Below are 52,260 nucleotides of genomic sequence, written 5' to 3'. Positions count from 1 at the left end.
CTCCCCACAAGCTCGACGGATCTCGGGCCTGCCCGAGATCCGTCGAGCTTGTGGGGAGGAGTTGGAGGTGGGGGTGGTTGGGCGACCCTCCGCTTGCGGAGGCTGGCGGAGCCACCCCCACTCCTGACCTCTCCCCACAAGGGGGAGAGGGACGCGGATCGCCTGAAAGAGCAGATGGGTGAATCCAGCCGGGGCAGCGGAAGGGAGGTTCCCATGGACAGGATCGCGCTCGAAGCCGCCCGCCTGTTGTTCTCGGAGGAGGGCGCGGGCTGGATCGTCGCCGCCCTTCTCGGCTTCGCCTGCCTGCACCTCTACCGGGAAGTGGGCCGCTCCCAGGAGGCCCGCATCGGCGATACCGGCGCCACCGCGACGGCTTTGGAACGGGCCTCCCAGGCGAATTCCGCCGTGGCTTTGGCCATCGAGAGCCGGACGCGGGTGCTCGAAGACCTGTCCCGTCTCGCGAGCGAGATCTCGCGCGGCGTCGACCGCAGCGACGAGCGGGCGCGGGAGAAGTTCGACGAGATCCTGCGCCGCCTGTCGGACACCCGCCACGAGGGGCGATGACGCCCCGTGCCCATACGACGGAGAACACCCGATGACCCGCCTCTTCCCGCCTTCCTCGCGGCTGCGCGCCGCCTCCTTCCGCCTCCGGGCCGCCGAGACCCGTTTCGAGCGCTCGATGACCGACCTGTGCCGGGCGGCCCTCGACCATATCGACCGCCAGCACCTCCTCGGCCTCGCCCTGCAGCGCCTCGTCGCCCAGCGCGCCGGCCCCTCGTGACGCCGCCGTCCGGGAACCGGAGGGCCCGCCATCGGCTTGCCCGCTCACCGCCTGTCGCGCCACGATCCGATCGTTCGGACACGGGGCGCGACGGACCCCGCATTCAGGGCGCATTCAGTGCCCGAAGACCATTGACTCAATCCATGCGTATCCTCCTCGCCCTGCTGTTTATCGGCCTGACCGTCGCGGCTTTCGCGACGGGGCCGATTCGCACGCTGGCGGAGGAGACGATGGCGCCCGGAACGGCCGAGGTCTCGGCGCCCATGCAAGCGGTCCCGCCGAGCGAGAGCTGTCTCAGCCCGGCAGATCTGCGCGAGGCGGTGGCGGACAAGCGGGTGATCGAGCCGGTGGCCGCGATCCGCGCCGCCCGGACGGTGATCTCCCGGGCCGAGATCCAGCGCGCCCGGCTCTGCCGGCACGGGGAGGGCCTCGCCTATCTCCTGACGGCCTTGCGCCGGGACGGACAGTTCGTCCACGTGTTGGTGGATGCCACCACCGGGCGGGTTATCGGCAAATAAAGGCGGGGGCGCCTATCGTTCTCCGCGACGGGGGCCTCAGCGCCGCCTCATCTTGGGAGTGAATCGCAGTGCGTCTGCTCGTCGTCGAGGATGACCGGGACATCAACCGGCAAGTGGTCAGCGCGCTCGAGGAGGCCGGCTACGTCGCCGACAAGGCCTTCGACGGCGAAGAGGGTGCCTATCTCGGCGAGAGCGAACCCTACGACGCGATCATCCTCGACATGGGCCTGCCGAAGGCGGACGGCGTCACCGTGCTGCAGAAATGGCGCCGCGCCGGCATCAAGACGCCGGTCATCATCCTCACCGCCCGCGACCGCTGGTCGGACAAGGTCGACGGGTTCGATGCCGGGGCCGACGATTACGTGACCAAGCCCTTCCACATGGAGGAGCTGATGGCCCGCGTGCGCGCGCTCCTGCGCCGCGCCACCGGCCACGCCACGAGCCAGATCTCCTGCGGACCCGTCGTGCTCGATACCCGCTCGGGCCGCGTCTATGTGGACGGCAACCCGATCAAGCTCACGAGCCACGAATACCGCCTGCTCGCTTATCTGATGCACCACACCGGCCGCGTGGTCTCCCGCGCCGAGTTGACCGAGCATCTCTACGACCAGGATTTCGACAGGGATTCCAACACGATCGAAGTCTTCGTCGGCCGCCTGCGCAAGAAGCTCGCGGTGGACCTGATCCAGACCGTGCGCGGTCTGGGCTACCTCGTCGACCCGAACCAGCCCGCGCCGCGGGTGTAGCTTCGATGGGGTTCAGGCTAGAGCCTGCGCGATATCGGTGTGGATGAAGTCCTGGCCCTTGAAGAGGAGCGGGACGCCGTTGTTCTTAGCCGCCGCATAGGCGAAGCAATCGCCCATATTGAGCTGTGCGGGGAGCCCTCTGCCCTTTCCGTATGTCTCGAACGCGTCGAGAGCGGTGGACGCATCGAGAGGCGTCACTGCAACGACGCGGATCGGGACAGCGGCAAGGAACATCTCGACATCGATTCGGGCTTCCCCAATACCGCCCTGCTTGGTCCGTGCGATGGCAAGAACGGATTCGTAGACCGCGATGGGCGACGTGATCAGCGTCGTCGCGCCTTCGAGGCGAGCAGCGAGGTCCGACGCATCGGATTCTCCCGTCAGGATGGCGACCAGTGCCGACGCGTCGACGAACATCAAGCGTCGCCGCTCATCTCGTCATAGAAGGCCTTGTCCGCCTTGAGGCCGGTATCCGGCCGGGATGCGACGCGCTCCCGGATCGGACGAATACGCTCCCACACGGAAACCTTCTCCTCCTCGCGCTTGAGCTCGTTGCCCACACCGAGCTTGATGGCGTCCGTCAGCGAAATGTGCTTGCGCTCGGCAAGAGCACGCACAAGACGATCCGCTTCCTTGTCGCGAATATGAAGAGCCATGGTCCGTTCCTCTTCCAAGAGATGTGTACATAATATGGACGGGCCGTCTACACCATCTCTGTGCCTCGCAAGACGCGCCTTTCCGGCACCTGTCGTGTACCAGGGCATAGCCCCCACGACAGCCGCGCCCAGATGATCGCCTTTCCCTCCTGGCTGCCGTTCCGGCGGCGCTCCATCGCCGTGCGCCTGGCAGGCTCGGCCCTGATCGCGAGTTCGGCGATCCTGCTGATCGCGGCCTGGATCCTCACCACGCTCTACCGCGAGAACACCGAGCGCTCCTTCGACAGCCGGCTCCTCGTCTACGCCAACAACCTCGCCACCGATCTCGTCTCGCCCAACGATCCCGAGAGCCGCTCCTTCAACCTGAGCGACCCGCGCTTCGACCTGCCCCTCTCGGGCTGGTACTGGCAGGTGGGGCGGCCGGATGCGCGCCCGCGCGACCTGCGCACCTCGCGTTCCCTCGTCGGCGTGCCCCTGAAGCCGGCCGGCACCCCGGACAACAATGCCGGGATCGGCCAGATCCGCCAGGGCTACGGCAAGGCCCAGGACGACCGGCCCCTGCGCATCATCGAGCGCGACGTCGATCTCGGCGAGGAGGGGCGCTACACCGTGCGCGTCGCCGGCCCCGCCGACGAGATCGAGAACGATGTCGGCCGCTTCCGTTTCTCGCTGATGGTGACGTTCGGCCTGCTCGGCCTGTTCCTGGCGCTCACGACCCTGCTGCAGATCCGCTTCGGTCTGGCCCCCCTGGCCAAGCTCCGCACGGCTCTGGGCGCGATCCGCCGGGGCGAGGCCGACCGGATCGACGGCGAGTATCCGCGCGACATCGCGCCGCTCGCCGGCGAGGTGAACCTGCTGATCGAGACCAACCGCGAGATCCTGGAGCGTGCCCGCACGCAGGTGGGCAACCTCGCCCATGCCCTGAAGACGCCGCTGTCGATCATCGTCAACGAGGTCGGCGCCAGCGACGCGCAGGAAGACCTCGCCTTCAAGATCCGCGAGCAGGCCGCGGTGATGCGCGACCAGGTGAACTACCACCTCGACCGTGCGCGGGCGGCGGCTTTGGCCGGCACCCTCGGCACCTCCACCGAGGTGGAGCCGGCACTCGCGGGCCTGGTGCGCACCTTCGGCAAGATCTACCGCGACAAGGACATCGCCTACGAGGTCCACGTGCCGCCGGGCCTGCGCTTTCGCGGCGAGCGCCAGGATTTCGAGGAGATGATCGGCAACCTCGTCGACAACGCCTCGAAATGGGCGCGCAGCCGCGTCTCGATCCGGGCGGAGACGGTGAGCGAGCACCATTATCCCCACCTTCTCGTCTCCATCGAGGATGACGGGCCGGGCCTGCAGCCGGAAGACCGCGCGGCGGTACTCGGCCGCGGCCGGCGGCTCGACGAGACCAAGCCAGGCTCAGGGCTCGGCCTTTCCATCGTCGCCGATCTGGCAGCGCTCTATCGCGGGCGCTTTCGCCTGGAGGAGGCGACGCTCGGCGGTGTGCGGGCCGTGATCGAGGTGCCCGGAGACGCGCCGAATGCCAGCGCCGGATGAGCGTCGGGCTATGCGAAACGCGCCGAATGGTGTTTCAGGCGGGGATGCCGCCGAGGCCGGCCCGTCTGAAACGGCACAGGTTCGCGTGACACCGTGTCGCCGGACCGGTCCCTGCGCTCGGACCCGTCCGGCGCTTACATGGTATGGCATGAGTTCGGGGTGAGATGACGGCGATCTGGTTCATACTGGCGGTGATGACGGGGGGCACCGTGCTGGCCCTGCTCTGGCCGATGTCGCTGTGGTCCAAGACCCGGCGGGCGGACGCCGCTTCCCCGCCACCGGCCGGAGCGCTCGTCACAGAGACCGGCTTCTACGAGGATCAGCTCCGCGAAATCGAGCGCGACCTGACGCGGGGACTGATCGCCCCCGGTGAGGCCGAGGCCGCCCGCACCGAGGCGGGCCGCCGTCTTCTGCGTGCGAGCCGCGAAAACCCCGAAGCCGTCTCCGACGGGATCGCCGAGCCGGCCCTGCGCCAGCGTCGGGCGGCCTCGGCCTTCGCGCTGTCGACGATCCCCCTCGTGGCGCTCATCGCCTACGGGCTCTACGGCTCGCCGCACATGCCGTCCCAGACGGCCTCCGACCGGCAGGCGGTGCAGTCGGGCGGACAGGACATGCTCAAGGCCATCGGACAGATCGAGGCACGGCTCGCCAGCGACCCGAGCGACGGTCGCGGCTGGTCGGTGCTCGCGCCGGTCTATGTCCGGCTCGGGCGCTTCGACGATGCGGCCCATGCCTACGAGGCCGCGACCCGCGTGCTCGGCGAGTCGCCGCAGCGCCTCTCCGACTGGGGCGAGGCCCTGGTCGCCGGCGCCAACGGGACCGTGACGCCCCGGGCGAAGGAGATCTTCGAGCGCGCGGCGAGCCTCGATGCCGGCGCCGCCAAGCCGCGCTTCTACCTCGCGCGCGCCGCCGAGCTCGAAGGCGACATCCCCGGCGCGGTCCGGCGGCTGACCGCCTTGATGGAGAATGCTCCGGCCGATGCGCCCTGGCTGCCGCTCGTGCGCGAGACCCTGACCCGCCTGCAAGGCGAGGCGCCGGCCACGGCCGCCAAGCCCGGCCCATCGGCCCAGGCTCCCGATTCCAGTGCTGCGGCGGATCTGCAGGCGATGCCCGCCGCCAATCGCGACGCGGCGATCCGGGGCATGGTCGACGGGCTCGACCGGCGCCTGACGGAAAAGGGAGGCACCGCCGACGAGTGGGTCCGCCTCGTCCGGTCCTACGGCGTGCTGGGAGATCGCGAAAAGATGAAGGCGGCCCTCGACCGGGCGCGGAACGCGGTCGGCAGCGAGGATGGAGCCGGAGCCAAGCTCGATGAGCTCGCCCGCGAGTTTGGCCTCGCCTCGGCGCCCGTACCGCCGGTAACTGCTGCCGATGCGGCCGAACGCGCCGGGACGGACGCCGCCGTGGCTGCCGTGAAGGCGATGCCGGCGCCCGAACGGGACGCGGCCATCCGCGGCATGGTCGCCGGCCTCGACCGGCGCCTCGCCTCCAAGGGCGGCACGGTGGATGATTGGCTGCGTCTCGTGCGTTCGTACAGCGTATTGGGCGAGCGCCAGCAGGCGAGCCATGCCCTCGACCGCGGCCGCATGGCCCTCAGCCCGGATGCCCGCGCCATGGAGAAGCTCGACATCCTGGCCCAGGAGCTCGGCCTGCGCGGCGGCAACGACAAGCCGTAATGCGGGCCGCGCCGCAGGACGCCCCCTGACAATCCGCCCCGGCCACGGCCCTTGACCCGGAGTGCCATGGGGCCGAAACCCAAGATACGCCAGTACCTAAAAGACGCCAGACGACAGGACAGCCGGATCCACCATTCCGGGCCTCCTCAGCGCCCATCATGAGGCGCCGGAACAGAAACGGGACGACACTCGTGACTCGCAAGAGCCGCCGCCTGATCCTGATCGCCGCCTGCGGTGCCGTGCTCGCCCTGGCCCTCGGCCTGATCCTGTCCGCCATGAGCGGGTCGATCGTGTTCTTCCGGTCGCCCACCGAGGTGACCGCGCAGGGCGTGGCGCCGGGCACCCGCTTCCGCCTCGGCGGGCTGGTGAAGGAAGGCTCGCTCCAGCGCGGCCCGGACCAGAACATCGATTTTGCCGTGACCGACACCAACGCGACGGTCCAGGTCCAGTATCGCGGACTGCTTCCCGACCTGTTCCGCGAAGGCCAGGGCATCGTCGCCGAAGGGCGGCTCGAGCCGGGCGGCATCTTCCGCGCCGACACGGTGCTGGCCAAGCACGACGAATCCTACATGCCCCGCGAGGTCGCCGATGCGCTCAAGGCGCAGGGACGGTGGCAGGAGGGCGGCTCCAAGGGAGCCTCCGCCGGGAAAGCCGCCGAGGGCGTGAAGACCGCCGACGGCGAGCCGACGCTCGGACGACGCAGCGAACGATGACCGGTATGACCCTGAGGAAGGACAATCCGACGTGCTGATCGAAGTCGGACATTTCGCGCTGGCATTGGCGCTGGCGCTTTCCCTGGTCCAGGCGGTGATGCCGGTCTGGGCCGCCCGCTCTGGGGATGCGGCCCTGCGCGCCGTAGCCACTCCGGCGGCGCTCGGCACCTTCGCCTGCATCCTGTTCTCGTTCGGGGCGCTCACCTACGCCCATGCCACCTCGGACTTCTCGGTCCAGAACGTGATCGAGAACTCGCACACGGCCAAGCCCTTCCTCTACAAGCTCTCGGGCGTGTGGGGAAACCATGAGGGCTCGATGCTGCTCTGGGTCCTCATCCTGGCCCTGTTCGGCGCCCTGGTCGCCGTGTCCCGGAACTCGGTTCCGCCGGTGCTCCGGGCCAACACCCTGGCGGTCCAGGGCCTCATCACCTTCGTCTTCGTGCTGTTCATCATCACGACCTCGAACCCGTTCATGCGGGTGAGCCCGGCGCCGGTCGAGGGCAACGACCTCAATCCGCTGCTGCAGGATTTCGGCCTCGCGATCCATCCGCCCCTCCTCTATGTCGGCTATGTCGGCTTCTCGATCACCTTCGCCTTCGCCATCGCGGCGCTGATCGACGGTCGCATCGACGCGGTCTGGGCGCGCGCCGTGCGCCCCTGGACGCTGATCGCCTGGAGCTTCCTGACCCTGGGCATCGCGATGGGATCGTACTGGGCCTATTACGAGCTCGGCTGGGGCGGCTGGTGGTTCTGGGATCCGGTGGAGAACGCCTCGCTGATGCCCTGGCTCGCAGGCACGGCGCTGCTTCATTCCACCGTGGTCATGGAGAAGCGCGACGCGCTCAAGGTCTGGACGGTGCTGCTCGCCATCCTCACCTTCTCGCTGTCGCTGCTGGGCACCTTCATCGTCCGCTCGGGCGTGCTCACCTCGGTGCATTCCTTCGCCACCGACCCGACGCGCGGCGTCTTCATCCTCGCCATCCTGATCCTGTTCATCGGCGGCTCGCTCAGCCTCTTCGCCTGGCGCGCGCCGATGCTGCGGCAGGGCGGCCTGTTCGCGCCGATCTCGCGCGAGGGCGCCCTGGTGATGAACAACCTGTTCCTCGCCGCCGCCTGCGCCACGGTCTTCGTCGGCACACTCTACCCGCTGCTCCTCGAATCCCTGACCTCCGAGAAGATCTCGGTGGGGCCGCCTTTCTTCAACTACACCTTCATCCCCCTGGCGATCCCGCTCCTCCTCATCGTTCCCTTCGGCCAGACCCTGGCCTGGAAGCGCGGCGACGTGCACGCAGCCTCGCAGCGCCTGTTCGCCGCCATGGGTGTCGCCCTCGCGGTGGGCCTCGCCGTGCTCGCCTGGACCTGGGGTGGCCCGATGATGGCGCCCATCGGCATCGGCCTCGGCGCCTATCTCGTCGTCGGCTCGGCCATGGAGATCGTGTCGCGGGCCCGTGGCTACGGCAACAGCCGGGCACGGACGGTGAGCGGCGTCATGCGACGGGCGCTGGGCCTGCCCCGCTCGGCCTGGGGCACGGCGCTCGCTCATGCGGGCGTCGGAATCGTAGTTCTCGGTATCGCCGCGCAAGGTTGGGCCACGGAAGCCCTGAGCACGGTGAAGCCGGGCGAGTCCCTCGCCTCCGGCCCTTACGTGGCGACCCTCGACCGGGTCGGCCCGCGCACGGGCGAGAATTACGAGGAGACGACGGCCTTCCTGACCATCCGCAACACGGCCGGTGACTTCATCGGCACCGTGGAGACGGGCAAGCGGTTCTATCCGAGCCGCAAGATGAACGTGACGGAATCCGGCCTACTCACCGTCGGCGTCAGCCAGGTCTATGCCAGCCTTGGCGAGATGGTCCCCGGCGGGGCCATCGGCCTGCGGCTCTACTACAAGCCCCTGGTGCTGTTGATCTGGCTCGGTTCCGTCGTCATGGCGCTGGGCGGGGCGGTGTCCCTCACCGACCGTAGGATGCGGGTGGGCGCGCCCGCACGGGCGAAGGAAAAGGCCAAGACCATGCCCGGCACCATGGCCCCCGCCGAATGAGCGCGGCCCGTCTTCCCCGCCTGCTCGTCGCGCTGGCGCTTCTCGCCGGCTCGACGGGCACCACCCTGGCCGTCCAGCCGGACGAGGTCCTGCCGGACGCCAAGCTCGAAGCGCGGGCGCGCGACATCTCCTCCGGCCTGCGCTGCCTCGTTTGCCAGAACCAGTCCATCGACGATTCCGATGCGCCCCTGGCGCGCGACCTCCGGCTCATTGTGCGGGAGCGCCTGAAGGCGGGGGACGACGACCGGCAGGTGCAGGATTATGTGGTCGGCCGCTACGGGGAATACGTCCTGCTGCGGCCGGTCCTCGCCCTGCACACGCTGCTGCTCTGGCTGACGCCCCTCATGGCCCTCGGCCTTGGTGTCTTTGGGCTCTGGCGTCTGTCGCGCCGGCGCGCGGATCACGAGACCAAGCTGAGCCCGGCGGAAGAAGCCGAGATCGCCGCGCTGACCCGGCGCGACTGACGGAACGCTCGCGCTGCATCGCAGCATGTTATCTTCCTAGGCCAATCCCGCATCGAACCGCCTTTCGGTCGAACGTCCATTTCCGGTCCTGGGAACGGCAGCTTCTGTCTGTCATGCTGTCGAGCTATGTATTATTGACATGTATCAAGGTATTTTTTGACGAGTCATGCAATCCAGGCATTGACGCATTGCAATATTTTCCTCTTCGCAGCGCAGCATAAAATCCGCATATGTCGGTCTCCCGGTGCAACCGGCTCTCCCAACGGGCACTCCCGGCGGACAGTAACCGCACAGGTTCCCTCATCATGCGCATCTCGTCCAAAGCCCTCCTCGCCGTAGCGCTCACCCTCGCCTCCGCCACGGCCTCCCCGGCGACCGAGCTTTCGCCGGCAAGCGCACAGAGCGTCGACCTCGGTGCCTATCGGGGCTCAGCCTATTATACGGTGGAGAAGGGCCGCTACCGCGTCGTCGCCACCCTGGCCAGCGTCAATTCCGGCAACGACCAGCCGCAGGTGATCCGGCTCGTGACCACCCTCAATCCCGAGCAGACGGTGCATCTCTCGGTGCCCGGAACCCTCGGTTCCGACGGACGCGAGACCACCATCGCCTTCTCGCGCAGCGGCGACCGGGTCGACGTCGCCTCCGCCGATTCCACGGCCTACTGAGCTACGCTTTTCAGCGACTCCTCGCCAGGCACCGACACCGGAGGCCGCCTCGAAACGGGCGGCCTCAAGCGTTTTTCTGAGGCATTACAGCTCGTTAGCCGCCTCGATTTAAACTCCCGGCAAGGTTCGGGACGTCATCAGCTTCGGAAAGCCCTCGATGACGGAACGAGTCCATGCGCCTCTCCCTCGGCAACAAACTCGCGGCCGTGATGGGCGTTCTGGCGCTCGGTGCCTGCGCCCTGTCCCTGTTCAACGATCGGATGGTCCTGCATCAGCAGGCGCGGACGGCCGAGATGGATTCGGTATGGGAACGCACCCTGTCGGCCCAGGGCCTCGCCCTCTCGATCGAACGCACCGTGGTCGCGGCAACGACGGTCTACACGGCGGACGACACCGAGGACGCCAAGGGGAAGTTCGGCGCCCTGAAGACCGCCCTCGCCGAGGTCGGTCAGCAGAAGGACGCGTTTCTGGGCCGGATCACCGGGCATGTCTCCGATACGGAACGCCTCAAGCTCGATCTGATGCTGAAGGAGTTCCTGGCCTATCAGACCGATACGGCGGAGCTCGGCCTCACCATCTCCCCGAAGGCGGCGCTGATCCAGGGCACCGACGAGGCCACGGTGGCGAGCCGCGCCAGAATGGTGTCCGCGATCACGCGGATCGGCAAGGACACCCTGGTGCGTCTCGCCGACGAACGCTCGGACGCCGCGGCGGAGATCGAGCAGACCCGTAGCATAAGCCTCGTGGCCTCCGGGGCGGTGATCCTCTTCACCTTCGGTTTCGCTCACTGGCTCGTCCTCAAGGAGATCCGCCAACCGCTGGCCCGCCTCGGATCGGCGATCGATGCCCTTGCCGCCATGGATCTCACCCGGGCCATCCCGTTGCTGGAACGACGCGACGAGATCGGTACCATGGCCCGCTCCATTGCGGTGCTGCGGACCGTCATCGTCGACAAGGTCGAAGGCGATGCGCGCGCGCTCGCCCATTCCGCTCTGGAAGCCGAGCGGGCCGCGCGCCTGGAGGCAGCCGCCCAGGCCTTCGAGCAGGAGGCTCAGAGGGTGGCGCAGGATCTGTCGAGCGCCGCCACTGCCATGGCGGGCGCGGCGGAGGCGGTGTCGGACGCCGTGCGGCTCACGCGGGATCAGGCCACCATCGTTTCGGAAGGTGCGGCCGGCGCGGGACAACAGGTGCGCAGGGCTGCGGCCGCCAGCGCGGATGTCGCGGGAGGTAGCGAGGCCATCGACCGGCAGTCGCGCATCCGCGATGGCTTGGGCGAACTGGCGCACCGCGAGGTCACGGCCACGCGCCGCGCCGCCGCGTTGCTCACCGAGGCGGGGCGCGAGATCGGCACCGTGGTCGAGACCATCGCCACCGTCGCCGCGCAGACGAATCTCCTAGCACTCAATGCCACGATCGAGGCGGCGCGCGCGGGCGAAGCCGGACGCGGCTTCGCGGTGGTCGCCGGCGAGGTGAAGGCGCTCGCCGCCCAGACGGCGGGCGCCACCGAAGCGATCAAGGGACAGATCGAAGCCATGCGGGGCGCCGCGCAGGACACCCTCCGGGCGGTGGAGGCCATCGGCGGAACGATGGATCAGATGGCGGGCGCGGATGCGGCCGTGGCCCTCGCTCTTGAGGCCCAGCGGATCGCGGGCGCACGCGTCGCAGACAGCGTCGCCGATGCCGAGGCCAGCGCCGACGCCGTGTCCGGCGGCATCGCCACGGTCGAGGAAGCCGCCGCGTCCAGCGCGCAGGCCGCCGAATCGGTGAGGAGTGTCGCCGGCCGCGTGGCGGCGGCGAGCCTCGCCCTCGACGAGAGCATTGCGGGGTTTCTCGCCAGCGTCCGGGCCGCTTGACGGAAGCTCGCGCCTCGCTTTCGCCCCAGTGAAATCGGAGGAGATCGTCAAGGCCGCCGGTCGCTGACGCACCGCGCGTTGAGATTTTGTTTACCTTGACTCGCGAGCGTCCAGCATGGCTTCGCCGATCGCTCCCCAATCCGCCCGCTGCTTCGGCGCCTCCTCTCTGGCGGCGCTTGTCCTCAGCCTCGGCCTTGCCGCTCCGGCATCGGCTCATCCGCATGTCTGGGTCACATCGAAGGCGGAGATCGATTACGGCGAGGGCGGCAAGGTGACGGGCATCCGTCACGCCTGGACCTTCGATGCCAGCTACTCGGCCTCGGCGATCCAGGGCCTCGACGCCAACGGGGATGGCACGGTCTCCCCCGACGAACTCGCGGGTCTGGCCACCGACAACACCGCCAATCTCGCGGAATTCGCCTACTTCACCAAGCTCAAGGTCGGCGGCAAGGAGCAGACCTTCGGCGACCCGGTGGAGCCGCGCATGAGAATGGACGGCGACAAGCTGACCCTCAGCTTTCTCCTCCCGCTGAAATCGCCGGTGGCGCAGGGGCGCGGGGTCGCTGCCTTGGAAGTCTTCGACCCGACCTATTTCGTCGCGTTCAGCCTCTCGGAGGATGCCGACACCGCCCGCCTCGTCGGGGCTCCCTCCGGCTGCGCCGCCACGATGACCCGCCCCAAGAAGGAGGCGCCGAAGACCGCCGATGCCAAGCCGGGCATGTCGGAGGCCTTCTTCGAAGCCCTCACCAACGCCTCCAGCTACGGCGTCCAGTTCGCCAACCGGATCATCGTCGCATGTCCGTAGGCACCGCCATCACAGAGCCGGCGACGTCCCGCAGCAGGCTCCCCCTACAGTTCGCCCTGGCCATCGCGGCCATCGCCCTCGTCGCCCTTGCCCTCACGGCGCTGTCGTGGCTCCTCGGCTCCAGCGTAGCTCCGCCGCCGCCCCGCTCCCCATTCGGGGTCGGATTTCGCGAGGCCGCGCCCTCAGCCACCGGGATCGGCGGCGGGCTGCTCGCCATGCAATCGAGCTTCTCACGCAGCCTGCAGGCCACCGTCGCCGCGATCAAGCAAGGCGGAAGCTGGGGGCCGATGGTCCTCATCGGCTTCAGCTACGGCGTGTTCCACGCCGCCGGGCCGGGCCATGGCAAGGCGGTGATCGCCGGTTACATCGTGGCCGGAGAACGGGCGCTGGCGCGCGGCTTCTCGCTCAGCGCCGCCGCGGCCTTGCTTCAGGCCCTCGTCGCCATCGCCATCGTCGCCATCGGCAATCTCCTGCTCAACGCCACCGCCGCCGGGATGACGCGGGCCGGCACGGTGATCGAGACGGTGAGCTTCGCCCTCGTCGCCCTCCTCGGGCTCACGGTGACGTGGCGGAAGGCCGGACGACTGGCGGGACTCGTCCACGGTGGTAACGCTGCCGCCTGCGCGCCCGGCTGCGGCCATGTCCACCTCACCGACGCCAGCGCCATCGGCCGCCTCGATTCGTGGCGCGAGCGGGCCGGCGTGGTGATCGCAGCGGGATCGCGCCCCTGCGCCGGCGCGATCCTCATCCTCGTCTTCTCCGCCTCGCAGGGCATCCTCGCGGCGGGCATCGCGGCGACTTTCGCCATGGCTCTGGGCACGGCCCTGACCACCGGGTTGCTGGCGAGCCTGGCGGTCTTCGCCAAGGCCCTGGCCCTGCGTCTCGCGGGCGGGCGCGGCGCGTCCGGCGCCGTTGCGGTGGGCGGGCTCGAACTCCTGGCCGGGGCCTTCGTCCTCGTGCTGGGCATCGCCATGCTGGCGGGGCTCGCCGTGGGCGTGGGCGACTGAGATTTTCCTCGTCACGGCACGCAATCCCGTGGCAGGTTCCGGGTACCCCGCCGGTTCGCGCTGGGGTTTTCCCGTGAAACCAGAGGGAGCCGGCACGCATGGCAACGGGTTTCGAGCACATCCTCCATTGGCGTCTGCTGCCCGGCTCGCACCCTTTCCCCGGTCCCGATGGCGGCACCTGCATCAACGAGGCGGCAATCGTCGCCGCAGGCTTGCCCTACCGGACGATCCGTTCCTCGTCGGATTGCCCGCCGTGCTTCTCGGCACCGCTCGCCGCCTACGCACTCGGCCTCAACGATGCGATGCCGGACGACCAGCGCCCCCGATTGATGGCCTTCGTCCTGCGCCTGTCCGGCTCCGCCGATACCCCGGAGGTGGAGGAGCGGCGCGTTCGCTTTCTCGCCCTCGAGAGCATCCGCCGCATCCTGCCTCCCCTCCTCGACCGCGCGGGTTTCGCGGATCTCGCCGCCCGTTGCGACGAAGCGCGAGATCTCGATGCCGGTGTCTCGGCGGCCCATGATGCCGCGTGGCGCGGAGGTGCGATCGCGCAGGCCGCCTCGCGGCAGAGGGATTGGAGACGGGGCGCCCTCGCCTCTTCCGTCGCTCGCAGCGCGGCGGCCGCGGTGAAATCGGCCAACTATTCCCGTTGCGCCGCCGAGGTCGCGGAAGGTGCAGCACCCTTCGCCGAGGGCGTCTGGGACAGCGCCGCGACCATCCTCCACGAGGCCCTCGCCATCGGGCGACGGGCGCCCGACATCGATCTCGTTCAGGCGCGGGAGCGGCTGGATGCGGCGCGGGCGGGCGCGGCGCGAACGCCTGCCGTCTCCGGCAGATGAATTAGCCCGCCACCGGCCCAGATGCGAGGTCGAGCTCGGTGGTCTGGCAGTTGTCGAGCCAGATGCCGGTGAGGTGGAAGAAGAACGTGCCATGGCCGACGACGGCGATGGTGCGCTCGCGCCGCTCGGTCAGCCAGTCGCGGAACGTCGCCACGCGGCGATCGAACAGGTGGCGCGGCTCCACATGCACGCCCTCCGCGATCGGCTCACCCTCGGCATGCCACCAGATCTCCGGCAGGTGATCGATATCGAGATGCGGGAATTCCGCCTTCAGCACGGAGGCGGCGCGCCCCACGTCGCAGCTGCTCTCCTGGCATTCGCGATGGAGCACTTCCACCAGGATCTCTGGCTTGGCCGGATGATCGCCGAAGATGCCGGCGGTGGTCTGGATGGCGCGGGTGAGCGGAGACGTCACCACCAGATCGAATGGGATGTCCCGCAGCCTCTCCCGGGCCGCCGCGACCTGAATGAGGCCTCGGTCCGTCAGCCGGGCGTCGATATGGCCGGGATCGCGTCCGGTGAGGCGATGGGCTGCGTTGAAGGTGGATTCGCCGTGGCGGATGCAGACGATGCGTGTCTCGGACATGCGGGCTCGGATCGGGAGGAACGACAGGGGTCGGATGCGTTGGACAAGCGCCTAGCCTGCATGCCGTTCCGCGAAAAGGCCGGCCATCGCCGTAACGGACTCGCTCCGTCGGCAACGCTCCGTCAACCTCGGTGGCGTTGAGTGGGCTTTTCGCCCTCGGATCACCGCGCGATGCTCCATGTCCCTCCCCCGTTTCCGGAAGCCTGCGCCGTCGCTTTCCCCGGCGACGATGCGGTCCGGTCCGTCGCCATGGCGTGGCAGGACTCTCTGATGCGCGAGCGCCGGATGGCCGCGAACACGGTGGAGGCTTATGCCCGCGACCTGAGGCAGTTCCTCTGCCATCTGCAGAGCCGCACCGGTGCCGTGCGCATCGCCGGGCTCGTCGCCCTCAAGCCGCGCGACATCCGTGGGTTCATGGCCGCGCGCAGAGCGGAGGGCGTGAGCGGTCGATCGCTGATGCGGGCACTCGCGGGCCTGCGCTCCTTCGCGCGCCATCTCGAACGGGACGGCCACGGCAGCGTGTCCGCCCTCGGCGCGATCCGCTCGCCCAAGGTCGAGCGACGCCTGCCGCGCCCGATTCCCATCGCCGCCGCCCGCGCCTTGACCGATATCGACATCCGCGCCGGGGAATCCCGCGAGCCCTGGGTCCTGGCGCGTGACGCCGCCGTTCTCGCTCTTCTCTACGGGTCCGGCTTGCGCATTTCCGAAGCCCTCGGGCTCACCCGCCGCGATGCCCCCGTACCTGGAGTGGAGTCGGTGACGGTGATGGGCAAGGGCGGCAAGGAGCGGATGGTGCCGATCCTCCCCGTCGTGGCCGAGGCGGTGGCGGCCTATCTCGCCGCCTGCCCCCATGCCCTCGATCCGGAAGGGCCGCTCTTCGTGGGCGTGAAAGGCGGCAAGCTCTCGCCACGGATCATCCAATATGCGGTGGCCTCCCTGCGCGGCGCCCTCGGCCTGCCGGACAGCGCCACCCCCCATGCCTTGCGGCACTCCTTCGCCACCCACCTCCTGGCCCGGCAGGGAGAATTGCGCGCGATCCAGGAACTGCTCGGCCACGCCTCGCTCTCGACGACGCAGCTCTACACCAAGGTCGACGCCGCACGCCTGATGGATGCGTTCGATCAGGCCCATCCCCGTGCGGGTGCGCGCGCTACGGATCGAGTTCTGGATAGTGCCGGAAGATCCCCTGCTGGTTGAAGGGAATGCGGCGCGGGCTCGCCAGATAGGCCGAGATCCTCGGCCGTTGCCGGACGGCGTCGTGCAAGGCGGCGACGTGGCGGTTCTCGGTGAGGGTCCGTTCCGTCGCGCGTGGGAAGGCGTAGAGCAACCCGTCCACGAGTTGGAACAGGGACAGGTCGGCGTAAGTCGTAGCCCCTCCGACGAGATGGAGGCCGTCGTTACGGCCGAGCACATGGTCGAACCAGGCGAGATACTCCGGAATCCGGTTCGCCTGAAAATCCTTCGCCCGCCGAAGCGCTTCGGGCTGCTGGTCCTCGTAGGTGAGGCTCACCGCGATGGGATGGTGGGTGTCGTGAGCTTCCGCCACCACATCGGCAACGGTCAGCTGGATCTGGTGGGTCCAGAGGCGGTCGGCTTCGCCTGCCGGGGCGAGGCCGAGCCGGGGACCGAGATAAAGCAGGATCGCCGCGGTCTGGCCGATGACGACGTCGCCGTCCCGGAGGAAGGGCGGCGCGTAGGCGGGCCGGGCGATCGACGGATCTTCCAGCAAGGCCGCCATGGCGCCGAGGCCCTGTCCGTCCTCCTCCCGTCCCCGGGCGACATCGACATACTCCGCCCCGGCTTCCTCCAGGGCGAGACGGACGAACTCGCCGCGGCCCTGGATCGTCGGCCAATAATAGAGTTCGTAGGGCATCCGGCTCGCTCAGGTTTCAAACCGCCGAGTACGACATGCATCCCGCCAGCCACCTCATCCTGAGGTGCAGGAGCGAAGCGGAGGCCTCGAAGGAGGGCTCCGCTTCGCGCAGCGATCCCTGGAGGTCTCCTTCGAGGCGGCTGTCGCCGCACCTCAGGATGAGGTGCGCGGGGTGGAAAAAGTGCCCCTGCTTCTCAGATGTGGATCGCCCGCTTGCCGACGGCGAGGGCGGCTTCCTTGACCGCCTCGGTCAGCGTCGGGTGGGCATGGCAGGTCCGGGCGACGTCCTCGGCGCTGGCGCCGAATTCCATGGCGACGGCCAGTTCCGCGATGAGGTTGCCCGCATCCGCGCCGACGATATGGACGCCGAGCACCCGGTCGGTCTTGGCATCCGCCAGGATCTTCACGAAGCCATCGGTGGTGTGGTTCACCTTGGCGCGGCCGTTCGCGGTGAAGGGGAACTTGCCCGCATTGTAGGCAATGCCGTCCTTCTTCAGTTCCTCCTCGGTCTTCCCCACCGAGGCGACCTCCGGATAGGTGTAGACTACGTTCGGGATCACCCCGTAATTCACGTGGCCCGATTGCCCGGCGAGGAGTTCCGCCACGGCGACACCCTCGTCCTCGGCCTTGTGAGCGAGCATCGGCCCCGCGATCACGTCGCCGATGGCGTAGATGCCGGTGACGTTGGTGGCGTAGTGGCTGTCGGTCTGGATGCGGCCCTTGTTGTCGAGCTGCACGCCCACCGTTTCGAGACCCAGCTTCTCGGTGTAGGGCACGCGGCCGATGGCAACGAGCACCACGTCGGCTTCGAGCTTCTCGGCATCGCCGCCGGCGGCCGGCTCAATTGACACGGTGGCGGCGCCGTCCTTCACCTCGACGCCGGTGACCTTCGAGGACAGCTTGAAGACGATGCCCTGCTTGCCGAGGATCCGCTGAAACTGCTTGCCGACCTCGCCGTCCATGCCCGGCAGGACACGGTCGAGATATTCCACCACGGTCACTTCGGAGCCAAGACGGCGCCAGACAGAGCCGAGTTCGAGGCCGATCACGCCGGCGCCGATGATGAGGAGCTTCTTCGGCACGGCCTGAAGTTCGAGGGCGCCGGTGGAGGAGACGACGATCGTCTCGTCTATGGTCACGCCGGGCAGCTTCGTCACGTCGGAGCCCGTGGCGATGACGATGTTCTTCGTCTCCAGCATCTGGTTACCGCCATCCTCGGACAACACCTCGACGCGGCCGGCACCGGCGACCCGGCCGAGGCCGTGATAGGCGTCGATCCCGTTCTTCTTCAGCAGGAACTCGACGCCCTTGGTGTTGCCGTCGACGCCGTCCTGCTTGAACGACATCATCTTCTTGAGGTCGAGTTCGGGTGCGCTGACGATCACGCCCATATCGCCGAAATGCTTCGAGGCCTCCTCGAACGCCTCGGAGGCGTGGAGCAGGGCCTTCGACGGGATGCAGCCGACATTGAGGCAGGTGCCGCCATGGGTGGCCCGTTTCTCCACCACGGCGGTCTTGAGACCGAGCTGGGCGGCGCGAATGGCGCAGACATAGCCGCCGGGGCCGGTGCCGATGACGACGAGATCGTAGGTGCTCATGGGCGGTCGGTTCCTGATGCGGTGCTCTCCGGCGAACCGGAGAGCGAAGGTTGTTTGGACGGAGCCCCGTTGCCGTCCTCGATGACGGACAGGTCGGTGACGAGGAGGACCGGCCGGTCCTCCTCGTCGAGGCCCCAATAGGAGGCGTAGACGCCGTCGCCCCAGCCGCTCTGGAACACGGCGAGCGTCGCCGGGTCGTCGGCCAGCGGCTTGAGCATCACCTCGGTGCCGCCAGCAGCTTCGAGGGGAGCGTGAATGATGTCGTCGTAGGAGGACCCATAACCGGGCCGCTTCTGCTCCCGGGCGTCGCGGCGCAGGAAAGCGCTCCGCGCCGCAACGTCCATCAGGGCGCCGAGCCCGGCATCGACAGGAAAGCCGTACACCTCGTCGTCCTTCAACGTCCGGGCATCCTGCCCAGGAAGCAGGGCCATCTGCCAGTGAGACGGCGTGCCTCGTGCGAAGCGGATTTCCGCGAGAGCCACCCGGTCCTGCGCCTTGTAGATCGTGATCGGGTAGCGCCCCGGCGGCACGCGGCGGGCGAAGGCGGGCCGCTCGGGCTGCACGGCCGGATCGGTGGCGACGATGGCGCCGGTCGGAAAGTCCGCCTCGCCGAGCGGCAGCCGGGTGATGGCGCGCTCGGCCAGCATGGTGTCGGAGAGCGCCGTGACCGCGAGGTTCGGGCCAGCCGGTATGTCGACGGGGTAAATCGGCAGCTCCCTCGTCCGGCCCCACCATACCGCTGCCAGCGCCGCCAACCCCAACGCGGGGACGGCGGTAAGCACGAGGCGCCGATTCATCGCGTCTGCGCCGGAAGCCGGATCAGAGATCCAGCACGAGACGTGCCGGATCCTCGAGCGCCTCCTTGACGCGCACGAGGAAGGTCACCGCCTCCTTCCCGTCGACGATGCGGTGATCGTAGGAGAGCGCGAGATACATCATCGGCCGCGCCTCGATCTTGCCGGCGCGAACGACGGGACGCTCCTCGATGCGGTGCATGCCGAGGATGCCCGATTGCGGCGCGTTGAGGATCGGGGTCGACATCAACGAGCCGTAGATGCCGCCATTGGTGATGGTGAAGGTTCCGCCCTGCATCTCCTCGATGGAGAGCTTGCCGTCCCGCGCCTTCTTGCCGAACCCGGCGATCGTCTTCTCGATGCCGGCGATGGAGAGGTCGTCGGCATTGCGCACCACAGGCACGACGAGGCCCTTATCGGTGCCGACCGCGATGCCGATGTGATAGTAGTTCTTGTAGACGAGGTCGGTCCCGTCGATCTCGGCATTGACCGCGGGCACGTCCTTGAGGGCGCCGATCACCGCCTTGGTGAAAAAGCCCATGAAGCCGAGCTTGGTGCCGTGCTTCTTCTCGAAGATGTCCTTGTACTGGGAGCGGAGGGCCATGACGGCGGACATGTCGACGTCGTTGAACGTCGTCAGCATCGCCGCCGTGTCCTGGGCGTCCTTCAGGCGGCGCGCGATGGTCTGGCGCAGCTTCGTCATCTTCACGCGTTCTTCGCGCGCGGCATCGTCGGGCTTCGAGGCCGGGCGCGGCGGCGAGGGAGCCTTGGCCTGGCGGGCCGGCTCCTGAGCAGGGGCCGGAGCGGACGGCGCCTTGGAGGTCGCCTCGATCATGTCGCCCTTGGTGACGCGGCCGTCCTTGCCGGTGCCGTTCACCGTCGATGGGTCGATGCCGGATTCCCGCGCCATCTTGGCGACAGCCGGGCCGTTATCTCCCGCCGGGCGATCGGATGCCGGCGCGGCGGCGTCGCCGTGATTGCCGTAAGCCGCAGAGGATTCTTCCGCCGGCGCCTTCGCTGCCCCTTCGGATTGTGACTTCGCCGGCTCCTCGGTGCGGGTCTCGGCCTTGGTCTCGGTCTTCTTCGGAGCGGCGGCCTTCGCGCCACCGCCGGCACCGGCCTCGACGATGGACCCCAGCAGGGCGCCGGGCTCCACGGTCTCGCCGTCCTTCGCAAGGATCTCACCGAGTTCGCCGGCGGCGGGAGCGTTGACTTCGAGGGTGACCTTGTCGGTCTCCAGCTCCACCAGGGGCTCGTCCGCCGCCACCGCGTCGCCCGGCTTCTTGAACCAGCGGCCGATGGTGGCCTCGCTCACGGATTCGCCAAGCGTGGGGACGATGATGTCGGTTGCCATGGTGTGTAGTCCGCCCGAATGGTTGGTCGTGTCGGATGAAGGGGAGTGCCGGAGGCGTCAGGCCGCCAGCGCCTCGTTGAGGAAGGCCTGGAGCTGGGCCTGATGTTTCGAGAGAAGGCCGACCGCCGTCGAAGCCGAGGCCGGGCGACCCACATAGCGGGCCCGCTTCACCTGGGACTGGGCCTGGCCGAGCACCCATTCGAGATACGGATCGACGAAGGACCAGGCGCCCATGTTCTTGGGCTCCTCCTGGCACCACACCACCTCGGCGTTGCGGAAGCGCGCCATCTCGTTGGCCAGCGCCTTGAGCGGGAACGGATAGAGTTGCTCCACGCGCATTAGGTAGACGTCGTTGACGCCGCGCTTCTCGCGCTCGTCGTAGAGGTCGTAATACACCTTGCCTGAGCAGAGCACGACACGGCGGACCTTGTCGTCCTTCACCAGCCGGACGCCGTCCTCCTCGTGCTCGGCATCGTCCCAGAGCACGCGGTGGAAGGTCGACCCTTCGGCCAGCATGTCGAGGTTCGACACCGCTCGCTTGTGGCGCAGGAGCGATTTCGGGGTCATCAGCACCAGCGGCTTGCGGAACTCGCGGTTCAGCTGTCGGCGCAGGATGTGGAAGTAGTTCGAGGGCGTGGTGCAGTTGGCGACCTGCATGTTGTCCTCGGCGCACATCTGCAGGAAGCGCTCGAGGCGCGCGGAGGAATGCTCCGGCCCCTGGCCCTCGTAGCCGTGCGGCAGCAGCAGCGTCAGGCCGGACATGCGCAGCCACTTGCGCTCACCGGATGAGATGAACTGGTCGATGACCACCTGCGCGCCGTTGGCGAAGTCGCCGAACTGCGCCTCCCACAGCACCAGGGCGTTGGGCTCGGCCAGGGAGTAGCCGTATTCGAAGCCGAGCACGGCCTCCTCGGAGAGCATCGAGTTGATGACCTCGAGATTCGCTTGGCCCTCGCGGATCGAGTTCAGCGAGGTGTAGCGCTGCTCGTTCTCCTGATCGATCACCACGGCATGGCGCTGCGAGAACGTCCCGCGCTCCACGTCCTGGCCGGACAGCCGGACCCGGTGACCGTCGATGAGGAGCGATCCGATGGCCAGAGCCTCGGCGGTCGCCCAATCGATGCCCTTGCCCGTCTCGACCGCCTTGGCGCGGTTGTCGAAGAAGCGCTGGATGGTGCGGTGGAGATGGAAGCCCGGCGGCGGCGTGGTGATGCGCTGGGCGATCTCACGCAGGGTGTCGGCGGGCACGCCGGTCTTGCCGCGGCGCGGATCGTCCACGTCTTCGCGCACCGCCTTGAAGCCGGACCAGCGACCGTCGAGCCAATCGGCCTTGTTGGCTTTGTAGTTGCCGGCGACCTCCAGCTCCCCGTCGAGCATGGCGCGGAATTCGGCCTTGCGCGTGTCGAACTGCTCCTGCGTCAGCACGCCTTCGGCGATGAGCCTCTTGGCGTAGGTCTCCAGCGCCGTCGGGTGCTTGCGGATGCGCTGATACATCTTGGGCTGGGTGAAGGCCGGCTCGTCGCCCTCGTTGTGACCGAAGCGGCGGTAGCACAGCATGTCGATGACGACGGGCTTGCCGAACTTCTGGCGGTACTCGATGGCGATCTTGGCCGCGAAGGTCACGGCCTCCGGGTCGTCGCCGTTGCAGTGGAAGATCGGCGCCTCCACCATCTTGGCGACGTCCGACGGATAGGGCGACGAACGCGAGAAGCGCGGATCGGTGGTGAAGCCGATCTGATTGTTGATGATGAAGTGGATCGAGCCGCCGGTGCGGTGTCCTTTCAGGCCCGACAGGCCGAGGCACTCCGCCACCACGCCCTGGCCGGCGAAGGCCGCGTCGCCATGGATGAGAAGCGGCACGACGCTGGTGCGCTGCACGTTCGGCTTGGCCCGCTGGTCCTGCTTGGCACGGACCTTACCCAGCACCACCGGATCGACGATCTCAAGATGGGACGGGTTGGCGGTCAGCGAGAGGTGGACGTTGTTGTCGTCGAACGTGCGGTCCGACGAGGCACCGAGATGGTACTTCACGTCGCCCGAGCCCTCGACCTCGGCGGGCGAGGCCGAGCCGCCCTTGAACTCGTTGAAGATCGCGCGGAACGGCTTCGACATGACGTTCGAGAGCACGTTGAGCCGGCCGCGATGGGCCATGCCGAGAACGATCTCCTTGGCGCCCAGCGCGCCGCCGCGCTTGATGATCTGCTCCAGCGCCGGGATCATCGATTCCGAGCCGTCGAGACCGAAGCGCTTGGTGCCGGTGTATTTGAGGTCGAGGAACTTCTCGAAGCCCTCCGCTTCCACCAGCTTGTTCAGGATCGCGCGCCGGCCTTCGGGCGTGAAGGAGATCTCCTTGCCCTTGCCCTCGATGCGCTCCTGAATCCACGCCTTCTCCTCCGGGTTGGAGATGTGCATGAATTCGACGCCGAGGGTCTGGCAGTAGGTGCGCTCCAGGATCTCGACGATCTCGCGGATGGTCGAATATTGCAGGCCGAGCACGTTATCGAGGAAGATCGGACGGTCCCAATCCTTCTCCTCGAACCCGTAATGCTGGGGATGCAACTCCTCGTGGTCGCCGCGCGGGGCGAGGCCGAGGGGATCGAGCTTGGCGTGGAGATGGCCGCGCATGCGGTAGGCACGGATCAGCATGATCGCGCGGACGGAATCCTTGGTGGCCTGCTCCACCGATACGCCGCTGGCGGCGACCACCGCCGCGCCGTTGGCGACCTTGGCGCCATCGAGCTTGGCGGTATCCGATTTCGCGCGGATCTTGTCGCCCACCGCCTTCTCGACCGTGGCCCAATTGCCGTCGAGGGCCGAGACCATCTCGCCATTGGCATGAACGGGCCAGTTCGGCTTCTGCCAGGAGGCACCCGCGGCGTTCTTCTCGGCAAGGCCGCTCTCGTCACCGAGGGATTTGAAGAAATCCTGCCACTGCTGATCGACCGAATGCGGATCACGGGCATAGGCCGCCTGCAATTCCTCGAGATAGGCGGCATTGCCACCGGTGAGGAACGAGGTTTCGAGAAGCGCGTCCTGGCGGGCCATCGTCGATCATCCTACCGCTTTTGTCGGGGAAGCCGCCCCTGCGGCCCGCCCCTGCTCCCCCCCGTGGCGCCGATGGGCGCTTAGATGGGGATGTCCGAGTCGACGCGGCGATCAGGCCGCGTCGCTTCCTAGATAGAGGCTGCGGGACGATTTTGCACCGCAACACAAGTGACAGATTCCCGTCAGCCTCAACCCTTGAGGACGTCGACGAGTGTGCTGCCGAGGCGTGCCGGCGAGGGCGAAACTCGGATGCCGGCGGCTTCCATCGCCGCGATTTTGTCCTCGGCGCCGCCCTTGCCGCCGGAGATGATGGCGCCGGCATGGCCCATGCGGCGGCCGGGCGGGGCCGTGCGGCCGGCGATGAAGCCGACCATGGGTTTCTTGCGGCCGCGCCTGGCTTCGTCGGCGATGAACTGCGCCGCCTCTTCCTCGGCGGAACCGCCGATCTCGCCGATCATCACGATCGACTCGGTCTTGTCGTCGGCGAGGAACAGTTCGAGCATCGAGATGAACTCGGTGCCCTTCACCGGATCGCCGCCGATGCCCACCGCCGTGGTCTGGCCGAGACCGGCATTCGAGGTCTGGAACACGGCCTCGTAGGTCAGCGTGCCGGAGCGCGAGACGATGCCCACCGAGCCGCGCTTGAAGATGTTGGCCGGCATGATGCCGATCTTGCACTCGCCGGCGGTGACGACGCCGGGGCAGTTCGGCCCGATGAGGCGCGACTTCGAGCCCTCCAGCGACCGCTTCACCCGCACCATGTCGAGGACCGGAATCCCCTCCGTGATGCAGACGATGAGCGGGATTTCCGCCTGGATCGCCTCGCAGATGGCATCGGCGGCACCGGGCGGGGGTACATAGACGACCGATGCCGTCGCGCCGGTCGCCTCGCGGGCTTCGGCCACGGTGTCGAAGACCGGGAGGCCGAGATGGCTCGCGCCGCCCTTACCCGGTGAGGTGCCTCCGACCATCTTGGTGCCGTAGGCGATGGCCTGCTCGGAGTGGAAGGTCCCGTTCTTGCCGGTGAAGCCCTGGCAGATGACCTTGGTGTTCGCGTCGATCAGGATGGACATGGGTACTCTCAGCCCTTCTTCACGGCGGCGACGATCTTCTGCGCGGCATCGTCGAGGTCGTCGGCGGGGATCACGTTGAGGCCGGAATTCCGGATGATCTCCTTGCCCTTCTCGACGTTGGTGCCCTCCAGTCGCACCACCAGGGGTACTTCGAGGCCCACCGTCTTCACCGCGGCGATCACGCCGTTGGCGATCACGTCGCACTTCATGATCCCGCCGAAGATGTTGACGAGGATGCCCTTCACCTGCGGATCGGCGGTGATGATCTTGAACGCCGCCGTCACCTTCTCCTCGCTCGCGCCGCCGCCGACATCGAGGAAGTTCGCCGGCTCCTCACCGTAGAGCTTGATGATGTCCAGCGTCGCCATGGCCAGGCCCGCGCCATTGACCATGCAGCCGATGGTGCCATCCAGCGCGATGTAGGCGAGGTCGTATTTCGACGCCTCGATCTCCTTGGCGTCCTCCTCGGTCTCGTCGCGGAGCGCCACGATGTCCGGATGACGGTACAGCGCGTTCGAATCGAACGAGATCTTGGCGTCCAGGCATTTGAGATGGCCGTCGCCGGTGAGCACCAGCGGGTTGATCTCCAGCATGCTCATGTCCTTGGCGGTGAAAGCCGCGTAGAGCTTGGTGGTGAGGTCGCCGGCTTCCTTGGCCTGCGCGCCGGTGAGGCCGAGAGCCTTGGCGACGGCCCGGCCGTGATGCGGCATGATCCCGGTGGCAGGATCGACCGAGAAGGTGATGATCTTCTCGGGCGTGTCGTGCGCCACGGTCTCGATATCCATGCCGCCTTCCGTGGAGACGACGAAGGCGACCCGTCCGGTCTCGCGGTCGACGAGCATCGACAGGTAGAACTCGGCGGCGATCTGCGCGCCTTCCTCGATGTAGAGGCGGTTGACCTGCTTGCCGGCCTCGCCGGTCTGGATCGTGACCAGCGTCTGGCCCAGCATTTCGCCGGCAAACTGCTTGACCTCGTCGATGGACTTGGTGACGCGCACGCCGCCCTTGGCACCGGCGGGCGCGCCCTTGAAGGTGCCCTTGCCACGTCCACCCGCATGGATCTGCGACTTCACCACCCAGACCGGACCGCCCAGCTCCTTGGCGGCTGCCTCGGCCTCTTCCGGCTTGAAGATCGGCACGCCGCGGGAGACGGGCAGGCCGAACTCCTTGAGCACCGCCTTCGCCTGATATTCATGGATGTTCATTAGGAAATTTCCTCGCCTCGTCCCGCGGCAACGCGCGGGATTGGAAGACACGACACACCGGCCTCGTTCACGCCGACGGGAAACCCGCCGACGCGCGACGCTTCTTGTGAGATTTCAGGCCAGCGCCGGGTTCACGGTCTTGCAGGCTTCGATCAGGGTCTTCACGGCGCCCACCGACTTGTCGAACATGGCCTTCTCGTCGGCGTTGAATTCCACCTCGAGGACGCGCTCGACACCGCCGGCACCAATCACGATCGGGACGCCGACATACATGCCGTCGATTCCGTACTCGCCGCTGAGATAGGCGGCGCAGGGCAGCACCCGGCGCTTGTCGCGCAGGTAGCTCTCGGCCATGGCGATGGCGGAGGCGGCCGGGGCGTAGAAGGCCGAGCCGGTCTTGAGCAGGTTCACGATCTCGCCGCCGCCCTTCCGGGTCCGCTCGACCATGGCGTCGAGCTTCTCCTGGGTCGTCCAGCCGAGCTTGACGAGGTCCGGCAGCGGCACGCCGGCCACGGTGGAGTAGCGCACCAGCGGGACCATGTCGTCGCCGTGGCCGCCGAGCACGAAGGCGGTGACATCCTCCACCGAGACCTTGAACTCGTCGGCCAGGAAGTGGCGGAAGCGCGCCGAATCGAGCACGCCGGCCATGCCGACGACCTTGTTGGTGGGCAAGCCGGAGAACTTCTGCAGGGCCCAGACCATGGCGTCGAGCGGGTTGGTGATGCAGATCACGAACGCGTCCGGAGCGTGCTCCTTGATGCCGGTGCCGACGGCTTCCATCACTTTGAGGTTGATACCGATCAGGTCGTCGCGGCTCATGCCGGGCTTACGTGGCACGCCTGCGGTGACGATCACCACGTCGGCCCCGGCAATGGCCGAATAATCGCTGGCGCCCGTATAGGTGGCATCGAACCCGTCGACCGGAGCGGATTCCGCGATGTCGAGGGATTTGCCCTGGGGAACGCCATCGACGATGTCGAACAGGACGACGTCGCCGAGTTCCTTCAGGCCCGCCAGATGCGCGAGGGTTCCGCCGATCTGCCCGGCGCCGATGAGCGCGATCTTGCTGCGTGCCATGGAAAACGAACCTCCAGTATCGGTGCCGATCCGCGATGCTCCGTCCGAACGGACGGGCTGATTGTCGAGGTCGCGATCGCACGTTGATTTCGCCGCGACGGTGTGGCGGAAAAGTCCCCATGCTTCAACCCGACGTGGTCGGCGCCAAGCAGAGTTCGGGCCAGAGGCGGATCGGGCCGAACGAAGACGGCCGAGATAAAATCCTGTTGGTCGAAGGATTTAGGCGGCCGAAGCTCCCGCCGGTTCGACGGCAAAGCTTCGGTGACAGGCTGAGATAATTGTCACTTTGCCTAAAGTGCGCCCATCCGTAGCACTTTCTGGATGGCCTGGATCACGGCGCCGAAGCGTGCCTGAATCAGGTCGACGGGCAGGTCGGAATCGTGCTGCATCGCCAGCGGATGGGTGAACCGGTAGCTCGCGTCGAAGATGTAGGCGATCGCCCGTTCGCGGTCCCGGGCTACGAAGGCGCCCGCCGCGATCCCCTCCTCCACCACCCGTTCGACCAGGCTGCGCAGGCGCACCCGATGACGCCGGGCGATGGGCCGTGCCGCAACTGTCGCATCGAGATGAACCGCGAACAAGTTAGGCTCCCGCGCCAGCACCTCGCGCTGGGCGCTCGCCAGGGCCATCAGCAGGCGCTCGATCTTGTCGTCGGCGGGGTCGGGCGCATCGGCGATGCGGGCGAGTTCCGCTTCCACATCCCGGAGCCAGCGCCCTGCGACGGCATCGAGCAGGGCGTCCTTGGAAGGAAAATATCGGTAGACGTTGGCGTGGGTCATGCCGGCTTCGGCGGCCACGGCCACGACCGTCACCCGTTTGTGCCCGAGGCGCGCCAAGTGTTCCGTCGCAATCGCGAGGAGGCGGGCATCCACCGAGAGCGGTGCGGGGCTGGACCGGCCAATTCGGGCCTTGGACCTGTCGGGTGGACGAAGACCCATCATGGGTGAAGCATCATCGCTGCCGGCCGAATCATAGCCGACCACAAAGGACGTACCTGCCGTCTCCATCGATACTCCAGCCGGCGCTGATAAGGAGGGCGGGCCGTATCCGGAGTCGGCGTCGCCCCCGCTCGTCTCGCTGAGTCCGAGACAGCAAGAGGGCCATAGCCGGTCAGAAGCTGTTCTTCCAGGCCCTTAATGCAGTGAACACTACCTCAGCGGGTGAATTAGGCGAAAGATTCACTGCTTTAGCCAAAGCGGGCTCCGTGGAACGGAGGAATGGATTGGTCGCCCGCTCGTGTTTCATCGTCGTCGGAACGAGAAAGCGGCCGGCTGCCTTGGCCTCCTCAGCCTGCGCCATGCGATCCCTCAACGACTGGCTGTCGGGATCGGCGGCGAGGGCGAAACGGGCGTTGGCGAGGACGTAATCGTGGCCGCTGAAGACCTGGGTGTCGTCGGGCAGGAGAAGAAACCGCTCGAGCGAGTGCCACAGCGATTCGGGGCGGCCCTCCAGCACCCGTCCGCAGCCGAGGGTGAACAGAGTGTCGCCGGCGCACACGATCCCCGCCTCCGCGAACCAGTAGGTGACGTGGTCGAGGCAATGGCCGGGCGTCTCCCAGACTTCGGCTTCGAGGTCGCCAACCCTGACGAGATCCCCCTCGGCGACGGAGACGTCCACCTCCGGCACGTCCGGGCCCGCCTTGCGCGGAGCGGTCACCCTCGCACCCGTGCGCCGCTTCACCTCCGGAATCCCCTCCACATGGTCGAGATGCCGGTGCGTCACGAGGATATCCGTGAGAGTCCAGCCCGTCTCGTCGAGGGCCTTCAGCACGGGAGCCGCCTCGGGCAGGTCGATGGCGGCGCAGGCTCCGGTCGCGGGGTCGCGGATCAGCACGCCGATGTTGTCGCTGCGGCAGAGGAAGGTGCGGATCTCGGGGCGGGAGACGGTCACGAGGCGTTCCTGTCTGTGGCGCGGGTCGCTCGCGGAAGAACCGGACGCGGCGGCGAGGAGTTCCGCCCTCCGCGGCATGCCGGCTTGTGGGCGAACGGTCTCGTCCCCATTGATCCGATTCCGACCCTGCGTCAAAGAACCCTGCAACCTCGACAACGTCCGGCCGCGCCGGAGCAAGCCGCCCCATGCGCCTCGACGTGACCGATCTGCGCGCCTTCTATGCCAGCCCGCTGGGCGGTGTGACCCATCGCATCGTCGGGCGGGCGATCCATGGGTTCCTCGGCTCGGTCTCGGGCCTGAGGGTTCTCGGCCTCGGCTATGCGACGCCCTATCTCGGGCCGGTCCACGTGATCGCCGAGCGCACCCTCGCCTTCATGCCGGCGACCCAGGGCGTCGTGAACTGGCCCGGCGGCGGACGATCCTGCTCGGCCCTCGCCGACCCGACCATGATGCCCCTGCCGGAAGCGGCGGTGGACAGGGTGATCCTGGTCCACGCCCTCGAATCGGTGGAGAGCCCCACCGAATTGCTGCAGGACGTCTGGCGAGTGCTGACGCCCGGCGGGCGGATGATCCTCGTCGTGCCCAATCGGCGCGGGGTCTGGGCCCGCCGCGATACGACGCCGTTCGGCCACGGCCAGCCCTACAGCCGCTCCCAGCTCGGACGGCTGATGCGGACCACCCAGTTCTCGCCGGAAGGATGGGCCGAGGCCCTCTACATGCCTCCGGTGAACAGCCGGCTCTGGCTGAGGACGGCCGGCGCCTGGGAGAAGGTCGGCACCGGCCTCTCCCTCCCCTTCGCAGGCCTCCACGTCATCGACGCCACGAAGCAACTCTACCGTCCGGTGGCGGTCCGTCAGGTGCAACGGGCCGCCCGCTTCGCTCCGGCGAGGGTCCTCGTTCCCACCCCTTCTCCGGGTTGAACCCGAACACCCGCTTCAAGGCATTCGCTTCCATGTTCAGCCTCATCGACCCGGAGGCGGCGCTCCACAGCTTCGTCTTCGCCTTCTCCAGCCTGTTCTCGATCGTCAACCCGGTGGGCTCGGCGCTGATCTTCTCACAGATCACCGCCCAGAACTCGCATCAGGAGCGGGTGGAGATCGCCAAGCGCATCGGCTTCTACTCCGCCTTGATCATGCTAGCTGCACTATGGGCGGGGGCGCCGATCCTGAACTTCTTCGGGGTGTCCCTGGGTGCGCTGCGGATCGCCGGCGGCCTCGTGGTCGCGGCCTCCGCCTGGACGCTGCTCAGCGCACCCGAGGTCCGCGAGGCCCGGAAACATGCCGAGGCGACCCATGACACTACCGACAGCGTCGCCGACGTGGCGTTCTTCCCCCTGACCCTGCCCTTCACCACCGGCCCCGGCACCATCGCGGTAGCGATCGCCCTGGGGTCGAACCGGCCCGCTCCCGGCCCCGACCGCATCGGCTTCTATCTCGGCATGTCGCTGGCGGCCCTCGCCATCGCGATCCTAGTGAGATTCACCTACGGCTCGGCCGACAGGGTGGTGACGGCCATCGGCCCGGTGGGAGCGCGGGTCCTCGGCCGGCTCTTCGCCTTCCTGCTGCTTTGCATCGGAACTCAGATCACCGTGAACGGCGTCGGCGACGTGCTCGGACCGATCCTCGCCACGAGACACTGAGCTTTCACCCCTCATCCCCCTCGCCTTGGCATAGGCCGGCCGAGGCTGTACCGCAGGCGCGACGTTTCGAGGAAGGGCGACAGGATGCGGCTCGCAGTGGTCGGCGCCGGGGGGCGCATGGGGCGGATGCTGATCCGGGCGGTGGCGGAAGCCGAGGGATGCACCCTGAGCGGCGTCGTCGCGCGCGAGGGTTCGCCGGCCCTCGGCCAGGATGCGGGGGCGCTGGCCGGCCTGCCGCCCCTCGGCGTCGCCGTCTCCGACGATCCGCTCACGGTCTTTGCCGCCACCGACGGCGTCCTCGACTTCACCACGCCGGCCGCCACGACGTTCTTTGCCGAACTCGCCGCCCAGGCCCGCATCGTCCACGTCGTCGGCACCACCGGCCTCGCCGACGCGGACATCGCCAAGCTCATTGCGGCGGCGCACCATGCCCGCATCGTGCGTTCGGGCAACATGTCGCTAGGCGTGAATCTGCTCGCCGGGCTGGTGCGCAAGGTCGCCGCCGCGCTGGATCAGGATTTCGATATCGAAATCGTCGAGATGCATCACCGCATGAAGGTGGACGCGCCCTCCGGCACGGCGCTCCTCCTCGGGGAGGCGGCGGCGGAGGGGCGCGGAGTCAGCCTCGCCGAGACCCGTGTCTCCACCCGTGACGGCCATACCGGCGCGCGGCGTCCCGGCGATATCGGCTTTGCCACCCTGCGCGGCGGCACGGTGGTGGGCGACCACAGCGTGACCTTCGCCGGCCCCGGCGAGCGCATCACCATCAGCCACCATGCCGAGGATCGCGCGATCTTCGCCCGTGGCGCCGTGCGGGCGGCGTTGTGGGCCCATGACAAACCTCCGGGCCTCTATGGCATGGCCGACGTCCTCGGGCTCTGATACGAGCGCCCGGTCATTGACTGTTCAGGTCGGCCGGTACACCAGCCCCGCAGGCGCAGATTCTGTTGCGTCGCACCATTCACCGAGAAATAGGATGGACGTCCGATGGAGCGCCTGCTCGTCCTCGCTCGCCACGGCCAGAGCGAATGGAACCTCAAGAAGCTTTTCACCGGCTGGCGCGATCCGCAACTCACCGAGCTCGGCATCACCGAGGCCAGGACCGCCGGCCGCTGGCTGAAGCAGCAGGGCTATGCGTTCGATGTCGCCTTCACCTCCAACCTGCAGCGGGCGCAGCATACCTGCGCGCTGATTCTGGAGGAGATGGGCCAGGGCGGCATCGAGACGGTCCGGTCCGAGGCGCTCAACGAGCGCGATTACGGCGACCTGTCGGGCCTCAACAAGGACGATGCCCGTGAGCGCTGGGGCGACGCCCAGGTCCACCAGTGGCGCCGGTCCTACGACATTCCGCCCCCCGGCGGGGAAAGCCTGAAAGACACCGCGGCGCGCGTGCTGCCCTATTACATCCAGACCATCCTGCCACGCGTCATGGCCGGCGAGCGCGTCCTGGTGGCCGCCCACGGCAATTCGCTGCGCGCGCTCGTGATGGTGCTCGACGGCATGACCACGAAGACCATCGCCAGCCTCGAGATCGCCACCGGCATCCCGCTCGTCTACCAGCTCAAATCCGACACCACGGTGGAGAGCAAGGCCGTGCTCGAGAGGGACATCGACCACGACGCCTGAATGCAAAGTGCGGCGAAGGCCGCGCCGGGCATCGGTGCGTAGTTCGGGAACGGACATCCGGAACGCCTCTGTGCCCTCCCTCCCTCATCCGAGAGACGCGGGGCCAGCGGCGTGGAGCCACGGCCCGGTCGCGGGGCGACCGCAACGCTTGACAGCGGGAAGGCGTGGGCCGACCCATCGTCGGCGAGCCTTCCTCACGGAGGCCGCGCGAGCCCTTCGCCTTGAACGGAGACGTCTCGCATTCGAACACATGGCCCGGAGCCGCGAGAGGCGGCTCCGTCGCGGAGAATGGATCCGATGCGTCTGCGTAATCTCGTCCGTCCGGTCGTGGCACTGGCCCTGATCGCCGGGCTCTCGTCGGGCGCCATCTCCGTGGCCGGGGCCGCCGATGCGATCTTCCCGCCGAGTTCGCGCTTCGGCTTCACGCCGGCCTCTGACATGGCGCTGTCCAAGCGGTTCTCGGGATTCGAGCGGCTGGAAGGCGGCGCGACGCTCTCCATCGTCGAGCTGCCGTCGACGGCCTTCGTCGACCTGGAGAAGAGCTTCACCGACGAGAACCTGCGCACGCAGGGGTTCGTCGTCGCGACGCGCGAGGCCATCAAGGTCGCGGGCGACGTGGACGCGGTACTCTTCACGGGAGAGCAGCCGGCTCCGGAGGGCGCGGCCACCCCGGCCATCAAGAAATGGCTCCTGCTCGTCGGCGACACCACGGTCACGGGCATCATCATCGCCCAGACCGTGCCGGATGCCGAGACGCCGGAAACCATGCGGAACATGCTGACCAGCGTGAAGATCCGGCCGGAACTGACCCTGGACGAGCAGGTCGCGGCCCTGCCGTTCCGCATCCGCGAGTCGGCCGGGTTCCGGCCTGTCCGGGTGCTCGCGGGCAATTCGGTCCTGATGACGCAAGGCCCGAAGGACCAGATGCTGAATCTCGAACAGCCCATCCTGGTCCTGGCCCAGGCAGTCCAGCAGCCGCCGCAGCCGGAACAGCGCGATGCCTTCGCCCGCGCTGCGCTCTATTCGAACCAGACGATGAAGGATTTCGCGGTCGAGCGTTCGCAGACCTACCGCCAGAACGGCGTCGACTGGCACGAGATCGTCGCCCGCGCGGTCGACGGCCCTTCGAACACGCCGGTGGTGGTGTCCCAGACCATCCGCTTCGCGCCGGACGGCTACCTCCGCGCGCTCGGCGTGGTGCGGGCCGACCAGCGCAGCGCCATGCTGTCGAAGTTCCGGGAGGTCATCGACAGCGTCGAGGTGAAGTAACGGCCTCGTCGCCTCGTCGCGGACGCACCATCCGGGACGAGGCCATTCGTTCGGGCGGATGCCTCAGGCGGCATCCGCAGGATTGGCCGCCGCCTTGGGTCCGCCCTTGGCGACACCCACGAGGGCCGGGCGCAGGACCCGGTCGCCGATGACGTAGCCGGACTGCATCACCTGCACCACCGTCCCGTTCGGGACCTCGGCATTGGGGACTTCGAACATCGCCTGATGCCGGTTGGGATCGAAGCGCTGGCCCTGAGGCTCGATGAGTTTCACCCCGTGCCGCTCCAGGGTCTTGGCGAGATCGCGCTCGGTGAGCTCGATCCCGTCGATCAGCGCCTTGAGCGGACCCTCGGCGGTGGAGGCGGCCTCCGCCGGCACGCTCTCCAGCGCACGACGGATGTTGTCGGCCGCGTTCAGCATGTCGCGCGCGAAATTCGTGACCGCATAGGTCCGCGCATCGGCGACCTCGCGCTCGGTGCGCCGGCGCAGGTTCTCCATTTCGGCCAAGGTGCGCAGGACGCGATCCTTCAGCTCGTCGCGCTCGGTGATCAGGCTCGCCAAGGCGACGGCGTTGTCCTCCGCGCGCGCCTCGGGCTTCACGTCGGTCTCCGGCGCCGTCTCGGCGCGCTGCCCGTCATGCTCCATGTCGTTCGCCATCATCGCTCTTCGTCGATCGCAAGGTTGCTCGCCCCGCGCCAGTCGCCGGTCTCTGTCGCCGGAGACCGTCGGCACGCGGTCGATCGGAATGGGGCCGGGCACGGCGCCGAGAACCCGCTCGACGGGGTTCGGCACCATGCTCCGGGATCGCAGCTGATATCAGACGCGCGCGGGATGAAATCAAGCCGAGCGCCGTCCCGCCCCTCTTCTCCGCCTCAGCCCCCCGCGAGATTCAGGCCTGCAGGGGGCTCAGGCTTCCCGCGGAGGCGGGGACTCCACCAGTGCTTCCAGCCCCTCCGCCCTCAAAGCGGCAACGTCGCTGGCGAAGATCTCCATCACCGCGTTGCGGATCGCGGCCTGCCGGTCGGGCTGGGTGACGCGGGTCCCGGTGAGGTCGGTGACGTAGAAGACGTCCACCGCCCGCTCGCCGAAGGTCGCCACATGGGCCGACGTGATGTTGAGGCTCAGGCGCCCGAGGGCGGTGGTCAGCTCGTAGAGCAGGCCCGGCCGGTCGAGGCCGGTGATCTCCACCACGGTCTCCCGGCTCGACAGGGCGTTGTCGATCGCCATGTCCGGAGGGATCAGGAAGGTGTTGGAGCGGTTGCTCGGCGGGTGCCGGTCCGCCACGAGATCGGCGATGCGGATCTCGCCCCTCAGCGCCCGCTCGATCGCCGTGGTGATGCGCTTGGCGCGGCGCAGTTCGTCGTCGTCCCGCTCGAAGGCGCGGGAGATGAAGATCGAGTCGAGGGCGAAGCCGTCGGTGGTGGTGAAGATCTGTGCGTCGACGATGTTGCCGCCGAGCGCCGCGCAGGCCCCGGTGACGATGGCGAGAAGGCGCGGGTGATCGGGCGAGTAGATCGTGATCTCGGTCACGCCCCGGGTCGGATCGGTCTCGTAGACGGTGGCGACGGTGCGCCCGTCTTCCATGACACCGCGCACGAACCCCGCATTCTTGAACTGGCGGACGGCGTCGACCTTCAGCCAGTAAGCCTGGTTGTGCCGGGCGGAATAGGCGTCGAAGAAGGCCGGATCCCAATCCGCCAGCTGCTCGCGCAGTCCCATCTGGATGAGGCGGACCCGGTCGGTCCGGGCGATCTCGGAATGACCGCCCGACAGGAGCACCTCGGTCTCGTCGTAGAGGGTCCGCAGCAGCGTCCCCTTCCAGGCGGTCCACACGCCCGGTCCCACCGCCTTGATGTCCGCGACGGTGAGGATCATCAGGAGCTTCAGCCGCTCCATGGTCTGCACCACGGAGGCGAATTTCTGGATCGTCTTCGGGTCGGAAAGATCGCGGCTCTGGGCCGTCATCGACATCAGCAGGTGGTGCTCCACCAGCCAGGCCACGATCTCGGTCTCGGTCTGGGTGAGGCCGAAGCGCGGGCCGATCTTCTCGGCGATGGCCGCGCCGGCGATGGAATGGTCTTCCGGGCGCCCCTTGGCGATGTCGTGCAGGAGCACCGCGACGTAGAGGGCGCGCCGGTGGCTGATCGTGTCGATGAGCCGCGTGGCGATGGGGTGGTCCTCGGAGACCGTGCCGGAATCGATGGCCGCCAGGACGCCGACGGACCGCAGCAGATGCTCGTCCACCGTATAGTGGTGGTACATGTTGAACTGCATCAGCGCGACGATGCGGCCGAAATCGGGGATGAACCGGCCGAGCACGCCGACCTCGTTCATCAGCCGCAGGATCGTCTCCGGCGAGTTCTTCGACGTCAGCACGTCGAGGAAGAGCCCATTGGCTTCCGTGTCCGAGCGCAGGGAATGCCCGATGAGCCGGAGCGAGCGGGTGGCGGCCCGCGTCGCATCCGGATGGATCGGCAGGTTGTGGCGGTCGGCGAGCCAGAACAGGCGGATCAGGTTCACGGGATCCCGCGAGAAGGCATCCGCCGTGCGCAGGTTGATCCGGCCGTGATCGTCGATGAAATCCTCCGCCTCGATGGCGGTGGCACGGAAGCGATCGCGGAAGCGGCCGATCCAGCGGTCGAGGACCGGGGTGCGCTTGGCGTGGCGGGCCTCGAGGGCGGCGCAGACGATGGCGGTGAGATCGCCCACTTCCTTGGCGATCAGGAAATACGCCTTCATGAAGCGCTCGACGCCCGATAGGCCGCCGCGCGGCTCGTAGCCGAAGCGCTCGGCGATCCTCGGCTGCAGGCCGAAGGACAGGCGCTCCTCGGACCGGCCGGTGACGAAATGCATGTGGCAGCGGACGCGCCAGAGCAGCTCCTCGCAGCGCTCGAACACCCGGTACTCCTCCGGCGTGAACAGGCCGGCGGGGACGAGTTCGCTCTGGTCGCGGACGCGGTAGGTGTATTTCGCGATCCAGAACAGGGTGTTGAGGTCGCGCAGGCCGCCCTTCCCGTCCTTGACGTTGGGCTCGACGAGGTAGCGCGAGGCGCCCGCCTTCGTGACGCGGGTGTCACGCTCGCGCAGCTTGGCCTCGACGAATTCCGGCGCCGTCCACATGACGAGTTCGGTGTCGAACCGGGTCACCAGCTCCTCGTACAGCGCCCTCGCGCCGAAGAGGTAGCGCGCCTCGAGGAGCGAGGTGCGGATCGTCATGTCGGCCCGCCCCTCGCGCAGGCACTCCTCCACCGAGCGGGTGGCGTGGCCGACCTTCAGCTTGAGGTCCCACAGCACGTAGAGCATCGCCTCGACGACGCTCTCGGACCAGGCGGTCTGCTTGTAGGGCAGCAGGAACAGGAGATCGATGTCCGACCCCGGCGCCATCGTCCCGCGACCGTAGCCGCCGGTGGCCACCACGGCGAGCTGTTCGCCGGTGGAGGGATTGTCGTTGGGGTAGAGCCGCCACACCACCGCATCGTGGATCGTGCGGATCACCGCATCGGTGAGGTTGCTGATCCGCTGGGCGCAGGCGGTGCCGTCGCGCTCCTCCATCAACCGGGCTTCGGCATCGGCATGGCCGAGCTCGATGATGCGCCGCAACTCCGGAACGAGAAGCGCGCGCAGCTGCGTCGCCTCGCGCACGTCGCGGTCGAGAGTGGTGAGGACCGTCTTGAGGGCGTCGGCGGCGTCGAACATGCGCAAACCCGTTATCATGTTCCCGGAGGGACACCAGAGACAACGCTAGGCAGCTGCGTAGATGTGATAGGCAATCCGTAGGATATCGTTCTCTCTGCCGGAAAATTCGTTTGACGAAACGAACGGTCCTGGCTACCTCGGATGCCCCGCGTCACTGCCGGGACCATGGAGACGATTGACCGATGACTCTGTCCCGTCGCGCCATCCTGAGTGTCATCTGCGGCGCCGCGTCGCTTCTGCTGATGCCGCGCCCCGGTGAGGCGGCGGAGGTCAAGGAGATCCGCCTCGATTGGGCGACCTACAACCCGGTGAGCCTGATCCTGAAGGAGAAGGGCTTCCTGGAAGAGGCCCTGAAGGACAAGGGCATCACGGTCCGCTGGACCCAGTCCCTCGGCTCCAACAAGGCGCTGGAATTCCTCAATGGCGGCGCCATCGATTTCGGGTCCTCGGCCGGGGCCGCGGCCCTGCTCGCCCGGATCAACGGCAACCCGATCAAGGCGGTCTACGTCTTCTCGCGGCCGGAATGGACGGCGCTGGTCACCCGCAAGGACAGCGGCATCACCAAGCCCGCCGATCTCAAGGGCAAGCGCATCGCGGTGACCCGCGGCACCGACCCGCACATCTTCCTCATCCGTGCGCTCCAGGGCGCCGGCCTGACCGAAAAAGACGCCAAGCTCGTCCTGCTCCAGCATGCGGACGGGCGTACCGCCCTCGACCGGGGCGACGTCGATGCCTGGGCCGGCCTCGACCCGATGATGGCGGCCTCCGAGATCGAGAACGACGACGTGCTGTTCTACCGGGACGCCGCCGCCAACACCTGGGGCGTCCTCGACGTGCGCGAGGATTTCGCCAAGGCCAACCCGGACCTCGTCCGCACCGTGATCGCCGCCTACGAGACCGCCCGGACCTATGCGATCAAGAATCCCGACGCCCTGAAGAGCGCGCTCGTGGCCGTGACGAAGCTGCCCGAACCGGTGATCGCCCGGCAGATCGAGCGCACCGACCTGACCCAGCCCGCCATCGGCAAGGCCCAGGCCGAATCGATCGCCGCCGCCGGCATCGCCCTGCAGCAGGCGGCGGTGATCCCCGCCGGTACCGACGTGAAGGCGGCGGTGGACGGGCTGATCGATCCGCAATTCGCGCCTGCCGCCCGCTGATCCGTGGCCGGACCCGAAGCGGACGACACGAAGGCGGCGCCGAAGCCTCGGCGAGAGACGGTATGGGACCAGGGCGGCCGCGTCGCCCTCGGCCTAATCCTGCCCCTCGCCCTGGTGATCGGCTGGGAATCCGCCGTCCATACCGGCCTCGCCCAGGGGCGGCTGATGCCCCCGCCGAGCCGGATCGCGGTGACCCTCTACGATCTCGCCGCATCCGGCGACCTCTGGATGCACGTTCAGGCGACGCTGGTGCGCGTCGCCCTCGGCTTCGCCTTCGGCGCGGTGGCCGGCATCGCGGCGGGCGCCCTCACCGGGGCGCTTCCCACCGCCCGCCATATCCTCGATCCGACGCTCCAGGCGTTGCGCGCCGTGCCGTCCCTGGCCTGGGTTCCGCTGTTCATCCTCTGGCTCGGCATCCTCGAGACGCCGAAGGTGGCGCTGATCGCGGTAGGGGTGTTCTTCCCGGTCTATATCGGGGTAGCGGGGGCCATCGCCTCCGTCGACCGCAAGCTGATCGAGGTGGGCCGCATCTTCCGGCTCTCGACCCTGCAGCTCGCACGGCGCATCCTGCTCCCCGCCGTGCTTCCGGCGACCCTCACTGCGCTCCGCACAGGCCTCGGCCTCGGCTTCCTGTTCGTGGTCGCCGCCGAGCTGATGGGAGCCTCCGAAGGGCTCGGCTACCTCCTCATCGACGGGCAGCAATTCAGTAAGGCCGACCAGATCCTTGCCGCGATCATCGCCTTCGCCATCCTCGGCAAGCTCGCCGATACCGTTCTCGTCGCCGTGACCCGGCCTCTCACGCGCTGGCAGGACACGGCGCGGGAGACGTTGTAGGTCCCCTCACCGGTTCGAAGAAGGCTGGCGCCCCGCGATGCTCACCCTCGATAGCCTGTCCAAGACCTATTCCGACGGCACGCGGGCGCTGGAGCGCATCGACCTCGCCGTGCCGCAGGGCGAGATCGTGGCGCTCATCGGCGGATCGGGCTGTGGCAAGACCACCTTGCTACGGCTCGTCGCCGGGCTCGACCGGGCGAGCGAGGGCAGCATCGCCCTCGACGGGGAGACGATCGCAGCGCCGCATCCAGGAGTCGGCCTCGTCTTCCAAGAGCCCCGCCTGCTGCCCTGGCTCGATGTCGCCGAAAATGTGGGCTTCGGACTGAGCCATCTCCCCAAGGCCGAGCGCAGGGCTCGCGTCGCCCATGCCCTGGAGATGGTCGGGCTCGGCGAACATGCCCGCCGCTGGCCGAGGGAACTCTCGGGCGGGCAGCAGCAGCGCGTGTCCATCGCCCGTGCCTTCGTGGCGAACCCGCGCGTGCTCCTCCTCGACGAGCCGTTCTCGGCGCTGGACGCCTTCACCCGAAAGGACCTGCACGGCCATCTCCTCGCCCTCTGGCAGGAGACGAAGCCGACGATCCTCATCGTCACCCACGATGTGGGAGAGGCGGTGGCGCTGGCCGACCGGGCGGTGGTGATGCGCCCCAAGCCCGGCCGCCTGGACGATGCCATCCCCCTGGCGCTGGCCCGCCCGCGCGATCCGGCCTCGCCGCATAGCGAGGCCGCCACCCGGCGCATCCTCGCCGCCCTGGACCGCTCGCTGAAGCCGGCCCAGGCGGCGGCGCCCACCGAGGCGGCGCAATGGTGGTGAGGGCTTCTCTGGCGTCTGCCTCCATCCCAGGTTAGATGCCCAAGCAAAGAAAAAGATCACAATCGCACCAAGACGATCGAGGACACACCCGATGGACGCCACCACCCTGCGCTCGCTCCAGGCCCCGCTGAAAGACCAGTACCGCAGCGCGCCGGAATCCGCCGTCATCACGCTGAAAGCCAAGGGCACGCTGGACGACAGCTCCATCGCTTGCAAGGTCGAGACCGGCCGGGCGCTCGCCGTCGCCGGACTTCACCCGGCCACCGGCGGGTCGGGGCTCGAACTCTGCTCGGGCGACATGCTGCTCGAGGCGCTGGTCGCCTGCGCCGGGGTCACGATCAAAGCGGTGGCGACCGCCCTCGAGATCGAGCTGCGCGCCGGAACTGTCAGCGCCGAGGGCGACCTCGACTTCCGCGGCACGCTGGGCGTCGACAAGGAAGCCCCGGTGGGCTTTCGCGCGATCCGCCTGAACTTCGCCCTCGACACCGATGCGCCGCAGGAGAAGCTCGACCAGCTCTTGAAGCTGACCGAGCGCTATTGCGTCGTGTTCCAGACCCTGAACCACAAGCCGGAACTGGCGGTCCACGCCTCGAAGGGCTGAAGCGACGAGGCCGCTGCGTCCGAGGCGGAGTGGCGCGGGATCCGATGCTCGGCGGATCCCGGCCGGCATTCGCTTCGGCCGGTGACATACGGGCTGTTACCGCGCGGCGGGCGCGTCGCCGGCCTGATGATACACCGCAGCGGTCTCATCCTCATGGAGGAGGCGCCAGCCCTCCAGGCGGCGCAGCTGATCGGCGCTCCGCCCTTCCCTCCGCACGAGGGCCCAGGTGACGCGATAACGCGCCAGCAGGGCGGCGAAGCGCTCGGGCTCCGATGCGGCGAGCGCCCGGTCGAGGCCGTTCATGAAGCCGCCGAGGAAGAGCTGATCGCTGCGCCCGTCGATGAAGGTCGGCACGCCGGAGCGGATCAGGAAACCGCCGAAATCGTAGTCGTTGTAGACCGGGCCGGTGAGGCGCAGTGCGCGCGCCGCGTCGAGGGCGGCCTGTGGCGTCATCGCTTCGCTGGGACGCGGCGAGACCAGGGCCGCCATCGTGATCGCCGCGACGGTACAGGCCAGAATAATGAGGCCGAGCCCCCGTGAGGCGGCGATGGTCGGAGCGCCACGCAGCGCAGGGAATCGCGCCATGGCAGGCCCCGCCACGAGGATCGGCGCTGCCAGGACGAACAGATCCGCGAAGCGCGCGTGGCGGATCATCATCACCCCGAGGAGCGTGACCACGCCGAGCCGGAACAGGGTTTTTCGGGGGGCTGTCAGCAGCAGCACGATACTGCCGATGAACATCGCGACGGCAAGGATGCCCGCGCCGTTCAGTCCGAGGGGCTGCCATTCGTCGATGAAGGGCAGGGATTCGCCACTGTTGAACAGGCCGAGATTCACGAGAAACGGCACGTAGCCATAGGGCGTCAGGCAGGATGCGACCGTGGCGAGGGCGAGGAAGCGTGCCCATCGCAAAGCCCTGCCGATCCATTCGGAGCGGGAGCCGGAGAGCACGCCCTCGCCTGCGAGGATACCGGCGATGACGAGGCCGATCGGGTAGCTTCCGTGTAGATTGGCCCAGGCCACCATCACCGGGATGAGCCAGAACGACGGCGCCCTCCCCCGCTCCAGTGCCGCCACGAGGCCCGTCATCCAGACGAGGAGGACCGGCACCGTGAGGATGTGCGGGCGTGCGAGCAGGTGCGGCGCGAGGACCACGAACACGGCCGTGATCGCCAACAGCGCCGCGGTGGCGGAAACACGGCATTGCAGCCACAGGTGCAGGCCGGCCAGCGAGCCGGCAACGACCAGGATGGTGAGCATGCAGACGCCCCACCAGCCGGCGACCGCATAGGCCCCATAAAACAGCACCTGCGAGGCCCATTCCTTTGCGATCCAGGGCGATCCGGCAAAGGTGTGGGAGAACAGGTCCGTCCAGGGCACGGTGCGATGTGCGACGATCCAGCGGCCGATGGCCATGTGCCACTGGCTGTCGGGATCGTTGAGCAACTGACCGGCGCGGATGGACAGCGTGAGGACCACGACCAGGAACACGAGGATCGACGAGGCTCCCCACGCCCCCGGCACGAACGGTCGCGACGCCCCGCCGGGGGACTGCCTCGAGACCGGGATGGAGGCCGGATCGGATCTCATCCCGTATGCCCTACCGGCTGTCGAGGATCCTGTGGCATCTCGGAAAAGACGTGCCGGCTCAGGATCACGTAATTCCCAGCGGGAATCCCGGTGCAGACGGCGAGGATCGAGAGCCAGGAAGGCCCCTCGAAGATCCCGCCGACGATGGCGGGGATCGCTGCGGCCGCGCCGTAGCCGGCCATCGTCAGAAGGGAAAACCGCAACGCCGCGCGAGGCGCCGGCCGTCTGTCGCCGAAGGTCAGCCAGCGATGACCGGCATAGGACCAGAGCGAGGCGAGGGCGTAGGAAAGGGGCGAGGCCAGGGGAAGCGGAAGCCCGACCACCGTCGTCCCCACCAGGCTCAGGCAGGCATAGAGCAGGGTCGCGATGCCGCCGACCAGGAACATCCGGGCGAGCCGTATGGGCAGGGCGCGACCACTCACCGGCCGGTACCGGAGAACCGGCCGGAAGAATGGCTTTGCGTGATGGGGTGCATCGACCGGGCCGGAGGGTTTGAAACCGGCCCCGAGCGTTAGGCTGCCGCGCTTAAAGGCGGCTTAATCCCGTCAAACCGAGGCGGAGAGCCGCCCTTCGATCGCATCCCAGACCGAGACCGCGAGATCCGGTCCACCGAGCCGCTTGATTGCGCGGATACCCGTGGGAGAGGTGACGTTGATCTCGGTGAGGTTGCCGTCGATCACGTCGATACCGACGAGGATGAGGCCGCGCCGGCGAAGCTCCGGCCCGATCGTGGCGCAGATGTTCCGCTCGCGCTCGGTGAGATCGGAGGCGGCGGCCGCCCCGCCGCGCACCATGTTGGAGCGGATGTCGTTGAGCGCCGGGACACGGTTGATGGCGCCCAGAGGCTCACCGTCCACCAGGATGATGCGCTTGTCGCCCTCGGTGATCTTGGGAAGGAAGCGCTGGACCACCCAGGGCTCGCGGAACGTCACCGAGAACAGATCGAACATCGAACCGAAATTGGCGTCCTCCGGCAGCACCCGGAACACCGCCGCGCCGCCATGCCCGTGCAGGGGTTTCATGACGATGGCGCCGTGCTCGGCGCGGAACGCCTCGATCTCAGCCTTGTCGCGGGTGATCAGGGTCGGCGGCATGAGTTGTGGGAAGTCGAGGACGAACAGCTTCTCGGGCGCGTTGCGCACCTCGGCCGGGTTGTTCACCACCAGGGTCCGCGGATGGATCCGCTCCAGCATGTGGGTCGCGGTGATGTAGGCCATGTCGAAGGGCGGGTCCTGGCGCATCAGGACCACATCCACATCGGCGAGATCGACACGCTGCATGGCCCCGAGGGTCGCGTGGGCGCCCTCCACGTCCTGGACCCGGAGGGGCTCGACCCGCGCCGTCACCACCTGACCCTGCATGGAGAGCCGGTCCGGCGTATAGAACAGGAGATCGTGTCCCCGCGCCTGCGCTTCCAAGAGCAGAGCGAAGGTGGTGTCACCGGCGATCCTGATCGCCTGGATCGGGTCCATCTGAACCGCGACGGTCAGGGCCATGGCGCACGAGCCTCATTCACGATCGAGCATGGTCGAAGGTCGGGGGAGCCGCCCCCCGGTCTTCCACCGGAGTCGCAGGCCTATTCGATGGCCTGGCTTCCGTCGACAGGCTTCTTGCCGGGAGATGTCGGAGACCGGGCCTGCCCCTTACCGGGACTTGCCACCGCTGCGACGGTCGTAATCGCCGATGGCGTTGCGGCATTCGGCCGACAGGCGGGGACGGTTGCGCTCCATGCACTTCTCGGCCTCGTTGCTGTTGGGATCGACGCCGGCACAGAGGCGGAAATAATCGTTGGCGCAGCCGAGTTGCAGGCCCTGGTCTTCGCGCTGGGCCTGGGCCGGGCCGGCGGCCAGAAGCAGAAGGGCGAAGGGTGCAGCCTTCAGGGCCAGGGACCGGCCCTTCGAGGGGCTGGAGGATCGTGTGGTCGCCACGCGCATTCTGCGTTGTCCTTCGCTCGGATCGGAGTGTGGCGGCATATCGGGCGCAGCCATGGCTTAGCAAGCGCGCGGGACACCGTCCCGGTTCCGGCTGGATATGAGCGGAACCATGGGCGTGGCGCCCCGGTCACAGTTTTTCGAGATCCCTCGACAAAAAGGCCCCGCTCATTGGGGAGCGGGGCCGAGTGCAAGGGAGGAAACGCCCGCCATGGGCAGTAAAATTCAAAGCAAGTTGCAAGCCAGAGCAGATTCCGCGGCTTCAGTTCCGACAGGCGTCGCGGCTGCGGCGATATTGCCACGGAGATTCGGTCCCTACCGCCACCGCCCGGCGCTCTCCCGCGATTCGATGGAGAGCGGAAACTTTTCATTAACCACCTCGTGATGCTCTCCGCTCTGCATCACGATCGATTGAGAATTCGACGGGATCCGCCCCGGGAGAGTTCGAGGGGACGTTTCCGACGGGTTCGGGTGGTGCGTATCGAGGATCGATGGGATCGCCAGCGATGACGCCTGACCGCAAGTCCCAGAGTGCCAAAACACACCCCAGTGAGCCATCGGTCGGTCTGGGAGACCGTTCGCTGCCGCTGCCGACGGCCAGCGTCGTGGCGTTCCGCCAGGGCTCCGGTCGCCGGTTCCGCCGGGATGACGAGAACGACAGAGCCACGCGGGGCGAGATCCTGCTGTTCACCGGCGTCCGCTACGAGCGCATGCCCGAACCGGCGATGTCCACTCCCCGGCAGCGCCGGCACTCCTGACACCCCACGCCTCCGGTCACCGTGAGGCCCGACCAGGCACCGTCAACCCGAGGAAGTGCGATGCCGGCGTCCCACCCCGTCCCCCCCACTGGGCGCTTGATCAAGACCGCATCCGCTGCCGCGATGCTGCTGATGGGCGGCTGCGCCCAGAAAGGCGATTTCGGCCGCCCGGCCCCGAGCGCCTGGAACAGCCTCGTGGCGACCACCGGCACCTTGGCCGCGCAATACCGCAACGAGCCGGCCTCGGATTTTTCCCTCACCGACGACGAGCGCACCCTGCGCGACCGGGCCTGGCGCTTCCTGATGCCGGCGGCCGAGAGCGAGACCTTCGCCGACGCCCTGGCCAACCTCACGCGCACCCGCGTGCTGCCGCCGAGCTGGCGCGAGGACGACGTCACCAGCTATCATGCCGCCCTGGTCGCGGAACCCTTTCGCTCGCCCGTCTCGCGCTATCGCCGACTGGCGGACGACATCACGGCGGATGCGCGCCTGATCCCGCTCTTCGTGGCCACGGCGGCGCGGGTGGCGAATGCCGATACCCTGCGCCTGCGCAGCCTGCCCTTCGTGAAGAGCCTCGACGACGAGAGCATCCGGCAGGCCGCCATGCGGGTGGCCGAGAACCGCTGCCTCGTGGCCTGGGTCCGGCTGGAGACGGGGGTTCGCGCGGAGCGTTACCGCTACGCCCTGCAGCATCTCCTCGTGGAGGTCCCCTCGGTCGAGGCCGTATCGGTCGAGCGCAGTCTCGCCGGTCTCGACGGGCGCCGGGTGATGCTCGACCCGCTGCTCCCGGCGGCGGCCGAAGCGCGCTGCGGATTGGTGGAGGCACCCGCCCCCCAGGCCGCCCGACCCATCGTCGCGAAATACTGAGACGGGCCGCCCGCCCGGACAGGGCGTCGGTCGGCCGTCAGCCGCCGGATTTCGCGGCGTCCTCGGTGGGACTGTCGATGGTGCAGGAGACGGCCTGGACCGCCTCGTTCGCCGCCTGCCGCTGGCTCGGAAGGGCCGCGACCACGCGCACCACCACGAAACCCTCCCGTTCTGTGGCGACGATGCGCACGTCGCGGCTCACGTCGTTCTCGTCCTCGTTGGCCAGGGCCTCGTCGTATTGGGCGCGGGTGAGGATCACGAGGTCCAGGGCGCCGCGCACCGCCGCCTGGTCGGTGACGGCATAGAAGGCTCCCCGCCGCCCATGGACGGCCAGGGACAGCATCAGCGCGCCGGTCCGGGCGGAGACCCGCATCGGGCCATCGGCGAGGTTGTAGGCGCAGATACCCACCGCGACCGAGGGATCGGGGATCGGCAGCCACGCCTCGGTGGGGGCCGGGTTGATGCCGGTGGAGAGCGTATAGACCGGCATCGCGTGGTCCAGGGCCTCGCTGGTGCGCGCCTTCGTCAGGGCGTCGGATTCCGACAGGCTCGGGATCGCGAGCACCACGGCGATATGGACCAGCCCCGCCAGGACGAGGCCGGCGAGGGTCGCGAGAAGGAAACGGCCGGTCGGGTTCATTCCGCGCATTCCGTGCGGGAGATCGTGGGAACCGCAGACCGCTCCACCGTGCCGGCGCTGGCCGCCACCGGCGTGTCGTAGAGACGGAGCGCGAGCCGCACCGGCCCGGCGGCGCGCGGCATGGGCAGCCAGTTGCCGGGCTGGACGTCCGAAGCGAGCACGATGGAGAAGCGCCCGTCGACGTCGCGCAGAACCTCCGTGGAGGTGAAGCCCTCGCGCAGCACAGGCCGTTCGGGGTCACGCTTGCCGCGCCCGGCGACGGTGATGGTCCAGGCCCTGGCGGGAGGCGTCGCGCCGGCGATCCGGTAGGTGCAGGCGGCATTGAGGGCGCGGCCCTCGTCGTCCTGGGAGGCGGTGAGAAGCAGCCCCTCTCCCACCGCCAGGGGAATCTCACCGCGCCGGGCATTCACCGCGCGGGCATAGGGGTCGGCGCCGAGGGAGCCCGTGCGCGGCCACGCGATCCAGCTCCCCACCGAAACGCCACCGAACGGATAGCCGCCCCGCGTGGCGTAATCCGCCGTCGCCAACCCCAAGCCCGCGCCGAGGGCGAGGGTGTAGAAGACGAGCCCGACGCGCGAGGTCCGACTCAGGACGGCGCGAAAGGCGCGGCTTCCCCGGACGGCGACGCCCGCGATGCCGGGCATCGCGCCGGACCGGGCAGGGTGATCTGTGGTGCTCATGCGGCGGCTGACATCCTGGGGCCGTGTGGACACCGTCGCTACGGAATGCCGATGCGGCCGACCGGGCGGGCGCCATCGGCGACGGCGCCCGTGGTCTCCCCAGCGGCGGCGCGGGCGCCGGCGGGCGTCCCCGCCTCCACGGTGCGGAACAGGCCGTTCATGCTGCCGATGACCTCGAACGAGCGCCGCGAGAGCTTACCGGCCGCGCTGGCGGCCGCGTTGGGTGGCGAGGACGACCCCGCCTGCGCCATCGGACGGGTGTTCTCCTTGAGGCCCGGCATCGCCTTCAACTCGATGCCCTGGTGGGCCGTCTCCATCACGTCGTGCCAGGCCATGGCGGGAAGCGAACCGCCGGTCATCTTGTTCGTGGAGGTGGAATCGTCGTTTCCGAACCAGACGGCGCCCACGTAATTGCCGGTATAGGCCACGAACCAGGCGTCCTTGTAGGCGTTGGTCGTCCCGGATTTACCCGCGACCTTGATGCCGTCGAGCTGCGCGCGACGGCCGGTCCCCTCCTCCACCACCTTGTTCAACATGAAGTTCATGTCGGCCACGACCTGGGGCGAGAGGATCTGCTCGGGCTTCTCGTCGGCATGGCGGTAGATCACTTCGCCCGAGGAGTTCTTCACCTCCATGGCCGCATAGGGCTTGGCTTTGCGGCCGCCATTGGCGAACACCGCATAGGCCGCCGCCTGATCGATGACGTTCACCTCCGCCGAGCCGATGGGAAGCGAAACGGAATCGGTGAGCGGGGTGGTGATGCCCATGCGATGGGCCATGTCGATGATCTTGGCGCGCCCGGCCTTGGCGGCGGGGAAGTCGCCCTTGATGCCGATGGCCTTGCCCAACGCGACCGAGATCTGGATCGGGATCGTATTGATGGATTTCGCCACCGCCACGGTGAGGTTGGTGGCGCCGGAGAACGAGCGGCCGTAATTCTGCGGGCACCAGTTCCCGAGGCAGATCGGCCGGTCCACCACCCGGGTGTCGGGCCGGTAGAGGCCGGCGGCGAGGCCCGCCGCATAGACGTAGGGTTTGAACGAGGAGCCCGGCTGGCGCAGGGAATCGGTGGCCCGGTTGAACTGGCTCTCGCCGTAATCGGCCCCGCCGACCATGGCGCGCAGCGCCCCGTCCGGATCGAGGATGACCATGGCGGCCTCGTCCACGTCGTACTGGTCGCCGTACTGGCGCAGGATGTTCTCCACCGCCTGATCGGCACGTTTCTGGATACCGATATCGAGGGGGGTCTTCACGATCAGCACGCGGTCGCCGCGCAGCTTGCCGGAATCCGCCATGCCCTTGATCTCGCCGAAGGCCCAGTCGAGGTAGTAATCGGCGGTGATGTCGCGGGTGCGGGTCACCGGCGTCGCCGGGTTGCGCAATGCCGTCTGGATCTGGCCTTCGGTGACGAAGCCGGCTTCCACCATGTTGTGCAGCACGTCCACGGCGCGGGCGCGGGCCGCCGGCAGGTTCACATGCGGCGCGTATTTCGTCGGTGCCTTGAACAGGCCGGCCAGCATCGCGGCTTCGGCGAGGCTCACGTCCTTTAGGGGCTTGCCGAAATAGTAATCGGCCGCCGCGACCGCGCCGAAGGTGCCGCCTCCCATATAGGCACGGTCGAGATAGAGCTTGAGAATCTCGTTCTTGCTGAGATGACTCTCGAGCCAGAGCGCCAGGAACGCCTCGTTGATCTTGCGCTCCAGGGAGCGCTCGTTGGTGAGGAACAGGTTCTTGGCGAGCTGCTGGGTGATGGAGGAGCCACCCTGCGTGTTGCCGCCGCCGCGCGAGTTCGACACGAGCGCGCGCGCCGTGCCGATCGGGTCGATGCCCCAATGCTCATAGAAGCGCCGGTCCTCGGTGGAGACTAGCGCCTTGATCATGCTGTCGGGAAAGTCGTCGAGTTTCAGCGAGTCGTCGTGCTTGATCCCGCGCCGCCCCACCTCGACGCCGTAGCGGTCGAGGAAGGTGACGGCGAGATCCTGCTGCTTCAGCCAATTCTCGCTGGTGAGGTTGAAGGCGGGCTGCGCGAGGGCCAGCATCAGCACGGCGCCGCCGGTGCCGAGTGTCACCCCCTCGCTGGTGAGATCGAGGGCGACACGCTTCCAGCCACGCACCGAGAAGACCTGCATGCGCTGCTCGAATCGCTCGTAGGTCTCGGCGGTGGAGCGGCCGCTATCGTACAGGCTCGCATTCACCCAGGCATCGAAGCCGAGGGCGGCGCGTTTCAGGCGCGTCAGGAGCGAGGTGGCTTTGGGCAGGCGCACGACGTGATCTCTGTCCTCAACGCACGGCCGGCACCGCTCACCGATGCCGCAGGGCAAGCACTACCAAGCTCCGCGCGTCTTCGCGAGGCCCGGCAAAGCACATCGTCCGCCCTTCCGCGGGTGCGGCACGACCGGCTTCCCACCATAATGCGTCGGAAAGCGAAAACGCCGCGACGTCGGCAAGAACAACCCTTCGTCAACCTTGATCCGGGAATGGGGCGCGGAGGTGGCGCGGCTTGCCGATCAGGCCCACATGCGTCAAGGAGCCTGCGCGCTCCGCCCTCCCGTTCCGAACCCCGAAGGTGCTCCCGATGAGGGACCGCACATCCCCCCTCCTTGCCCCGGACGCGATGGCGCCCGAGCCATCGAAGCCGTTCTGGCGGGAGAAGACCCTCGACGAGATGTCGTCGTCCGAGTGGGAGAGCCTGTGCGACGGCTGCGGCCGGTGCTGCCTGCTCAAGCTCGAGGATGACGATACCGGCGAGGTCTACCACACCGATGTCGGCTGCACCCTCCTCGACGGGCTCGCCTGCAACTGCCGCGATTACGTCAACCGCCAGAGACGGGTGCCCGATTGCGTCCGCCTGACGCCGGAGGCGGTCCGCACCATCCAATGGCTGCCGCCGACCTGCGCCTATCGCCTCGTGCGCGACGGCCAGGATCTCTATCCGTGGCACCCCCTCGTCTCAGGCCGCCAGGCCAGCGTCCACGAAGCCGGCATCTCGGTGCGCGGCCGGATCTCGGGCAACGAAGAGGAGTTCACCACCGACGAACTCCTCGACCAGATCGTCACCTGGCCCGGCCGCACCCCGGAGACCGAGGACGAGGATTAGGCGCCGCGAAGGCGCCTCACGGATCGAGGCGGAAGCGGTCCACGTCGCGCAGAAGTTCGAGGAAGGCTCTCGCACCGTGGTCGAGGGCCGCGAGGCCGGCCTCGCGCGTGCCGAGCGTCGCGTTGCCGATGGCGCCCGAAGGGTGAAGGTCCTGCGACTTCCAGGCGAAGGCCGCCGGGCGGCCGGCGCGCAAATGGGTGAAGTCTCGCTCCATCGCCACCGTGCGGGGCTCGAAATCGGCGACGGCCGGACGGCGCACCGCATCGGGCTTCAGCGCCAGCATCAGCGCCGTCTCGACGGCGCCGGCATGGATGCCATGTCTGATTTCGTCGTCGGGAAAGAGGCCTGGCGGGTAGCCGAACCGGCTCCAGGCCGTGGTGACGGCGAGCATGCCGAGACTGCGCAGGTCGCTCGCCACGAGATCGATGAGCCCGCTATTGCCACCATGGGAGGTGACGATGACGAGCTTGCCGCATCCGGCGCGATGGAGGCTGTGGCCGATCTCGCCCCACGCCCGCAGGGCCGTCTCGGCCGTGAGGGTCAGCGTGCCGGGAAACGCATCGTGCTCGTCCGATTTGCCGATGCTCTGGACCGGCAGGACCAGGATGTCGAGGTCGCCCGCATCGAGTTCGGCCAGCCGGGCGAGATAGCCCTCGGCGATGGTGACGTCGGTGGACAGCGGCAGGTGCGGTCCATGCTGCTCCACCGCTGCCACGGGGAGAACCGCGATCGAGCGGTCCATGGCGGACGCGATCTCGCCGGTCGTGAGATCGAACCAGTTCCGCACCGCCATGGTCGTCGTGTCCCTCGCGGCCCCGCGCCGCCAGGGTGGTCTTCTAGGCCGAATGGGGCTCTACAAGAAGGGTGTCCGGAACAAGAAGGGTGTCCGGATCTCGGAACTCAGCGCGAGGGGCGCAGCAGCCATCCCAGCCCGAAGGCCGCCGCCGCCACGAGGGCGAGCGTGACGGCCTTGTTCTCGTCCGCCCGAGCCGCCACGGCCCGGCCGTGCCGCACGGCTTCACCCCGGTAATGACGGCCGCGGCGCTGAGCTTCGTCGGCCAGGGCATACCCACGGTCGGCGATCGCTTGGCGACGCTGCTCTGCTTCGTCGGCCAGGGCATGGGCGCGCGCGCTCGTCTCGTCGATGAAGCGCTCGCCATCGCGACGCAGGTCGTTCACCGTGTCGCGCGCTTCGCCATACGCGTATTGCGCTGCGCCGGCGGCCTGATCGTACGCGCCTTCGACCTGCTGACGCGCGCGGCCGGTCACCGCGCCGAGAGCCGTCTTGCCGCGACCCTGAAGGTTGCGGACGCTACCGTCGAAATGATCTCTGTTCATGGACACATCTCCTTTCGCGATCCGATGGAAGGGCGTGAGCCCGATCCCTCCTGCCGTCGCACCGATCCGGGCCTAGGCCCTGAACCATGGTCTAGGCTCCGGAATCGTTGTTCGGTCTTCGATCTTGTCTCGGCCGGACGTCGCCTGGACGTCGGTCCAACGGAGAGGGGACGGATACTCCCCTCTCCGGACTGGCCTTCGGGTCGGATCGTCAGATCTTCTTGACGGCGTCGGCTGCGCTCTGAGCCGCGCCCTTGATCCCGTCCTTGGCATCACCCACGGTCTTCTGGGCCTCGCCCTTCAGCTCCTGCGCCTTGCCTTCGGCCTGCAGTTTCTCGTTGCCCGTGACCGAGCCGACGCCCTGCTTGATGTTGCCGACGGCTTCGTTGGCGAGACCCTTGATCTTGTCGGTGGTGCTGCTCATCGAAATGATCCTCATGATCGCGTGGGAGGCCGGGACACGGCATGCGCCGGGCACCGCGAAGTCGAAAGCCGAACGATAACAATTGCTGAAATGTTCCGATCCGAGGCCGTGGAATTGTACGATTCCCGACCGATCCGGGTGAGGAACTCCGCATCGCAGCACTGGTGTGAAGTTAAAGGCCTCGGCAGCAAGAGTTTGAATTTTTTATACGCGTGATCCAAATTTTTTGTTTCGACTTGCGGCGCCATTGCCAGCAAAGTTTCTTGAATTCAAAATATTCCCGGCTAGAACTCGGCAAACAACAGACGAGACACCAAGGAAGACGGTCATGACCGTTCGCGCCGCCACCCCACGTTCGGGCGGGACCGCCCAACCGACCCTGGGCACGGCGTCCGCACCGCCCTTCGGGCGCTGGGGTCAGCTGGTGATCGGCGTGATCTGCATGGTGATGATCGCCAACCTGCAATACGGCTGGACGTTCTTCGTCCCCGCCATCCA

At 68.0% G+C, this 52,260-nt stretch carries 52 protein-coding genes and 1 pseudogene; 28 read left to right on the top strand and 25 right to left on the bottom strand.

From position 1 onward, the window contains the following. The first annotated feature begins 213 nt into the window (after positions 1-213). The 4 genes from MBTS_RS01405 (at position 214) to MBTS_RS01390 (ending at position 2,045) form a co-directional block, all read left to right on the top strand. Positions 214-564 carry a hypothetical protein gene (locus MBTS_RS01405; RefSeq protein ID WP_018045771.1) on the top strand — a complete coding sequence of 117 codons (351 nt, stop codon included), beginning with the start codon at positions 214-216 and terminating at the stop codon, positions 562-564. Positions 565-595: 31 nt separating this feature from the next. Next, a complete protein-coding gene (locus MBTS_RS01400; protein WP_056143231.1) occupies positions 596-781 on the top strand; it encodes a hypothetical protein in 186 nt (61 codons plus the stop codon). A gap of 143 nt (positions 782-924) precedes the next feature. Then, the gene (locus MBTS_RS01395; RefSeq protein WP_056143228.1) at positions 925-1,299 is read left to right on the top strand and encodes a PepSY domain-containing protein; all 375 of its coding nucleotides are present in this window, start codon (positions 925-927) and stop codon (positions 1,297-1,299) included. Between the two features lie 68 nt (positions 1,300-1,367). Then, on the top strand, positions 1,368-2,045 hold the full coding sequence (locus tag MBTS_RS01390) for a response regulator transcription factor (protein WP_056143225.1): 678 nt from the start codon (positions 1,368-1,370) through the stop codon (positions 2,043-2,045). A 12-nt stretch (positions 2,046-2,057) separates the two neighbouring features. Here MBTS_RS01390 and MBTS_RS01385 read toward each other — a convergent pair whose 3' ends face one another. Continuing rightward, complete coding sequence (locus tag MBTS_RS01385) at positions 2,058-2,462, bottom strand: type II toxin-antitoxin system VapC family toxin (protein WP_147832583.1); 405 nt, start codon at positions 2,460-2,462, stop codon at positions 2,058-2,060. After that, positions 2,462-2,701, bottom strand: a complete 240-nt coding sequence (locus MBTS_RS01380; protein WP_147832584.1) for a type II toxin-antitoxin system VapB family antitoxin — start codon at positions 2,699-2,701, stop codon at positions 2,462-2,464. Before MBTS_RS01380 ends, MBTS_RS01385 begins: the two co-directional genes overlap by 1 nt. A gap of 132 nt (positions 2,702-2,833) precedes the next feature. Here MBTS_RS01380 and MBTS_RS01375 point away from each other — a divergent pair, with 132 nt between their 5' ends. From MBTS_RS01375 to MBTS_RS01330, 10 genes are all read left to right on the top strand, one after another. Beyond that, a complete protein-coding gene (locus MBTS_RS01375; RefSeq protein ID WP_056163848.1) occupies positions 2,834-4,249 on the top strand; it encodes a sensor histidine kinase in 1,416 nt (471 codons plus the stop codon). Positions 4,250-4,413: 164 nt separating this feature from the next. After that, positions 4,414-5,925 carry a c-type cytochrome biogenesis protein CcmI gene (ccmI, locus tag MBTS_RS01370; protein ID WP_056143216.1) on the top strand — a complete coding sequence of 504 codons (1,512 nt, stop codon included), beginning with the start codon at positions 4,414-4,416 and terminating at the stop codon, positions 5,923-5,925. 191 nt (positions 5,926-6,116) lie between these two features. Further along, on the top strand, positions 6,117-6,638 hold the full coding sequence (gene ccmE / locus MBTS_RS01365; protein WP_018045779.1) for a cytochrome c maturation protein CcmE: 522 nt from the start codon (positions 6,117-6,119) through the stop codon (positions 6,636-6,638). Positions 6,639-6,669: 31 nt separating this feature from the next. After that, positions 6,670-8,679, top strand: a complete 2,010-nt coding sequence (locus tag MBTS_RS01360) for a heme lyase CcmF/NrfE family subunit (RefSeq protein WP_018045780.1) — start codon at positions 6,670-6,672, stop codon at positions 8,677-8,679. Beyond that, on the top strand, positions 8,676-9,143 hold the full coding sequence (locus MBTS_RS01355; RefSeq protein ID WP_238254205.1) for a cytochrome c-type biogenesis protein: 468 nt from the start codon (positions 8,676-8,678) through the stop codon (positions 9,141-9,143). Before MBTS_RS01360 ends, MBTS_RS01355 begins: the two co-directional genes overlap by 4 nt. A gap of 305 nt (positions 9,144-9,448) precedes the next feature. Beyond that, positions 9,449-9,808 (top strand): hypothetical protein, encoded by a 360-nt coding sequence (locus MBTS_RS01350; RefSeq protein WP_147832586.1) that lies wholly within the window; start codon positions 9,449-9,451, stop codon positions 9,806-9,808. A 173-nt stretch (positions 9,809-9,981) separates the two neighbouring features. Beyond that, on the top strand, positions 9,982-11,661 hold the full coding sequence (locus tag MBTS_RS01345; RefSeq protein ID WP_147832587.1) for a methyl-accepting chemotaxis protein: 1,680 nt from the start codon (positions 9,982-9,984) through the stop codon (positions 11,659-11,661). 115 nt (positions 11,662-11,776) lie between these two features. Beyond that, a complete protein-coding gene (locus tag MBTS_RS01340) occupies positions 11,777-12,466 on the top strand; it encodes a DUF1007 family protein (RefSeq protein WP_187273437.1) in 690 nt (229 codons plus the stop codon). Beyond that, positions 12,457-13,473, top strand: a complete 1,017-nt coding sequence (locus MBTS_RS01335; protein ID WP_147832588.1) for a nickel/cobalt transporter — start codon at positions 12,457-12,459, stop codon at positions 13,471-13,473. The genes MBTS_RS01340 and MBTS_RS01335 overlap by 10 nt, the downstream gene beginning before the upstream one ends. 98 nt (positions 13,474-13,571) lie before the next feature. Next, positions 13,572-14,309, top strand: coding sequence for a hypothetical protein (locus tag MBTS_RS01330; RefSeq protein WP_192214934.1), 738 nt, complete (start codon positions 13,572-13,574; stop codon positions 14,307-14,309). A 1-nt stretch (position 14,310) separates the two neighbouring features. Here the strand turns inward: MBTS_RS01330 and MBTS_RS01325 are convergent, their stop codons facing one another. Next, complete coding sequence (locus MBTS_RS01325) at positions 14,311-14,895, bottom strand: histidine phosphatase family protein (protein ID WP_192214933.1); 585 nt, start codon at positions 14,893-14,895, stop codon at positions 14,311-14,313. 171 nt (positions 14,896-15,066) lie between these two features. On the opposite strand from MBTS_RS01325, the gene MBTS_RS01320 reads away from it, so the two are divergent. Continuing rightward, positions 15,067-16,092 carry a tyrosine recombinase XerC gene (locus MBTS_RS01320; protein ID WP_192214932.1) on the top strand — a complete coding sequence of 342 codons (1,026 nt, stop codon included), beginning with the start codon at positions 15,067-15,069 and terminating at the stop codon, positions 16,090-16,092. Here MBTS_RS01320 and MBTS_RS01315 read toward each other — a convergent pair. The 10 genes from MBTS_RS01315 to gloB all read right to left on the bottom strand — a co-directional run bounded on the left by MBTS_RS01315 (position 16,046) and on the right by gloB (position 28,804). After that, on the bottom strand, positions 16,046-16,768 hold the full coding sequence (locus tag MBTS_RS01315; RefSeq protein WP_192214931.1) for a glutathione S-transferase: 723 nt from the start codon (positions 16,766-16,768) through the stop codon (positions 16,046-16,048). The two genes, MBTS_RS01320 and MBTS_RS01315, sit on opposite strands and share 47 nt — an antisense overlap. A 194-nt stretch (positions 16,769-16,962) precedes the next feature. Then, positions 16,963-18,366: a dihydrolipoyl dehydrogenase gene (gene lpdA, locus MBTS_RS01310; RefSeq protein ID WP_192214930.1), complete on the bottom strand. Its 1,404-nt coding sequence runs from the start codon at positions 18,364-18,366 to the stop codon at positions 16,963-16,965. After that, a complete protein-coding gene (locus MBTS_RS01305) occupies positions 18,363-19,163 on the bottom strand; it encodes a DUF4241 domain-containing protein (protein WP_192214929.1) in 801 nt (266 codons plus the stop codon). The genes lpdA and MBTS_RS01305 overlap by 4 nt, the downstream gene beginning before the upstream one ends. A gap of 22 nt (positions 19,164-19,185) precedes the next feature. Further along, a complete protein-coding gene (gene odhB, locus MBTS_RS01300) occupies positions 19,186-20,514 on the bottom strand; it encodes a 2-oxoglutarate dehydrogenase complex dihydrolipoyllysine-residue succinyltransferase (RefSeq protein ID WP_192214928.1) in 1,329 nt (442 codons plus the stop codon). A 57-nt stretch (positions 20,515-20,571) separates the two neighbouring features. Next, a complete protein-coding gene (locus tag MBTS_RS01295; RefSeq protein ID WP_056163811.1) occupies positions 20,572-23,559 on the bottom strand; it encodes a 2-oxoglutarate dehydrogenase E1 component in 2,988 nt (995 codons plus the stop codon). A gap of 188 nt (positions 23,560-23,747) precedes the next feature. Beyond that, positions 23,748-24,632, bottom strand: a complete 885-nt coding sequence (sucD, locus tag MBTS_RS01290; RefSeq protein WP_056143170.1) for a succinate--CoA ligase subunit alpha — start codon at positions 24,630-24,632, stop codon at positions 23,748-23,750. 8 nt (positions 24,633-24,640) lie between these two features. After that, positions 24,641-25,837 carry an ADP-forming succinate--CoA ligase subunit beta gene (gene sucC, locus MBTS_RS01285; protein ID WP_018045795.1) on the bottom strand — a complete coding sequence of 399 codons (1,197 nt, stop codon included), beginning with the start codon at positions 25,835-25,837 and terminating at the stop codon, positions 24,641-24,643. Between the two features lie 114 nt (positions 25,838-25,951). Next, positions 25,952-26,914, bottom strand: coding sequence for a malate dehydrogenase (gene mdh / locus MBTS_RS01280; protein ID WP_018045796.1), 963 nt, complete (start codon positions 26,912-26,914; stop codon positions 25,952-25,954). A 290-nt stretch (positions 26,915-27,204) separates the two neighbouring features. Next, a complete protein-coding gene (locus tag MBTS_RS01275) occupies positions 27,205-27,855 on the bottom strand; it encodes a TetR family transcriptional regulator (RefSeq protein WP_238254204.1) in 651 nt (216 codons plus the stop codon). A gap of 169 nt (positions 27,856-28,024) precedes the next feature. Beyond that, entirely contained in the window at positions 28,025-28,804 is a 780-nt protein-coding gene (gene gloB, locus MBTS_RS01270; protein ID WP_147832612.1) for a hydroxyacylglutathione hydrolase, read from the bottom strand. Between the two features lie 185 nt (positions 28,805-28,989). Here gloB and MBTS_RS01265 point away from each other — a divergent pair, with 185 nt between their 5' ends. The 5 genes from MBTS_RS01265 (at position 28,990) to MBTS_RS01245 (ending at position 33,338) form a co-directional block, all read left to right on the top strand. Further along, the gene (locus MBTS_RS01265; protein ID WP_018045799.1) at positions 28,990-29,724 is read left to right on the top strand and encodes a class I SAM-dependent methyltransferase; all 735 of its coding nucleotides are present in this window, start codon (positions 28,990-28,992) and stop codon (positions 29,722-29,724) included. Between the two features lie 32 nt (positions 29,725-29,756). Continuing rightward, positions 29,757-30,443, top strand: coding sequence for a MarC family protein (locus MBTS_RS01260; protein WP_026176268.1), 687 nt, complete (start codon positions 29,757-29,759; stop codon positions 30,441-30,443). An 84-nt stretch (positions 30,444-30,527) separates the two neighbouring features. Continuing rightward, the gene (gene dapB / locus MBTS_RS01255) at positions 30,528-31,325 is read left to right on the top strand and encodes a 4-hydroxy-tetrahydrodipicolinate reductase (protein ID WP_147832613.1); all 798 of its coding nucleotides are present in this window, start codon (positions 30,528-30,530) and stop codon (positions 31,323-31,325) included. Positions 31,326-31,430: 105 nt separating this feature from the next. Next, positions 31,431-32,069, top strand: a complete 639-nt coding sequence (locus MBTS_RS01250; protein ID WP_056143159.1) for a 2,3-bisphosphoglycerate-dependent phosphoglycerate mutase — start codon at positions 31,431-31,433, stop codon at positions 32,067-32,069. A 297-nt stretch (positions 32,070-32,366) separates the two neighbouring features. Further along, on the top strand, positions 32,367-33,338 hold the full coding sequence (locus MBTS_RS01245) for a hypothetical protein (RefSeq protein WP_147832614.1): 972 nt from the start codon (positions 32,367-32,369) through the stop codon (positions 33,336-33,338). 63 nt (positions 33,339-33,401) lie between these two features. Here the strand turns inward: MBTS_RS01245 and grpE are convergent, their stop codons facing one another. Together grpE and MBTS_RS01235 are read right to left on the bottom strand one after the other, a co-directional pair. After that, positions 33,402-33,998 (bottom strand): nucleotide exchange factor GrpE, encoded by a 597-nt coding sequence (gene grpE, locus MBTS_RS01240; protein ID WP_056143153.1) that lies wholly within the window; start codon positions 33,996-33,998, stop codon positions 33,402-33,404. 246 nt (positions 33,999-34,244) lie between these two features. Further along, positions 34,245-37,034, bottom strand: coding sequence for a [protein-PII] uridylyltransferase (locus MBTS_RS01235; RefSeq protein ID WP_147832615.1), 2,790 nt, complete (start codon positions 37,032-37,034; stop codon positions 34,245-34,247). Between the two features lie 182 nt (positions 37,035-37,216). Here MBTS_RS01235 and MBTS_RS01230 point away from each other — a divergent pair, with 182 nt between their 5' ends. The 4 genes from MBTS_RS01230 to MBTS_RS01215 all read left to right on the top strand — a co-directional run bounded on the left by MBTS_RS01230 (position 37,217) and on the right by MBTS_RS01215 (position 40,437). Then, positions 37,217-38,191 carry an aliphatic sulfonate ABC transporter substrate-binding protein gene (locus tag MBTS_RS01230; RefSeq protein ID WP_192214927.1) on the top strand — a complete coding sequence of 325 codons (975 nt, stop codon included), beginning with the start codon at positions 37,217-37,219 and terminating at the stop codon, positions 38,189-38,191. Between the two features lie 3 nt (positions 38,192-38,194). After that, positions 38,195-39,025, top strand: coding sequence for an ABC transporter permease (locus MBTS_RS01225; RefSeq protein ID WP_056143146.1), 831 nt, complete (start codon positions 38,195-38,197; stop codon positions 39,023-39,025). 37 nt (positions 39,026-39,062) lie between these two features. Then, positions 39,063-39,836 carry an ABC transporter ATP-binding protein gene (locus MBTS_RS01220; RefSeq protein WP_056143142.1) on the top strand — a complete coding sequence of 258 codons (774 nt, stop codon included), beginning with the start codon at positions 39,063-39,065 and terminating at the stop codon, positions 39,834-39,836. Positions 39,837-39,927: 91 nt separating this feature from the next. Continuing rightward, the gene (locus MBTS_RS01215) at positions 39,928-40,437 is read left to right on the top strand and encodes an OsmC family protein (protein ID WP_056163792.1); all 510 of its coding nucleotides are present in this window, start codon (positions 39,928-39,930) and stop codon (positions 40,435-40,437) included. A gap of 96 nt (positions 40,438-40,533) precedes the next feature. Here the strand turns inward: MBTS_RS01215 and MBTS_RS01210 are convergent, their stop codons facing one another. From MBTS_RS01210 to MBTS_RS01195, 4 genes are all read right to left on the bottom strand, one after another. After that, on the bottom strand, positions 40,534-41,961 hold the full coding sequence (locus MBTS_RS01210; protein WP_238254203.1) for a hypothetical protein: 1,428 nt from the start codon (positions 41,959-41,961) through the stop codon (positions 40,534-40,536). A gap of 62 nt (positions 41,962-42,023) precedes the next feature. Beyond that, on the bottom strand, positions 42,024-42,449 hold the full coding sequence (locus MBTS_RS01205) for a GtrA family protein (RefSeq protein WP_238254202.1): 426 nt from the start codon (positions 42,447-42,449) through the stop codon (positions 42,024-42,026). Between the two features lie 123 nt (positions 42,450-42,572). Further along, complete coding sequence (gshB, locus tag MBTS_RS01200) at positions 42,573-43,523, bottom strand: glutathione synthase (protein WP_147832618.1); 951 nt, start codon at positions 43,521-43,523, stop codon at positions 42,573-42,575. Positions 43,524-43,670: 147 nt separating this feature from the next. Next, on the bottom strand, positions 43,671-43,961 hold the full coding sequence (locus MBTS_RS01195; protein ID WP_018045813.1) for a hypothetical protein: 291 nt from the start codon (positions 43,959-43,961) through the stop codon (positions 43,671-43,673). Positions 43,962-44,464: 503 nt separating this feature from the next. Between MBTS_RS01195 and MBTS_RS01190 the strand changes: the two genes are divergently transcribed. Both MBTS_RS01190 and MBTS_RS01185 read left to right on the top strand, forming a co-directional pair. After that, positions 44,465-44,716, top strand: coding sequence for a hypothetical protein (locus tag MBTS_RS01190; protein ID WP_192214939.1), 252 nt, complete (start codon positions 44,465-44,467; stop codon positions 44,714-44,716). Positions 44,717-44,776: 60 nt separating this feature from the next. Next, positions 44,777-45,583, top strand: a complete 807-nt coding sequence (locus MBTS_RS01185; protein WP_373321335.1) for a hypothetical protein — start codon at positions 44,777-44,779, stop codon at positions 45,581-45,583. Positions 45,584-45,620: 37 nt separating this feature from the next. On the opposite strand, the gene MBTS_RS01180 is transcribed toward MBTS_RS01185, so the two are convergent. The 3 genes from MBTS_RS01180 to MBTS_RS01170 form a co-directional block, all read right to left on the bottom strand. Continuing rightward, complete coding sequence (locus tag MBTS_RS01180; protein ID WP_026176270.1) at positions 45,621-46,223, bottom strand: DUF1254 domain-containing protein; 603 nt, start codon at positions 46,221-46,223, stop codon at positions 45,621-45,623. Next, entirely contained in the window at positions 46,220-46,867 is a 648-nt protein-coding gene (locus MBTS_RS01175) for a DUF1214 domain-containing protein (protein WP_192214936.1), read from the bottom strand. The genes MBTS_RS01180 and MBTS_RS01175 overlap by 4 nt, the downstream gene beginning before the upstream one ends. A 74-nt stretch (positions 46,868-46,941) precedes the next feature. Continuing rightward, entirely contained in the window at positions 46,942-49,167 is a 2,226-nt protein-coding gene (locus tag MBTS_RS01170) for a transglycosylase domain-containing protein (RefSeq protein WP_192214925.1), read from the bottom strand. Between the two features lie 311 nt (positions 49,168-49,478). Between MBTS_RS01170 and MBTS_RS01165 the strand changes: the two genes are divergently transcribed. Next, the gene (locus tag MBTS_RS01165) at positions 49,479-50,000 is read left to right on the top strand and encodes a YcgN family cysteine cluster protein (protein WP_238254201.1); all 522 of its coding nucleotides are present in this window, start codon (positions 49,479-49,481) and stop codon (positions 49,998-50,000) included. Between the two features lie 16 nt (positions 50,001-50,016). Here the strand turns inward: MBTS_RS01165 and MBTS_RS01160 are convergent, their stop codons facing one another. The 3 genes from MBTS_RS01160 to MBTS_RS01150 all read right to left on the bottom strand — a co-directional run bounded on the left by MBTS_RS01160 (position 50,017) and on the right by MBTS_RS01150 (position 51,762). Next, positions 50,017-50,793, bottom strand: a complete 777-nt coding sequence (locus MBTS_RS01160) for a creatininase family protein (protein ID WP_192214924.1) — start codon at positions 50,791-50,793, stop codon at positions 50,017-50,019. 107 nt (positions 50,794-50,900) lie between these two features. Beyond that, complete coding sequence (locus tag MBTS_RS01155; protein WP_056143114.1) at positions 50,901-51,338, bottom strand: CsbD family protein; 438 nt, start codon at positions 51,336-51,338, stop codon at positions 50,901-50,903. A 211-nt stretch (positions 51,339-51,549) separates the two neighbouring features. Beyond that, positions 51,550-51,762: a CsbD family protein gene (locus tag MBTS_RS01150; protein ID WP_018045822.1), complete on the bottom strand. Its 213-nt coding sequence runs from the start codon at positions 51,760-51,762 to the stop codon at positions 51,550-51,552. Positions 51,763-52,090: 328 nt separating this feature from the next. Here MBTS_RS01150 and MBTS_RS23585 point away from each other — a divergent pair. Beyond that, positions 52,091-52,260, top strand: a pseudogene (locus MBTS_RS23585) (oxalate/formate MFS antiporter); the annotation flags it as partial.

Source organism: Methylobacterium bullatum (genome assembly GCF_014845095.1).
GTDB lineage: Bacteria > Pseudomonadota > Alphaproteobacteria > Rhizobiales > Beijerinckiaceae > Methylobacterium > Methylobacterium bullatum.
Note: the sequence above shows the minus strand (reverse complement) of the source record. Positions and strands in the feature narration are given on the sequence as shown.

What these genes read in the sequence shown, in the direction of transcription:
- MBTS_RS01405 (WP_018045771.1), top strand. Translation starts at nt 214, where the DNA reads ATGGACAGGATCGCGCTCGAAGCCGCCCGCCTGTTGTTCTCGGAGGAG.
- MBTS_RS01400 (WP_056143231.1), top strand. Translation starts at nt 596, where the DNA reads ATGACCCGCCTCTTCCCGCCTTCCTCGCGGCTGCGCGCCGCCTCCTTC.
- MBTS_RS01395 (WP_056143228.1), top strand. Translation starts at nt 925, where the DNA reads ATGCGTATCCTCCTCGCCCTGCTGTTTATCGGCCTGACCGTCGCGGCT.
- MBTS_RS01385 (WP_147832583.1), bottom strand. Translation starts at nt 2,462, where the DNA reads ATGTTCGTCGACGCGTCGGCACTGGTCGCCATCCTGACGGGAGAATCC.
- MBTS_RS01380 (WP_147832584.1), bottom strand. Translation starts at nt 2,701, where the DNA reads ATGGCTCTTCATATTCGCGACAAGGAAGCGGATCGTCTTGTGCGTGCT.
- MBTS_RS01375 (WP_056163848.1), top strand. Translation starts at nt 2,834, where the DNA reads ATGATCGCCTTTCCCTCCTGGCTGCCGTTCCGGCGGCGCTCCATCGCC.
- ccmI (WP_056143216.1), top strand. Translation starts at nt 4,414, where the DNA reads ATGACGGCGATCTGGTTCATACTGGCGGTGATGACGGGGGGCACCGTG.
- MBTS_RS01355 (WP_238254205.1), top strand. Translation starts at nt 8,676, where the DNA reads ATGAGCGCGGCCCGTCTTCCCCGCCTGCTCGTCGCGCTGGCGCTTCTC.
- MBTS_RS01350 (WP_147832586.1), top strand. Translation starts at nt 9,449, where the DNA reads ATGCGCATCTCGTCCAAAGCCCTCCTCGCCGTAGCGCTCACCCTCGCC.
- MBTS_RS01345 (WP_147832587.1), top strand. Translation starts at nt 9,982, where the DNA reads ATGCGCCTCTCCCTCGGCAACAAACTCGCGGCCGTGATGGGCGTTCTG.
- MBTS_RS01340 (WP_187273437.1), top strand. Translation starts at nt 11,777, where the DNA reads ATGGCTTCGCCGATCGCTCCCCAATCCGCCCGCTGCTTCGGCGCCTCC.
- MBTS_RS01335 (WP_147832588.1), top strand. Translation starts at nt 12,457, where the DNA reads ATGTCCGTAGGCACCGCCATCACAGAGCCGGCGACGTCCCGCAGCAGG.
- MBTS_RS01330 (WP_192214934.1), top strand. Translation starts at nt 13,572, where the DNA reads ATGGCAACGGGTTTCGAGCACATCCTCCATTGGCGTCTGCTGCCCGGC.
- MBTS_RS01325 (WP_192214933.1), bottom strand. Translation starts at nt 14,895, where the DNA reads ATGTCCGAGACACGCATCGTCTGCATCCGCCACGGCGAATCCACCTTC.
- MBTS_RS01320 (WP_192214932.1), top strand. Translation starts at nt 15,067, where the DNA reads ATGCTCCATGTCCCTCCCCCGTTTCCGGAAGCCTGCGCCGTCGCTTTC.
- MBTS_RS01315 (WP_192214931.1), bottom strand. Translation starts at nt 16,768, where the DNA reads ATGCCCTACGAACTCTATTATTGGCCGACGATCCAGGGCCGCGGCGAG.
- lpdA (WP_192214930.1), bottom strand. Translation starts at nt 18,366, where the DNA reads ATGAGCACCTACGATCTCGTCGTCATCGGCACCGGCCCCGGCGGCTAT.
- MBTS_RS01305 (WP_192214929.1), bottom strand. Translation starts at nt 19,163, where the DNA reads ATGAATCGGCGCCTCGTGCTTACCGCCGTCCCCGCGTTGGGGTTGGCG.
- odhB (WP_192214928.1), bottom strand. Translation starts at nt 20,514, where the DNA reads ATGGCAACCGACATCATCGTCCCCACGCTTGGCGAATCCGTGAGCGAG.
- MBTS_RS01295 (WP_056163811.1), bottom strand. Translation starts at nt 23,559, where the DNA reads ATGGCCCGCCAGGACGCGCTTCTCGAAACCTCGTTCCTCACCGGTGGC.
- sucD (WP_056143170.1), bottom strand. Translation starts at nt 24,632, where the DNA reads ATGTCCATCCTGATCGACGCGAACACCAAGGTCATCTGCCAGGGCTTC.
- sucC (WP_018045795.1), bottom strand. Translation starts at nt 25,837, where the DNA reads ATGAACATCCATGAATATCAGGCGAAGGCGGTGCTCAAGGAGTTCGGC.
- mdh (WP_018045796.1), bottom strand. Translation starts at nt 26,914, where the DNA reads ATGGCACGCAGCAAGATCGCGCTCATCGGCGCCGGGCAGATCGGCGGA.
- MBTS_RS01275 (WP_238254204.1), bottom strand. Translation starts at nt 27,855, where the DNA reads ATGATGGGTCTTCGTCCACCCGACAGGTCCAAGGCCCGAATTGGCCGG.
- MBTS_RS01265 (WP_018045799.1), top strand. Translation starts at nt 28,990, where the DNA reads ATGCGCCTCGACGTGACCGATCTGCGCGCCTTCTATGCCAGCCCGCTG.
- MBTS_RS01260 (WP_026176268.1), top strand. Translation starts at nt 29,757, where the DNA reads ATGTTCAGCCTCATCGACCCGGAGGCGGCGCTCCACAGCTTCGTCTTC.
- dapB (WP_147832613.1), top strand. Translation starts at nt 30,528, where the DNA reads ATGCGGCTCGCAGTGGTCGGCGCCGGGGGGCGCATGGGGCGGATGCTG.
- MBTS_RS01250 (WP_056143159.1), top strand. Translation starts at nt 31,431, where the DNA reads ATGGAGCGCCTGCTCGTCCTCGCTCGCCACGGCCAGAGCGAATGGAAC.
- MBTS_RS01245 (WP_147832614.1), top strand. Translation starts at nt 32,367, where the DNA reads ATGCGTCTGCGTAATCTCGTCCGTCCGGTCGTGGCACTGGCCCTGATC.
- grpE (WP_056143153.1), bottom strand. Translation starts at nt 33,998, where the DNA reads ATGATGGCGAACGACATGGAGCATGACGGGCAGCGCGCCGAGACGGCG.
- MBTS_RS01235 (WP_147832615.1), bottom strand. Translation starts at nt 37,034, where the DNA reads ATGTTCGACGCCGCCGACGCCCTCAAGACGGTCCTCACCACTCTCGAC.
- MBTS_RS01230 (WP_192214927.1), top strand. Translation starts at nt 37,217, where the DNA reads ATGACTCTGTCCCGTCGCGCCATCCTGAGTGTCATCTGCGGCGCCGCG.
- MBTS_RS01220 (WP_056143142.1), top strand. Translation starts at nt 39,063, where the DNA reads ATGCTCACCCTCGATAGCCTGTCCAAGACCTATTCCGACGGCACGCGG.
- MBTS_RS01215 (WP_056163792.1), top strand. Translation starts at nt 39,928, where the DNA reads ATGGACGCCACCACCCTGCGCTCGCTCCAGGCCCCGCTGAAAGACCAG.
- gshB (WP_147832618.1), bottom strand. Translation starts at nt 43,523, where the DNA reads ATGGCCCTGACCGTCGCGGTTCAGATGGACCCGATCCAGGCGATCAGG.
- MBTS_RS01195 (WP_018045813.1), bottom strand. Translation starts at nt 43,961, where the DNA reads ATGCGCGTGGCGACCACACGATCCTCCAGCCCCTCGAAGGGCCGGTCC.
- MBTS_RS01190 (WP_192214939.1), top strand. Translation starts at nt 44,465, where the DNA reads ATGACGCCTGACCGCAAGTCCCAGAGTGCCAAAACACACCCCAGTGAG.
- MBTS_RS01185 (WP_373321335.1), top strand. Translation starts at nt 44,777, where the DNA reads ATGCCGGCGTCCCACCCCGTCCCCCCCACTGGGCGCTTGATCAAGACC.
- MBTS_RS01180 (WP_026176270.1), bottom strand. Translation starts at nt 46,223, where the DNA reads ATGAACCCGACCGGCCGTTTCCTTCTCGCGACCCTCGCCGGCCTCGTC.
- MBTS_RS01175 (WP_192214936.1), bottom strand. Translation starts at nt 46,867, where the DNA reads ATGCCCGGCATCGCGGGCGTCGCCGTCCGGGGAAGCCGCGCCTTTCGC.
- MBTS_RS01165 (WP_238254201.1), top strand. Translation starts at nt 49,479, where the DNA reads ATGAGGGACCGCACATCCCCCCTCCTTGCCCCGGACGCGATGGCGCCC.
- MBTS_RS01160 (WP_192214924.1), bottom strand. Translation starts at nt 50,793, where the DNA reads ATGGCGGTGCGGAACTGGTTCGATCTCACGACCGGCGAGATCGCGTCC.
- MBTS_RS01155 (WP_056143114.1), bottom strand. Translation starts at nt 51,338, where the DNA reads ATGAACAGAGATCATTTCGACGGTAGCGTCCGCAACCTTCAGGGTCGC.
- MBTS_RS01150 (WP_018045822.1), bottom strand. Translation starts at nt 51,762, where the DNA reads ATGAGCAGCACCACCGACAAGATCAAGGGTCTCGCCAACGAAGCCGTC.